Raw genomic sequence first — 47,511 nt, forward strand, 5'->3', positions numbered from 1 at the left:
CCGCTCAGGCTGCATTGGCCGAAAGACACCGGCGGCAGCCCTTGAAGCAGGGCGAAGAGGCCCGCAGGCAGACTGTCCGCCGCCGCCAGCCGCAGCGACGGCTCATCCAGCGCGATTTTCTCCGCCGCAGCGGCAAAAGGCGACAAGGCGACCGCTGTGTTGCTGGCTGCGGCCCGCCGCCAGCGCAGGCTGTCGCCCCGGCTGGTTTCGGCGGCCAGGCTGTCAATTTGGAAATCGCCGGTGAAACGGCTTTCCGGCAGGGCGAACTGGCCTTGAAAGCTCAGGCGGCCCTGCGTCAGGCCGGGGGCCAGCCCGTCCCGGAACAGTCCGGCAAAGGCTTTGCTGAACAGCCGGAGGTCAAGCTGCTCCGCCGTGACCGCCGCCGCGCCGCTGCCGTCGCGGCGCAGGCTGCCTTCAGCCTTGAAGCGGCCTTGCCCGACTGCCGCCTCTACGAGGAGGTTTTGTCCCGGCTGCGCCTCGCGCAGGCCGCTCAGGCGCATGTTCAGCCCGGACAGCGGCAGCAAGGGCCGGTTTGCCCCGCTGCCGAGCGGCAGGCGGGCGGAAGAGCCGCTGATCTCCACCGTGTTCGCGGTGAAACGCAGCCCGTCGGCGTGAACGAAGAGGGCAGGGGCCGTTTCCGCGAAATCCGCCTCAGCCAGCGTGACGCTGCCGCAGCTCATGCGGCGGGACGCGCCGTCTAACGAGCAGTCTGAGCCGTCTAATGAGGCACCGGAAAGCAGGGTCTCTCCGCCGTGATCAAGGGCGAAATCCCGCAGTGCCACTGCACCGCCGGACAGATGCAGCTCCAGACCGCTGTCCGCCGAGGTCAGGCTGCCGCTGCCGCTTATCTCCGCACGGCCTTTACGCAGCCGCAATCCGTCACCGAGATAAGGATTCAGCAAAGCTGCCCCGACATTTTTCAGGGCCAGCGTGCCGGAGAGGCTGAGGCCCGCCGAGTTTTTGGCGGCCTCGCCGCTGAGTTCAAATTTGCCGCCGCCCGCCGCCGCCTCCACGCTGACTGGGCCGGGCAGGCCGTTCAAACGCAGGCTCAGACCGGACAACGCCAGCTCCCCGCCGCCGCCCAGCCGCAGCGGCGCGGCTGATTTGCTGATTTCCACGCTCTCGGCGGAGAAACGCAGGCCGTTCTGCGGGCGGAGGAAAAAGCCGGGATCGGCGAAACTGGCCTGATCCAGCGCGAGGCTGCCGCAGCTCATGCGGCGGCTGTCAAGGACGCAGGCTGCGCCGTTCAGGCTTTTGCCGGAGAGCAGCACCGCGCCGCCGCGCTGGAGGACGAAGTCCTGCACTGCCGCTGTGCCGTCGGCCAGATTCAGCGCAGCGCCGCCTGCGCCTGCGGTCAGGCGGCCTGTGCCGCTGAGGGCCGCTGTGCCTTGGCTGAAGCGGATATCGCCGCTTTCAGAAAGATACATGTCAAGCAGGGAGGCCGTCACCTCGCGCAGGGCCAGGCTGCCGGAGACGGTCAGGCCCGCGTCGCTCTTGGCCGCCGTGCCGCTGATTTCCAGCCTGCCGGAGCCGCCTGCCGCCGCCTCCAGCTTGAAATTGTTCTGCCCGCTGAGGCTGAGGCTGAGGCCGGAGAGCGGCAGCTGCGTCGCGCCGAGCAGCAGCCGGGCGGCGGAATTTTTCAGCTCCAGCGCGCTGGCCGTAAAGCGCAGCCTGCCTGCCGGTTGCAGGAAAAAGCCGGAATCGGCGAAATCCGCCTGATCAAGCATGATCTTGCCGCAGGCCATGCCGCTGCCGTTCAGGGCGCAGTCCGCGCCGCTCAAGGTTTTGCCGGAGAGCAGAGCCGCCTTGCCCTGCTGGAGGCTGAAATCCCGCACCGCAACCGTCCCGCCGGAGAGCTGCATCCGGCCTTGCTCCAGCCGGAATGCGCCGGAAACATCCGCCGCGCCTTGGCTGAAGCGGATGCTCCCGTCTTTGGAGAGATATTCCTCCAGCAGGCCGGGAGCAAGGTTTTTCAGGGCGAGGTCGCCAGCCAGCAGGACTGCGCCATTTTTATCTTTTTCCGCCGCGCCGGTGAGTTCGACGCTGCCTTTCCTGCCTGCCGCTGCGGTCAGCTTGAGGCGCCTGTCCTCCTGCACAGTCAGGTTGAGGCCGGAAAGCGGCAGATCAATCCCGCCCAAAGCCAGCCGGGCGGAGGAATTGCGCAGCTCCAGCGTTTTGGCGGCAAAGCGCAGGGCTGCGCTCTTCGTGCCGCCAGAGGGCAGGAGCAGTTTGCTGTCGGCAAAGTCCGTCTGATCAAGGACAACCTTGCCGCAGGCCACGCCGCCGCTGTCTAAAGAGCAGTCTGCGCCGCTGAAATTTTTGCCGATCAGCAGAGGCGCGGTTTTTTTACCGCCGCGTTGGAGGGCGAAGTCCCGCACCGTCACAGTGTTGGCGGAGAAGGCCGCCGCTGTTCCGCCGTTCTGCTGGTCCAGCTTGAAGCTGCCGGAAATGTCCGCCGCGCCTTTGGTGAATCTCAGGCCGCTGTCAGCGGCGGCGAGATACGGCAGCAGCATGTCAGCCTGCATGTTCTGCAAACTGAGGCTGCCGGAAAGATTGAAGGCCGGATCTGCGCTGCCTTTGAAATCGAAGGCCGACGTGCCGCTGACCGCTGCCAGCGAGAACAGGGATTCGCCCGGCTCTTCCGCCAGCGCGGCAGCCTTGACGTTCTGAAAGCCGCTCAGTTCCAGCTGCGCCTCAGCCCATTCTTTTGCGCCGCTCCGCACCCGGCCTTTGTTCAGCGTCAGCCTGCCCACGTTCAGGCCGATGCCTTCAGGATTGAGCAAGGCGGCGGCCTTGGCCGCCAGCTGCCCGCCGCCTGCCAGCAGCTCCTCCTGACTGGCGGGCAGCTCCAGCAGCGGCTCCTCCAGCAGCAGCTCCTCAACAGCCCAGAGCTTCTGGAGAGGATGAACCCGGACAATGAGATGCGCCACCGGGGCGGCCAGGCGGGCGCACTGCTCCGGCTGCTCCTCGCAGTCCGCCGACTGCGCCAGCAGTTTGGAGAAGGTGACGGAGCCGGTGACTGCCGGACCTTTGTCCGCATCCTGAAGAACTATCTCCAAAACCGCGTCGGCCCGCTGCGCGCTCAGTCGCAGTTTTTCCGCCAGCCCCGGCAGCAGGCCGAGATACTGCTGCGGGTCGAGATTGTCGAGCTTGATGGCGAGCTTGGTCTCCGCGCTGCCGCCTTCCTCCTGCCGCTGGCCGGTGATCTGGAGCGGGCTGGAGTTGACCGCCGCGCTCAGGGTCGGCTCAATATCTTGGCCGGGCGCGGGCAGGGTGAGTTCAATATGCTCGACTAAATGCTTTTTGCCGCTCGGCTGATCAAAAAAATGCACCGTGCTGCGGCTGAGGCGCAGCCCTTGGATGCGCAGCCAGTCCGGCAGAGCGTTCAGGTTCAGGCCGCTGCGGGCGGCGAGAAAATTGAAGCTGCCGTCAGCGCGGCGGCGCAGGCTGGCCCGCAGCCGGTCAATGCGGAGGTCTTCCAGCACAATCTGCCGCCGCAGCAGGGCCGCAGGCTGGATGCGGGCGGCGAGGCTGGCGATCCGGGCCAGCTCCTCTTCCTCCGGGCTGGCCGCCGCCGGACCGACAGTGATCTCGCCAAGGCGGAGTTCAAGGCGCAGCGGATCAAAGCTGGCTTCAGCAATCGTCACCGGCCTGCCGAGGCGGCGGCCCAGCTCCTCGGCCAGCGGCCCTTTGACATAACGCGGCAGCAGGTGCAGCCCGGCTGCGGCGCAGAGCAGCAGCAGCGCCGGCGCGGTGGCAAGCAGGACAAGACAGAGACGGCCCCAGCGTCTGCCGCCGGAGCGCAGCGGCTTTTTCCGGGCGGCTTTTTCCGGCGGCTTGGCCGGAGCCGCCTTTGGCGGAGGAGCAGAACGGGGGCTGCGCGGACGGGGCGGCAGCCCGCCGGAATGAATTGGTATCTCGCCGAAATCAGGCGGGGCGGTCGGCGGGCTGAGATGCTGTTTGTCGCTCATGGCGGCTGGCTGACGTGAAGGCGGTGCGGAACGGGCCGCTTGGGGATTGGACAAGCGAAATTGTACCGTGCTGCGCGGAGAAAGCAAGCGGCTTACTGCCGGAAATCAAACTTGTAGGCGAGAAAGGAGCGGTCAAGGTGGCGGATGACCCGTTTCAGGCCGAGCAGATTGGCCACGCTGAACTGCACCTCCCAGGTGCTGGCCGCCGCGTCCGGGCTGCCGCTCAGGCGGCTGACCTGCGTCACCCGCAGCTCTTCCGGCCCCTCAGCCAGGCGGCTGAAGAGGTATTTGGACGTGATCTCGGCGACAATGAATTTCTGCGGCTTGGGCACCGGCGTGCTGCTCTGCCGCCAGCGCACCTCCACCGCGTCCTCGCGCTGAAATTTCAGCTTTTTCAGCTGAAAGCAGTCCTTGCAGTGAAGGGAGATGCCGCGCAGGCTGAGCAGGCCGACCAGCCCCCGGTCCAAGGGCGTGGGGCGGCAGCAGGCCGAGGATTTGACCACCACCGGATCAATGGTGGTCAGCTCGATGCGGTTGAGGATGCCGGTGGGCTGATGCAGCACCATGTCCCGATTCTGGAGCAGGCCGCTGCTGATTTCATAAATCAGCTCGCGCATGTGAATGCGGCCTTGCCCGACCCGCTGGAGCAGCTCCTCATTGGAGGAAATGTTGAAATAGAGCAGGATGTGCTCCATGCCCGGATGCTCGATCAGGTCAAAAGGCAGGCCGTAGCGGCGCATCTCCTGCTCCAAGACCGCCCGCCCGGTGCTGACCGCCACATGCTTGATCCGCTCGCGGAAGGCTTTGGCCAGCTCGCTGCGGGCGCGCGGGGTCTGGCACCTGCTCTGCATCTCCAAATCGAAATCCACCGGCAAGTCCTGGCGGATGATGCGCACCACGCTGCCGTCCTGAAGCATGTCGCCCGGCTCAGCCCGTTTTTTGCCGATCATCGCCCCGACGCAGCTATGGCCGATGTCGGTGTGGATATGAAAGGCGAAGTCCAGCACCGCTGAATGCACGGGCAGGCAGATCAGGTCGCCGTCCGGGGTGTAGGTGTAGATTTCCTTGCGCCCGCTGGCCGCGATCATGTCCCGGTAGGAGACCGCGTCGTCGCTGCCGAGAATGTCGAACATCTCCTTCAGCTCGGTCAGGAAGCGGTCCAGCTTGCGGTCGCTGGGGTTCCAGTCTTTGACTAAGCCGCAATGGGCACTGCGGGCCATCTCCTCGGTGCGGATCTTGAAGAGATATTTGCCGCCGTCAATGATCGCCTTGGCGTGCAGGCCCTGATAGCCGGTGGGCTTGGGATTGGCGATGAAGTCGCGGATGGTGCGCGGCGCAGGCGGGAAAATTTCGTTGAGGATGCCAAGGATCTGATAGCAGCTGATCCGCTCGCCGGTGGTGATCAGGATTTCCTGCGGGATGTCAATCTCCGTGCGCAGGAGATGGTTCTTTGGATCGTAATAGCCCCAGAGGCCCTTGGTGCGGATGACCACGCTGGCCGCGATGCCCGCCGCTTTCAGGGCGTTTTCAATCTTCGCGGTCAAGGCGGCAAGGGCCGGGTTGCTCTCTAATCTGCCGATATGCTGCTGGAGCTTGTGCCCCTGCTTGGGAAATTTGTTGCGCAGGGCGCGGTTGTACAGCTCCCGCTTGACTGCGAACAGGCCGAGGATGGTGGCTAACGGCGCGTAGAAGTCCAGCGTCTCGTCAGCGATGCGCTGCCGCTTGTGGCGGGGCATCGAGTCGAGGGTGCGCAGGTTGTGCAAGCGGTCGGCGATCTTGACGATCATCACCTCTGGCCGGGCTGCCGCGCCGGTAAAAAGCTGGCGATGCACCAGCTTCTTCAGAGCCTGCTTGTCGCCGCTGTGGTGCTTGACCTTGGTGCAGCCGACAACTATGGCCTCGACCGTCTGGCCAAACTTCTCCCGGATCAGGGCCGGAACAATCTCCTCCACGTCCTCGATGGTGTCATGGAGCAGGGCGGCGGCGAGGATCTCGGCATTCTTAATGTCCAGCTCCTCAGCGAGAATGCGGGCCGTGGAGCAGGGATGGATGATGTAGGGATCGCCGGAGCGGCGCATCTGCCCTTCATGCGCGGCAACGGCGAAGTCCAGCGCCTCATAGAAAAGCCGCGCTGCCGGGCCGCTGCCGATGAGGGCCTCCATCTCGCGGCGGTACTGTTCCAAGTCAAATCGTTTCGCGTCCATGCTTCCGTCCTTTGCGGGCTTCCTCTTTGCGGCTTTGTAGTGTACACTGATGCTCTTAGATAAGCAAACAGTGTTCCGTCACAAAAGGAGCGGCATGGCACCAAAACGACAAAAAGACAAGCGGCGGCAGGATCATCACCACCATCCCCGCCGGAAACGGCATGAGCAGGACATTCCTCTGAGCGAGCGGCTGCTTGCCTTCCTCAGCCGCCAGCAGGAGCCGCTGACGCTGGCCGCCGTCTGCGGCGGCCTCGGCCTGCCGGAGCAGGAGCGGAACTTGGTCAAGGAGGCCCTCGGCGTGCTGGAGAAGGCGGGCCAAGTCAGCCGCAGCGGCCAGCACTGGCAGGCGGCGGCGCAGCGCGATCTGCTCCGGGCGCGGCTCTCAATGACCAGCAAGGGCTTCGGCTTCGCGGTGCTGGAAGGCAACGTGGCCCGCCAGCAGAAGGATGTTTTCATCCCTGCCTCAGGCTTGAACGGCGCGGGGCATGGCGACACCGTGCTGGTGCGGATGATCGGCTCGTCGTCATCGCGGCCTGAAGGCGAGGTGGTGGAGATTGAGAAGCGCGCCTACACCCATCTCTGCGGCGTGTACGTGGGCGGCCGCAGCATGGGCGAAGTCACGCCGGACAGCGACAAGCTGCCCTTCACCGTCCGGGTCAAGCGGAGCGAGTCACTGGATGCCGAGGACGGCATGGCCGTGCTGGTGGAGGTGCTTGACTACGGCACGCCGCAGCGGCAGCCGCTGGGCCGGGTGGTGGAGGTGCTGGGGTTGCCGGACAGCGTGCCGGTGCAGCTGCGCATGGCGGTGCAGCAGTTTGACCTGCCCCGCGTCTTCCCGCCGGAAGTGGAGGCTGAGGCCGCCGCGCTCGTGCCGCTGACTGAATTGGACAAAGGCCGACGCGATTTGCGCCATCTCCGCCACGTCACCATTGACGGAGCCACAGCCAAGGACTTCGACGATGCGGTTTGCGTGCAGAAAACGCAGCAGGGCTGGCGGCTCTTTGTCTCCATCGCCGATGTCAGCCACTATGTCCGGCCCGGCACTGCCCTTGACCGCGAGGCGTATCAGCGCGGCACCAGCGTCTATCTGCCGAACATGGTGCTGCCGATGCTGCCGGAGCGGCTTTCCAACGACCTCTGCTCGCTCGTGCCGGAGCAGGATCGGCCCGCCTTCACCGCCATTCTTGATTTCGACGCGCAGGGCCGCCGGACAGGGGCGAAGTTCGCCAAGAGCCTGATCCTCAGCCACTGCCGCTTCACTTACGACACGGTCAACGAGCTGATCTATCTGCGCGACAAAGCTGCCCGGCAGACGTACAAAGCGCATCTTCCCATGCTGGAGAAGGCCAAGGAGCTGGCCGCCTTGCTCGCCGAGCAGCGCAGCCGACGCGGCTCGCTCGGCTTCACCATACCAGAGGCCGACATCCGCCTTGACGGCAACAAAATCGCTTCAGTCAGCAGGCTGAAGCGCAATCAGGCCCATCTGCTGGTGGAAGAATTCATGCTTGCGGCCAACGAGGCTGTGGCCGAGGAATTGGATAAGGCGGAGATGCCGGTGCTCTTTCGGGTGCATGAGAATCCCGACCCGGAGAAGGTGCGCGACTTCATCGCCACGGCCGCCGCGATGGGCGTGGAACTGCCCAAGCATTCCATTGGCCCGGCCTGGTTTGCCGAAGTGCTCGCCAAGACCAAGGGCAGCCCGGCGGAGTACGTGGTCAACAACTTGCTCCTGCGCACCATGCAGCGGGCCAGATACACGCCGGAGAACCTCGGCCACTTCGGCCTTGCCGCTGAGTACTACCTGCACTTCACCTCGCCCATCCGCCGCTACCCGGACTTGGTCGCCCACCGCGTCCTCCAGAACCTGCTGACCAAGAAGAAGACTGCGCCGGTGCTGTCTGAGGGCGAGACGCTGGAGGCCGCAGGTGGCTTTCTCTCCGGCAGGGAGCGGACAGCGGTGGAGACCGAGCGCGACGCGCAGGCCCGGCTGGCTGTGCTCTTTCTGCGGGAGAGGGTGACGGAGGAGTTCGACGCGGTCATCTCCGGGGTGACTTCCTTCGGTCTCTTTGTCGAGCTGGTCGAATGCCTGATCAGCGGCGCAGTGCCGGTCAAGGAGATGAAGGATGACTGGTATCGCCACGACAGCACCGGCCACCAGCTGCTCGGCGAGCGCACAGGCCGCCGCTACCGTCTCGGCGACCTCATCCGGGTGCGGCTGGTGCAGGTGGATCCGCTCAGTCGCAAGCTGACCTTTGCCGTGGCGGGCTGAAGCATGGCCGGGCAGGATGAGCTGAAGCCGCTGGCCGCCGGTTTGAGCGGCCTGACCGAGAGCTGGGGCCATCAGAAGTATCTGCTCGGCCTGACTAAACGCTGGCCGAAGATGGTCGGCCCGGTCTTGGCCGCCAACAGCCTGCCCGCCTACTTCCTCAGCACGGAGCTGTGGATTTACACCACGCACGCGATCTGGATGCAGCAGCTCGGTTTCGCCAAGCCGGAGCTGCTGGCCAAGGTCAATGACTTCCTTCAGGAATACGGCGGCCCGCAGGTCGCTGACCTGCGCTGGACGCTTCAGCCCGCTGATTTTCCCGCCCTGCCGACGGAGAAGCCTGAGCCGCCGCCTGCGCCGGTTGATCCAGAGCGCGAGCGGGCTTTCCGGCGGCTGGCGGATGCCATCGCCGACCCGGAGGCGCGGGAGGCTTTCTGCCGCTTCTGGCGGCGGGTGGAGTCCATGCGGAACAGCTGAAGCCGCAGACCTTTTCCCTTGCATCTTCGTCCGTTCCGAGTAAAATCTTTCCTGATTTCACTTCCGCCTGCATGACTCAGGCTGCTTCGCGGTCAGCGCATTGTTTTTGACCCGTCAGAATAACAACACCTTTCTCCGCGTGAACAACATGGATTACCGGGACACCCTGAACCTGCCCAAGACCAAGTTCAACATGAAGGCCAGCCTGAGCCAGAAGGAGCCGCAGTATCTGGAACGCTGGGACAGGGAGAGGCTGTACGAAAAGCTCCAGCAGGCTGCGGCGGACCGGCCCCTGTTCATTCTCCATGACGGCCCGCCCTACGCCAACGGCAACATCCATCTCGGCACGGCCTTCAACAAGGTGCTCAAGGACATCATCCTCAAGTCGCGGCGGATGGCCGGGTTCAACGCGCCTTACGTGCCGGGCTGGGACTGCCACGGCCTGCCCATCGAGCACAACGTGGACAAGGAGCTGGGCGAGCGCAAGGAAGTGATTTCCACGCTGGAGAAACGGGCCGCCTGCCGCAAATACGCCGAGCAATGGATTGCCGCGCAGAAGGGGCAGTTCCGGCGGCTGGGCGTGCTCGGTGACTGGGACAATCCCTATCTGACCATGAGCTACGGCTACGAGGCCGCCATTGCCCGCGAGTTCAACAGGTTCTTGCTCAATGGCGGGGTGATCCGCTCGAAGAAACCAGTCTATTGGTGCTCCAGCTGCCGCACCGCCTTGGCTGAGGCCGAGGTTGAGTATTATAACCACAGCTCGCCCTCAATTTATGTTAAATTCCCCTTTGCCGACGATTTCAGCGGGATCATTCCTGAGCTGGCCGGGCAGGAGCGGAAGGTCTCTGTCCTGATATGGACCACCACCCCGTGGACGTTGCCTGCCAACATGGCCGTGGCCTTCCACCCGGATTTCGTTTATGCCGCAGTCGCAGTGCGAGACGAAATCTGGATCCTTGCCAAAGAGCTGGTGGAAAAATGCTTCACCGAATTCGGCATCACGGACTACAGCGTGCTCTGCACCTTCTCCGCCAAAGGCTTGGAGGGCAAGAAATGCCGCCATCCTTTCTTCGAGCGCGACTCGCTCATTGTCTTGGCGGATTATGTCACCGCTGATTCCGGCACCGGCTGCGTCCACACCGCGCCCGGCCACGGCACGGACGACTACCTCACCGGCCTCCGCTACGGCTTGGAGGTGCTCTCACCCTTGGACGACGCAGGCCAGTACACCGCCGATGCCGGGAAATACGCAAGCCGCCGCATCCCGATGGTCAATCGGGAGATCAACGACGACATGGCAGCCGCCGGGGTTTTGGTCAAAGAAAGCGAGATCGATCATTCGTACCCGCACTGCTGGCGTTGCAAGAAGCCGGTCATCTACCGGGCCACCAAGCAGTGGTTCATCTCAATGGAGCAGAACGGACTGCGCGAGAAGGCATTGGCCGCAATCAAAAAAGTGCAATGGACACCTGCCTGGGGCGAGCAGCGCATTCAGGGTATGGTGGAAGGGCGGCCTGACTGGTGCCTGTCCCGCCAGCGCTCGTGGGGCGTGCCGCTGACTGTACTGACCTGCGCCAGCTGCGGCGAGATCCTCAAAGATGCGGCAGTCTGCGCCAAAATTGAGGAGCTGTTCGAGCAGGAAGGCGCGGATGCCTGGTTCCAGCACGAGGCGGCGGATTTTGTTCCTGCCGGGACGCAGTGCGCCTGCGGCTGCGCCAAGTTCGAGAAAGAGCACGACATCCTTGATGTCTGGTTCGATTCCGGCGTGAGCCACGCGGCGGTGCTGGAGGCGCGGCCTGAGCTGCGCTCACCTGCGGATTTGTACCTTGAAGGCAGCGACCAGCATCGCGGCTGGTTCCAGTCCTCGCTGCTGACTTCGGTCGGCACCCGTGAATGTGCGCCGTTCAAGGGAGTGCTGACCCACGGCTTTGTCGTGGACGGCAAGGGCAAGAAGATGTCAAAATCCTTGGGTAATGTCATTCTGCCGCAGGAAATGATTGACAAATTCGGGGCGGAGATACTCCGTCTCTGGGTGGCCTGCGAGGACTACCGCGATGATGTAAAGGTCTCCGAGGAGATCCTCCGCCATGTCGCTGATGCCTACCGCAAGATCCGCAACACCGTCCGCTTCCTCCTCTCCAATCTCAGCGACTTCGATCCGGCCAAGGACAGCGTCGGGCCGGAGCAGCTGCGCGAATTAGACCGCTGGGCCTTGGCCCGCTATGCCGAGCTGGTGCGCCGGACGGAAAAGGCGTACGAGAGCTACGAATTCCACTCCATCTACCACAATCTGATCAACTTCTGCGGCATCACCATTTCCAGCCTGTATGCGGACATCCTCAAAGACCGGCTCTATTGCTCCGGCACCAATGCGCCGGGCCGCCGCGCCGCGCAGACCGTGCTGCACCGGATTCTGGACGGCCTGCTCCGCCTGATGGCCCCGATTCTCAGTGTCACTGCTGCCGAGGCATGGGAGCATCTGCACGGCCTGGACGAGAATTCGCCCATTGAGCAGTCGGTCTTTTTTGCTGCATTCCCCAAGGTTGATGACATCACCACTGATGCCGAGCTGGACACGCGCTGGAACCGCCTGCTGGCTCTGCGCGGCGAAATCACCAAGGTGCTGGAGGGTGCGCGGCGGGATAAGGTGATCGGCCTGTCGTTAGATGCCGAGGTGCTGCTGGTCGCCGAAGGCGAGCTGGCCGGATTCCTCAGCGGCAAGGAGGAGCTGCTGCGCGAGCTGTGCATAGTCTCCAGCCTTAAAATCGCCAGCACCGCGGACGAGGCCGCCTTCACCGCCTCCGAGGAAATCGCCGGGCTGAAAATCGCTGTCCGGCCCGCGCCAGGCGGCAAATGCGAGCGCTGCTGGATGATTTCCTCCAGTGTCGGCCAAGACAGCGAGCATCCGTCCCTGTGCAGCCGCTGCGCCGTTGTTGTCCGCAATCTGGCAGGCTGATCATGCTCCGGTTTCTGCTCATCATGCTGCTGGTCGTGATCAGCGACCAGCTCACCAAGCTCTGGATTGTCGAGAACTTCGCCCTGCACGACTCGCTGCCGGTCATCCCCGGCTTCTTCAACCTCGTGCTGGTGCACAACACCGGCGCGGCCTTCGGGATGCTCTCCAACATGCCGCTGCTCTGGCGGCAGGTCTTTTTTGTCGGCGTGGCCGCTGTCGCAGTGACCGTCTTAGTGATCATGCAGCGCAGGCTGGGCGGTCAGCATCCGCTCTATCCGGTCAGCTTCGGCCTGATCAGCGGCGGCGCGGTCGGCAACGTGATTGACCGGCTGAAACAAGGGTCGGTGATTGACTTCCTTGACTTCCACATCAAGGAGCATCACTGGCCCGCGTTCAACGTCGCTGATTCGGGCATCACAGTTGGAGTCTGCCTCTTTCTGCTCGTGCAATTCTTAGAAGAGCGGGCGGAGAAAAGAAAACAGCAGGCGGACTGACGAGGTCAGTCCGTTCACTTTATTTCTACAGAACAGGATTGCAATGTCTGATTTTCAAAATGTGACCGTCTTAAAAAAGGCGAACATCTACTTTGATGGCAAAGTGACCAGCCGCACGGTCGTCTTTGCGGACGGCTCCAAGAAGACCCTGGGCATCATGCTGCCCGGCGAGTACGAGTTCAACACCGATGCCAAGGAGCTGATGGAGATTCATTCCGGCGAGCTGGACGTGCTGCTGCCGCAGAATTCTGGCTGGCAGGCGGTCGCAGGCGGCCAAGCCTTTGAGGTGCCTGCGAATTCGAAGTTCAAGATGCAGGTCAAGACAGTGATCGATTACTGCTGCTCGTTCTTGGCGGACTGAGCAGCGCAGCGCGAGCGCATGATGAGACAAGCGCGGCCAAGACGCAGCCTGCTGAAATATCTGCCCTTGGCCGTGCTCATCATCGCGCTGGGCCTGCCTGCCAGACTGGCGCCGAACCTGCTGCCGCCGTGGTATGTCGCTTATGCCGGTGATTTTCTCTGGGCGATGCTGCTGTATTTCGTCTGCGCCCTGACGCTGCGCCGCAGCGCGAAACAGACGTTCCGCATCGCGCTGATCATCGCCTGTCTCATTGAAGTGTCGCAGCTTTTCCATCCGCCTTGGCTGGAATATCTCCGTTCTGTCAGGCCGCTGGCCTTTGTCCTCGGCTTCAGCTTTCTCTGGTCGGACATCGCCGCCTACATGCTGGGCATCGCTTTGGCGGCGGCGATTGACAGAGCTTTCCTCAGCAGAACGACATGACTGCGGTCCCAGATTTCGCCGCATGATTTTTTCCACCCTCATCTCTCTCGAACAAGGAGCTTCCCATGAGCAAGCACTATCTCAGCAAACTGTTTGAACCGAAGTCTGTCGCCGTGTTCGGGGCCAGCGACCGTGAATGCGCAGTCGGCAACTTGGTGTTTAAGAACATGATCGAGGGCGGCTTCGCAGGCGAGGTCTATCCGATCAACCCGAAGCGCGACGAGGTGCAGGGCCGCAAGGCCTATCCTGACCTGAAAAGCATCGGCCAGCCCGTTGACTTGGCGGTGATTACCACGCCGGCAGCGACTGTGCCGGGCATCATCGAAGCCTGCGGCAACTACGGCATCCGCTCGGCGGTGATCATCTCGGCAGGTTTCCGGGAAATCGGGCCGCAGGGTCTGAAGCTGGAGCAGGCGGTGCTGGAGACCGCCCGCCGTCACGGGCTGCGCTTTGTCGGGCCAAACTGCCTCGGCATCATGCGGCCAGAGACCGGCCTCAACTGCACCTTCAACAAGGGCGGGGCTAATCCGGGCAACATCGCCTTGGTCTCGCAGTCCGGTGCGCTCTGCACGGCCATCCTCGACTGGGCGGCGGCCAACAAGATCGGCTTTTCGACGGTGGTATCCACCGGCATCTCCGCAGACATAGACTTCGGCGACGTGCTGGATTACTTGGTCAACGATCCGAAGACCAAGAGCATTCTTCTGTATATCGAGGGCATCCATAACGCGCTCTCCTTCATGAGCGGCCTGCGGGCGGCGGCACGCTTCAAGCCGGTCATCGCCCTTAAGGTGGGCCGCCACGCCAGCGGATCTAAAGCGGCAATGTCGCATACCGGCGCGCTGGTCGGCGCGGACGATGTGTTCGACAGCGCCCTGCGGCGGGCGGGCGTGCTGCGCGGCCTGCGCATCGCCAACCTCTTCTCCGCCGCTTCCACACTGACCTTTCCGATCAAGGCGGGCGGCGAGCGGCTGGCGATCATCACCAACGGCGGCGGCCCTGGCGTGATGGCCACTGACCGCGCCGCAGACCTTGGCCTGCCGCTGGCCGAGCTGAGCAAGGAGACCGTCAAAAAACTGGACGACGTGCTGCCGCCGACTTGGTCTAAGGCAAACCCGGTGGATATCATCGGTGACGCGACCCCGGAACGCTACGCCCAGGCGGTGGCCGCCTGCATGGACGACCCCGGCGTGGATGGACTGCTCGTCATTCTGACTCCGCAGGCGATGACCGACCCTGCGGGCGTGGCCCAAGCCTTGGTTGCCTTAGGCAAGACCAAGGGCAAGCCGCTATTGACCTGCTGGATGGGCGAAATCCAAGTGGCGGAAGGCCGCAGCATCCTCCGCGATGCGAACATCCCCACCTTCAATACGCCAGAGACGGCGGTGGATGCCTTCTCCTATCTCGTCAATCACAGCCGCAACCAGAAGCTGCTGCTGGAAACGCCGGAGCCGATGTCGCTGGATGAAGTCCCGGACGTGGAAGGGGCGCGGTTGATCATCGAGAGCGCGCTGGCTGAAGGCCGCAAAGTCCTCAGCGAGGTGGAGTCCAAGGCCGTGCTGAAGGCCTTCCATATCCCCACCGCTCATGCCAGCATTGTCCGCTCGCCCAACGAGGCACTGGTGCAGGCGGAGAGCATCGGCTTCCCAGTGGCTCTGAAGATCAACTCGCCGGACATCACCCACAAATCAGACGCGGGCGGCGTGCGGCTCGGCATCAGCAACGCACAGGCCGCCCGCAGCGCCTACAACGAGATGCTGGCTGCCGTGCGCAAGAACCGGCCGGAAGCCCGCATTGACGGCGTGACCATTCAGCCGATGCTTCAGCGGCCCAATGGCCGCGAGCTGCTGGTGGGCATTGTCACGGATCCGGTCTTTGGCCCGGTTATTACCTTTGGTGCAGGCGGCATCGCGGTCGAGGTGATGGGCGACCGGGCCGTGACTCTGCCGCCGCTCAACCACAAGCTGGTGCAGGATCTGATCGGCAAGACAAGGGTTTCCAAGCTGCTCGGTGCCTTCCGCCACATGCCGCCGACCAACATGGACGCGCTGGAGCAGGTGCTGCTGCGGGTTTCGGAGATCGCCTGCGAGCTGCCCTTGGTCAAGGAATTGGACATCAATCCGCTGATTCTCGATGAAAACGGGGCTATAGCTGTGGATGCCCGCATCGTGGTCGATTACCACGTGCAGACCTCTGACCGCTACAGCCACATGGCTATTTATCCCTATCCCTCGCATCTCGTCACCAAGCGGCAGCTGCCCAACGGCATTGACATGGTCATCCGGCCCATCCGTCCGGAAGACGTGGAGCTGGAGCAGACCTTTGTCCGCAACCTCTCCGAGCAGACCAAGTATTTCCGCTTCATGCAGTCCATGAGCGAACTCAGCCCGCAGATGCTGGCTCGCTTCACTCAGATTGACTACAACCGCGAGATGGCCCTCATCGCTGTGGTGCCGGACAGCGAGGGCAAGGAGAAGCAGATCGGCGTGTCCCGCTACAGCATCAACCCGGACGGCAGAAGCTGTGAGTTTGCCATTGTCGTGGCTGACGAATGGCAGCGGCAGGGCATTGCGCACCTGCTCATGCAGCAGCTGATTGCCACCGCCCGCAACCAAGGCCTCCAGATCATGGAAGGCGATGTGCTGTCCAACAACCACGACATGCTCACCCTTGCCGAGAAGCTGGGCTTCAGCATCAGCACCGGCGATGAAGACGGCGATGTCGCGCATGTGGTGTTGAGGATGTAGGGTGCAGCTCAACCAGTAAGCATCATTTCTTTTTACTCAATTGTCGGCAATAGAGGTTAATGCTTTATTGGGTATTGTCATAGAAGTTTCTCAAGTACAAGGAACAGTTGAATCATGAACCAATTAAGGCAAGCAGTGGTGGTTATTCATGGTGTTGGTGAGCAACGTCCCATGGAAACGCTCAGGAGTTTTGTGAAAGCCGTTCTGCCTAGCACGTTAGAAAGTGCGCAGAAAAAGTACCGCAGCAAACCTGATCAAATGAGTGAGTCTTTTGAGCTTAGGTGTTTGCAGGCTCCTAACGATCGGGAATCGCGTCGGCCTATTACGGATTTCTATGAGTACTATTGGGCGCATCACATGCGTGATTCTAAATACAGTTCAGTGCTGTCTTGGCTTGCAGGACTATTGGTTCGATCACCTTGAAAAATCCCCCTGACGCTACGCCCGATTTACTTAGCAACTTACGTCATGCTGATGCTGGCTGGAGCAATTCTATTATGGGGGATTTTCGATCAGTCAGATCACTCGTTGTTTGGCAAAGTTATTGCACTCTATGCTAAGAAACAGTTGTACATTGCCTTTGCTGTTCTCGCTCTACAGGCAATTGCCAGCTACTTGATTATTAAGTATGTGGCTGATGCCGCCCGTTATTTAACACCTTCCCCTGATAACATTGCCGAACGTAATAAAATCAGGGCGGAAGGGATCAAGCTGCTCCGTTCGTTACATGAATCCGGGAAGTATTTTAGAATTGTCGTCGTTGGTCACAGTCTTGGGTCGGTTATCGGCTACGACATAATCCGGCACCTCTGGGTAGATTTGAGAGAATCTTATGATCCCCACCCGATAAAACAACCACTGGCAGCTCAATTTGATCGTATGACTGCTCCTACGGCGACTATCGAAGTGGAGGCGTTTCAGCAGAAACAACATAAATTATGGCGAGAGCATCGTGCGGCTGGCATACCTTGGCTTGTCACAGATTTTATTACAATTGGCTCGCCATTAACCCACGCCACCCTGCTTATGGCAGACGATTTCGACAAATTCGAGGAGTGTAAGGTTGAGTTTGAGTATCCGTGCTGTCCACCTGTGTCCATTAAGGAACAGGACACGCATTACCGAAAGAATTACATTTTCGCTGATTCGCACATTGTAAGTGTGCTTATCCCGCATCATGGGGCCCCATTCGCGTCCACCCGCTGGACTAATCTGTTCTTTCCATACCGAATGGGTATTTTTGGTGATTTGATCGGTGGACCTCTCGCCGGTAGTTTCGGCTATGGCATCCGGGATGTGCCAGTATGCCCATCGGATACCGGCTTTCTTGGAAAACTTTTTTTTTCACATACCCGCTACTGGGATTCATCTGAGGCAGATAGTATCAAGGCCCTTCGGTCTGCTATGCGATTGGAAAGTTTACATTCTAAAGAAGCATGGCCAGAACCAACTCAACTGACCCGTAAACCATAGCTGTTCATAACGTGCAATTGTTTATGAGGCCCGTCAGATGGGCCTCGCCGCAGATATCGTCATCATCGTTGTTGTCGCTTTGATCGGTACGCTACTTGCCCAGCGTCTCAAGCAGCCGTTGATCTTGGGCGGACATCACTGTCGAGATCGGCGTGGCTCTGCTCCTCTTTGCCTCCGCGCCGTGGACATCTTCAACCGCCTGCGCCAGCCGGACGAGCTGGAAAAAGCGCAGGCGGCTTTGCGGGAATGCGGCAGCGGGAATTCATAAACAGCCCTCACAGCATCCACCTCGCCTTTTTCACGCCCTCCGCCAGTGTGCCGCCGCGTCAGCAGCTTATTTTTCCTCATCAAAGATGAGAATGCTGGTACGACAGCGTGGCACGACTCCGTTTTTTCATCTTAACTGCCCTTCTTTTTTCATTTTTTCTGCTCTATAATGACTGCATGGCAGCATTGGGAACGCATCTCATTATCACTTTCAAAAAAAGAGGCATCATGACAAGAAACTGCATTAGTTTTGCGCTCAGTCTGAGCGCAGGAATCGCCCTCACCGCAGCCGCCGCGCTGGCAAAGGACGCTCCTCCGGCTCCTGCCCCTGCGGTGCCGTCCGTTGCAACCCCGGCATACAGCCGTTACAACATGGAGGAGTGGAAGGCGAAATTTCCCCATTATCCTTCGCACCTCAAGTTGGACGAAGCGCTGACAAAGGAAGATGCGCAGTTCAACGCTCCGTCCGTGATGACCTGCGCGGGCTGCCATCCGCAGCAGTATGAGGAGTGGCAGAACTCCATGCACTCGATGGCTTTCCAAGATCCTGTGTACCTCGGCGAGCTGAACTTGGCAATCAAGGCCGTGGGCAAAGACATCGCCAAGCAGTGCGAGGGCTGCCACACCCCGGCTGCCTTCCTTTTGGGCGAGACCGAGGGCGAGTTTGATTTTGACAAGCTCAGTCCGCTGGCCAAGGCGGGCGTGTCCTGCGATGTCTGCCATTCCATCAAGCAGCACACTCATTTGGAAACGCCTTCCGGCGAGCCGGAGAACGGCTCCTACATCCTTTCTCCCAATCGGAAGGATGCGAAGACCGGTGAAAGCAAGCTGACCAAGTACGGCCCTTTCCCGAACTACGAAGGCTGCGGCGGCGGTTTTCATGAATGTGTCGAGTCGCCTCTGCACCGCACCTCCGAGATGTGCGCAGGCTGCCATCAGGTCTTCCATTACAAGGAGCATTTTCCCATCGAGCATACCTATGCCGAATGGAAGAAGAGCATCTACTCAATCAAGGGCGTGCAGTGTCAGGATTGCCACATGGTGGACATTGACACCTTCAAGCGTTCCGCTGACACCTTCACGTTGCCCAAGCGCGGCGAGTACCGGCATTACTTCAACGGCGCCAACTTTGTCCAGTACTTTCTTGCCGAGCTGAAGGCGAAGAAGGAGGGCAATGAGAAGCTGGCAGCCAATGCGAAGCAGAAATTTGACATGGCCGTTGAGCGCCTGCAAGCTGCTGCCGAGCTGGAGATTGAACCGTTCTACAACGCCAAAGGCGACCTGTCCAAGATCAGGGTGCGGGTGCACAACAAGCGGGCCGGACACAACCTGCCCACTTCTCTCAGCAACATCCGCCAGATGTGGCTGGAAGTGCTGATCACCGACAGCAAAGGCAATGTCCTGCTGAAGAGCGGCTTCTTGGACGAGAAAGGCGAGCTGGATCCGAAGACCTACAACTTCAACTCGGACGGCATGGACATCAACATGAAGTTCGCGCTTGATCCGTGGGAAGTGGTTTCCTTCTCCAAGCACGACACCATTCCGCCCAAAGGCTACCGTGATGTGTACTACACCCTCATCAACGATGCCAAGGCTGATGAGCTGAAGTTCAGCGCCAAACTCCGCTTCCGTCAGGCCAGCCAGGCTGTGGTGGAGAAGCTCCTGAGCAACCAGCCAAAAGGGGTTGATCTGGAGAAGATCTACGGCCTCACCGCTGTGCCTGCGGTGCCGGTGGTTGACATGGTTGTTCAGGAGGTGACGCTCAAGACCAAAGGCGAGCCGGAAGCAGTTAAGTAAGCACCTTCTCACCCCACGCTGTGCCTGCGGCATCCTCCGTTTTTCCTCGGAGGATGCCGTTTTTTTTACCTTTCAGACTCTTCTCGCGCTGCATAGAAAAAAAATTGTACTTTTTTCCCCGCTCCCCTATAATAGCCACAGTTGGTGCTACAAAAACCATTTCATTCATCACCATGAGAGGAGGAGTCATGAGACACAAGCGTGTGGGAGTCGCGCTCTGTCTGACAGCGGCGATGGCCCTGACAGCAGTGCCTGCCTTCAGCCAGACTGGCCAAGGCGGCAAGCCCGCCCCGGCGGCAGGGCAGCAGTCCCTGTATGATCAGCTCGGCGGCGCGCCCGCCATTGATGCCGCAGTCAAGGGCTTTTACAAAAAAGTTCTGGCTGACTCACGGGTCAACGGCTTTTTCAAAGGCGTGGACATGAACCGGCAGATCGCCATGCAGAAGGCGTTTCTGACCTTCGCCTTTGGCGGCCCCAATGCCTATCAGGGCAGAGATTTGACGGCGGCTCATGCGCATTTGGTCGCACGCGGTCTCAATGACAGCCATTATGACGTGATTGTCGAGCATCTCGGCACCACGCTGAAAGAGCTGGGCGTGAAAGACGAGCTGATCGCGCACGCGGCCAAAGTGGCCAACAGCGTCCGTGGCGACATCCTCGGCAAAAAAACAAGCAGCGGCGCGGCGGCACCGGCCTCGGCAGCCAAGCCTGGCCAGAGCTGGCCGCCTGCCGGAGCTTCATCCTATTCATCGCCGAAGCCCGGTGTCGGCATCGTTCCGCCGAATCCGAACGAGGTTGACAAAGATCTGGGCAATATTTGGAGCAAGCCCTATGATCGCTTTGATCATGACTACCTCAAGCAAAAGTATAAATTCTATCCTTCCAATATCGCCTTTGAAGACAACGGCGTGCCCTTCGAGACCCCGTCCATTTTCACCTGCGCTGGCTGTCATCCGCAGCAGTATGAGGACTGGCAGGGTTCCATGCACGCGCAGGCCTTCCGCGACCCGATTTATCTCGGCGAGCTGATGCTGGGAGTCAAAGCGGTGGGCAAGGAGATCACCAAGCAGTGCGAGGGCTGCCACACGGCGGCGGCCGTTGTCACAAAGCAGATGCCGGGCGAGAACGAGGAGTTCGATTTTTCCAAGCTCTCAGATCTGGCCAAGGCGGGCGTGTCCTGCGATGTCTGCCATTCGATCAAGCGGCACACGCATTGGGAGACTCCGTCCCGCGAGCCGGAGAACGGCTCTTATGTGCTTTCGCCTGGCTATAAAAACGCCAAAGGCGAGAACGTCCGCACCAAGTACGGCCCCTTCCCGAACTACGAGGGCTGCGGCGGCGGCTTCCATGAGTGCGTCGAGTCGCCCCTGCATCTGCGGGCCGAGCTGTGCGCGGGCTGCCATCACGTCTTCCACTACAAAGAGCATTTCCCGTTTGAGCACACCTACAACGAGTGGAAGAAGAGCATTTACGTGGGCAAGGGCATTCAGTGTCAGGACTGCCACATGGTCGACATTCCGACCTTCAAGCGCACCGCTGACACCTTCCAGAAGCCGCAGCGGCATGAGTACCGTCACTTCTTCAACGGCGCCAACTTCACCATGTACTTCTTGGAGAAGCTGCGGGCTGAGAAGATGGGCGACAAGAAGCTGGCTGAGAACGCCCAGCAGAAGTATGATATGGCGGTTGCCCGGCTCCAGCTCGCCGCCGAAGTGGACATTGACCCGATCTACAACGAGGAAGGCTACCTGAGCAAGGTCAAGGTGCGGGTGCATAACAAGCGCGCCGGCCACGCCCTACCCACCTCGCTGACCAACCTCCGCCAGCTGTGGCTGGAAGTGGTGGCCAAGGACGAGACCGGCAAGGTTGTGCTGAGGAGCGGCTTCGTCAAAGAGGACGGCGAGCTGGACGAGAACACCTACATATTCAACTCCGACGGCATGGACCATGCCATGAATTTCGCCATTGATCCGTGGGAGGTTGTCTCCTTCTCCCGGCACGATGTCATCCCGCCCAAGGGCTACAAGGATGTCTATTACACCACCCTCAGCGATCTGAAGAAGCACGACATCACCTTCCATGTCAAGCTGCGCTACCGGGCCGCCCCGCAGTGGGTTGCTGAGAAGCTGTTCAAAAACCTGCCCAAAGGCTTTGACCTGAAGGAGATCTACGGTCTTGACAAGGTGCCTAGACCGCTGCCGGCGGTGGACATGGTTGACAAGACTGTGACCTTCAGCACCCAAGGCGCGCCGACCAAAACACGGGTGCAGGAGCGCGGCGACACGGTGAAGACCGCTGCGGACGCGTTCTACGAGGAGCTGGGCGGCGAAGAGGCGGTGAACAAGGCGGTTGACCGCTTCTACGACAAGGTCATGGCCGATCCGGCGGTCAATTATTTCTTTGAAGGCATTGACATGGACACCCAGCGCCGGATGCAGAAGGCGTTCATGAACTTCGCCTTCGGCGGCAGCCTGCCCTACAAAGGCCGCGATCTGACAGCGGCTCATGCCCGCTTAGTCAAAGAGAAGGGCCTCAATGACACCCACTTCAACATCATCATCAAACACTTCGGCGACGCGCTGCGCGAGCTGGGCGTGAAAGAGGAGATGATTGCAGTGGCGGTGCGGGTGGCGGAAAGCGCCCGCAAGGATGTGCTGGGCAAATAAACGCCCAGGCTGCTGAACAGGCGGCATGACAGAAACCGGCATCCTGCGAGGGATGCCGGTTTTTTTATTGCCCGCCGCTCCCGGCAATCCGGTATAATTTTGCACGATGCAGCTTCGCTTATTTCCGCTCGACAGAAAAGGACGCGCCGCCTCCATGCACGGACAAAAAAAGAAAAGTTTGAAAAAAAAGCTGCTGCTGGAGACCGGAGCAGTTCTCCTGCTGGGCGCAGTCCTGCCGAGCGGCGCGGCTTTTCTGACGCAGTGCTGCGCCCCTTCGTGGCGGCTGCCTCATGAGCCGCTGGCCGCCATGCTGCTCGGCTGGAGCGCGGTGGCCGCGATCCTCGCCTCTTTGTTCATCATGCTTGCCCGCCATGCTGAAGGCAGCGCGCCGACAGCGGTCTGGACTGCCGCCGCGCTGGCTGGCATGGGCGTGCTGGACGGCTTCAACGCCGGGGGCGGGCAGCCGCAGGCAGCCGCCTGTCTGCACAGCGGCGCAGCCTTGGTCGGCGGCCTGCTTCTGCTGGCGCACAATCTGCCGGAGCGCGTCGCCCGGCATCGGCTCATGGAGTGGCTGCCCTGCCTGACTGCCGCGCTCTGCGCCGCGCCCGGCATTGTGTTCATGCTTTTTCCAGCCCAGCTTCCTGCCGCCGGGCCGCCGTTCATCCGGGCGGTGAGCATGGCGGGCAGCATCTGCTTTCTCAGCGCCGGACTGAGCTTTCTGTTCCGGCGGCGCAGAAATCCGGCCTCAGAAGAAGAGGCGCTGCTGCTGGCCGGATGCAGCCTGCTCTTCGCTTCGGCAGCTTGGTTTTTTCCTGCCGCTGTCCCGCACGGCGCGGCCTGGTGGATCTGGCTGCTGCTCCGGCTGGCCGCGCTCTTCCTCCTGCTCTGCCTGTTTCTCAACCGCAGCCAGGAGCAGATTCAGCATCTCCGCCGCCATCGGGACGAGCTGGCCGCCGCCCGCAGGCAGCTTGCCGATCTGATTGAAAACTCGCCCTCCGCTGTCACCCTCAAAGATCTCTCAGGCCGCTTTGTGCTGGTCAACCGCCGCTTCGAGGAAATTTTCGGGGTGAGCAAGGAGGAGGTGATGGGCAAGTCCGCTGCCGACATCATGCCGCAGCTGACCCGGCGGCTGCGGGAAAGCGGGGCGGAGAGCGGGACCTTGACCGAGTACGAGGAAAGCATCCCTCTGCAGGACGGCACCCGCACCTTCCTCACCTCCTGCTTCACCCTGCCCGGCAGCGGGGAAAGCCTCTGCTGCGTCGGCTGCATTCAGACTGACATCACCGAGCGCAGGCAGCTGGAGCAGCGGCTGCAGCTGGATCAGAAAATCCTCGAACATGCCGAGGAGGCTGTTGTCATCACCGATGCCGAGGCGGCCATTCTTGATGTCAATGAGGCCTACACCGCCATCACCGGCTATGAGCGGGAGGAAGTGATCGGCCAGAATCCGCGCATCAACAAATCGGGCCATCACAGCAAGGAATTTTACCAGAAGATGTGGCGGCAGCTGCTGGAAACCGGCTCGTGGTCGGGCGAAATCTGGGACCGGCGCAAGAGCGGCGAGGTTTTTGAAAAATGGCTGACCATCAGCGCGGTCCGCGACAGCGGCGGCGCGACGGTCAATTACGTCGGCATTTTCAACGATCTCACCGAAAAGAAGAACATCGAGCGGAAGCTGAAGAACCTGCTTTTCTACGATCCGCTGACCAAGCTGCCCAACCGCGCCCTGTTTCAGGAGCGGCTGGAGCAGGCGATGCGCAGCAGCCAGAGCCGCGATCTGCCGCTGGCCCTGTTTTGCATCGACCTCGACCGCTTCAAGGATGTCAACGACACTCTCGGCCACAAGGCGGGCGACGAGCTGCTGGCGCAGGCGGCCAAGCGCATCCGGGGCGGCGTGCGCAAGAGCGACGTGGTGGCCCGGCTCTGCGGCGACGAGTTCACGGTCATTCTCTCGGAGATCAAATTCCGCGAGTCCGCAAGTCATCTGGCCCGGCGGCTGATCCATCTCCTCCAGCAGCCTTTCCATATTGACGGCGAGGAGGTCTTCATCAACGCCAGCATCGGCATCAGCCTCTATCCCGACGACGGGCTTGAGGCCGAGATGCTGATCCGCAACGCCGACACGGCCATGCACTTCGCCAAAGAGCGGGAGCAGGGCAGTTTCCAGCTTTTCCGCGCCCAGATGAACCAGCGGCTGGTGCAGCGGATCAATTTGGAAAAGCAGCTCCGTCACGCCTTGGAGCAGGAGCAGTTCGTTCTGCACTATCAGCCCAAATACCGGACGGCGGACGGCAGCCTTGCCGGCGCGGAAGCCTTGGTGCGCTGGCAGCACCCGGAGGAAGGGCTGATCTCCCCGGCGGAGTTCATCCCGCTGGCTGAGGAAAGCGGCCTGATCACCGCCTTGGGCGAGTGGTGCCTGAAAACCGCCTGCCGCCAAGTCAAAATCTGGGAGGGGCAGGGGCTGCATCTGGGCCGGGTGGCGGTCAACCTCTCCTCGCGGCAGTTCCAGAACCGCAGGCTGCTTGAGCTGCTGCGGAGCACGCTGGAGGAAACCGGCCTTTCCGCCGCCTTTCTTGAATTGGAGATCACGGAAAGCGCGGTGATGGAAAATCCAGAGCAGGCCGTGGCCCTGCTGCGCGACATCCGCCAGCTCGGCATCACCATCGCCATTGACGATTTCGGCACCGGCTACTCCTCGCTGGCCTATCTGAAAAAATTTCCGGTCAACAGCATCAAGATCGACCAGTCCTTCATTGCTGATCTGGTCAAGGATTCCGATGACGCAGCGATAGTCGAGTCGATCATTCAGATGGCCCGCAGCCTCGGCTTGGAGGCCGTGGCCGAGGGCGTGGAGACGCTGGAGCAGCTTGAATTTCTCCGGGAAAGAAAGTGCCATGAAGTGCAGGGCTACTATTTCAGCAAACCGCTGCCGCCGGAGCAGTTCGCCAAAAAAATTCTCAATCAGACGGCCAAATGAATTTCAGCGCAGAAACAGCCTGATCCGCTCCGGCCTGCCGCAGAAAAATCACGCCGGTCAAAAAAATATTGTTGACAGTCCAAACCATGCTTGCGGAGCCGCCGCTTTTCATTTATTATGTGCGCCTTTTCTTGCTGATAGCCAATCCGTGCAGAATCGCCCCAAGCGAGCAACGGCAGAGCAACTGTCAGGAGCAGGAGAATTGAGGTTTTCTCTTATTTCTGCAATCTTTAACCTTGAGGGGGGTATCATGTCTGTCATTCTGCCAAAACTTCCTGCCGCCGCATCCGTCCGCATCTCCGAAATCGTCAGCAGAATTTCCGAGCGCGAACAGATAGAACAGGCGGCAGCCCTCCACGGCACACCGGTGATGCTGCTTGACTGCGAGGTCATCCGCCGTCAATACCGCGCTCTCCGCCAGGCTTTGCCTGAAGCTGCCGCCCACTTTGCTCTGAAGCCGCTGCCGCATCCGGCAGTGGTGAAAGCCCTGCTCCAAGAAGGGGCGAATTTTGATTTGGCCACCAACGGCGAAGTTGATTTGGTGCAAGCCGCCGGGGTTCCCGGCGAGAAGACCATTCACACGCATCCGATCAAGCGGGATTCAGACATCCGCCACGCGCTGAACTACGGCTGCACGGTTTTTGTCGTCGACAACCTGAATGAGCTGGAAAAGTTCAGCAAATACCGCGATCAGGCCGAGCTGCTCATCCGCCTCAGCTTCCGCAACGCCGATGCCTATTCCGACCTGTCGAAGAAGTTCGGATGCAGCCCGGAAGGAGCTTTGGAGCTGATCCAGCACGCGCACCGGCTCGGCATCCGCATCAAGGGATTGTCCTTCCATGTCGGCTCACAGACCGCTGATCCGCAGAAGTACGTCACCGCCATCCAAACCTGCGGCGAGGTTTTCCGCCGGGTGACGGAACTGGGCCTGCCCAAGCTGGGCACGCTGGACATCGGCGGCGGCTTCCCGGTGCATTACATTGATCAGGTCTTGGCGATTCAGGAATTCTGCGCGCCGATCCGGCAGGCTCTGGCCGAGTTCCCGGAAAGCGTGGACGTGATCTCCGAGCCGGGCCGCTTCATCGTCGCTCCGGCAGTTATTTCGGTGTCTTCGGTGATGGGCCAGGCCGAGCGCGACGGCAAGATGTGGTATTACTTGGACGACGGCCTCTACGGCTCTTTCAGCGGCATGATCTACGACCACGCGGTGTATCCGGTGCAGGCGCTGAACAACGTCGGCGAGCTGTTCCCGTCAGTGCTGGCCGGGCCGACCTGCGACAGCATTGATGTGATTTCTGAAGACATCATGCTGCCCAAGCTGAAGAACGGCGATTTGGTCATCGGACGGATGATGGGTGCCTACACCGCTGCTTCCGCCTCCGAGTTCAATTTCTTCCCCAAAGCCAAGATCGTCGTGCTCAACGAGCCGACCGACCTGCTCTGACATTCCCCAGCCGCCCTGAATTTAAATTGAATTCAGGGCAGCGGCTTTCCCTCTCTGTCTTCACGCGCGCGGCAGAACCGCTCTGCCGCCCTTGCATTCATCTCCAGTCAGCAGTATGATTATCACGTCTGCTCGCCGGAGCAGGCGGAAGCGTTGTCCTCGATATTCTGCATTTCCACATTCAGGAGGAACAAGATGACCGCATTTGACAGACGGGATTTGCTTAAAACTGCCGCTGCTGCCGCTGCTGCTGCCGCCGCAGGTTCAGCTGTGTCCGCCTTTGCCGCTGACGAGACCGCCGCGCCGCCGCCTTTTTCTCCGGCTGGCTCGGTCTATTACACCAAGGAGCAGCCGGGTCACTGGAAGGGCAAAGAAGGCGGTCATGCGCCAGAAGTGAAGATTGAGGGCGGCAAGGTCTCTGTCGTCACCGCGCATCCGATGACCGCCGAGCATTTTATTGTCCGCCACACCGTCATTCTGGCTGATGGCACCGTGCTTGGTGCCAAGAATTTCGCCCCGACCGACAAGCCGGAATCCTCATATGACCTGCCGAAAGACTACAAAGGCAAAATTTGCGCCACCAGCTTCTGCAACCTGCATGATCTCTGGGTGAGCGAGGCGGAAGCCTGATTTTCCGCCCCTCCCGCCTTTGCCAAGCCGCGCTGTTTGCAGTGCGGCTTTTTTTTCACTTTCTGCTGACTTTTCCGCCGCTTTGTGAAACAATGCAGACAGAACCGCATCTTGACTGTCTTTAGCGGAGCCTTGGCGGATGAAACGCATCTTTTTATTTTTGCTGATTTTTGCAGTGCTCGCCGACGCGGCGTGGCTCGTCGTCATCCGGCCCAACCCGGAACTCCGGGAGCTGGCGCGGTTGCCCAGCCGCAGCGAGCTGGCCGCTGCCGGACGAAAAATCGCGGCCTCCGCTCCTGTGCGCCAATTTCTTTCCGGGGAGCTGCTGCGTCCGCAGCCCCTTGAGCCGCTGGAACTGGTGCCGGAAGATGCCCTGTTGCTCATCGATGCCGCTGATGCCGCAGCAGCAGGTCGCACCTTCCTCAACTCGCGTTTCGGGCGGACGCTGAAGGGCATCCGCTGGGCGGCGGTGCTGGATCAGCTGGACGTGCCGCCGCTGCTGCGCAAGCCCGCCGAGGAGCAGTTGGTCAGCTTGCAGCACCTGCTGGCCCATCCTCTGCTGCAAGAGGCTTTCAGCTGGAGAACCGTGCTGGCCCTGCTGCCGCCGGAGCCGGAAGCCTTGGCGGCGGCTCCGCTCGACACTTTGCTGACACGCGCCCTGCTGCTCACCGCTCCGCCTGAGGGCGGCGCGGCCTTCCTTGATTTGCTCAAGACCGAGAAAAAACAGCCGGATTTGCTCTACCATCACGGCATGGGCATTTTGACGCTGGAGCTGGAGCATGGCCGCAAGCTCCACGCCTCTTTGGTCGGCGGCCAGATCGCCTTGTCCTTGGGCTTGGAGCCGGTGCAGCGGAGCATTGACCTTTTCATCCGTCATTTCATCTACAAGCGGAATGGCTTGGCCGCCCGGCGCGATTACGCCGAGCTGAAGCAGGACGCCGGGGGCCGCGACGATTTTTTTCTCTATGCCGATTTAGCCCGGCTGAAGGCCCTGCTCGCCGACGAGGCACCGCCGCCGCTGGAGGCCGCGTCCGGCACCCGCAGCATGGCCCTCTTTCACTGCCCGGACGGAGAAGCGGCCAAGCTGACCACAGTGCTGCGTTTCGCCCCGGAAGAGCTGCGTCAGCCTTTGCAGAAAAAAATCTACACCGCCGCGCCGGTCGCCAACCGCACCTTGGCGAAAATGCCTGCCAGCCTCCTGCTCTATATCTGGAGCGGCTGGCTGCGGCCCGACTGCTGGCGGCAGAGCCTGATTGACAGCGGCAGGCAGGAGACGGCGGACAAAACTGACGCATGGTTCAAGACGCAGACCGGCCTCAGCTTCGGCGAGATTCTCTCCTTGTTCGGACGCGAATTCAGCGTTAATATTGCTGAGATCAGCACGACCGGCCTCTTTCCTGTGCCACGGCTCTGCTTTGTCGTCGAAGTGCGGGAGCGGAAGAAGGCGGAACGCTTTCTCAGCCGGATGCTCTCCGGCCTGCCGGTCAAAAGCCAGAAATTGCCGAACGGCGTGACGCTGGTCTCCTTGCAGGCGGCCAAGGGGATGCTTCAGCCTTCCTACGCCTTTGCCGACGGTTTTCTTTATTTGGCCGACAGCCGCGAGCAGTTGGTGGCAATTTTGGCCGAAAGCGGCGGGCGAATGCAGGATGACACCAGCTTTCAAGCCGTGGACACCGGCAAGGGCCAGCCCGGCAACCTGCTGATTTTCGCCCGCGCCGCCCAACTGACGGACGGCCTCAAGGAGCTGGCCGCTTGGGGCGGAACCATGATCGCGGTGCGCAACGATCAAATCGGAGAGAAAAGCAAGGTGCTGATTGATCAGGTGATCATGCCGCTCTTGGACAGCCTTGGCGGCTTTGAGACCGTGAGCCTGCGCAGCTTCACCCGCAGCGGCGAGCTGGTGCTGGAGGCTGCCGCCTTGACCGCCGCTGAAAAGCAGCCAGAGATTGCCGCCGAGGCGGAGCCGCAGTTTGAATAAAAAAAAACCCAGCAGGTAGATAATAAGGCAACTTTTTGTTTTTCCAAAAAAATATCAGCAAACCGCCCCGCAGCCGCCCGCGCAGAATTCTTGACAAAATTCCCAATTCATGTGAAGTAGAGCAGAACAGAATTCGTCTTTTCCCTGACCGGTTCAAGCGGCTGAGAAACCGGCAGGAATCAATTTATCGAATTTACGGTTGGAAACACATAGAGTTACGCAGTTCGATTCCAAACCAATTGATTTTGTTCAACGGGTGATTCATGCGGCAAAAAGACAACTTGCTGTAATAGTTGGATTTTTCGTTTCAACTGCGTAAGTCCTAATTTTATCTGCGCAAAATTATTTCTAATAAATAAAAATAAAAAATATGAGGCCAACATGAATAAGGCTATCAATTGGTGCAGCTTGCTGCCAGAAGATATTGACCAAGCAAATATGATTGCGGACAGCATACATACAACACTGCCAGAACGTCCTGATATATTTATTGAAAAAAGAAACCTTTTTCCTGAAGGGTGTTGTAAGTTAGTTAAAAATGGTGCGATGGTTGGTTATGGAATTTCTCATCCTTGGACGCTTTACGCTGTTCCGCCTTTAGATGAATATTTAGTTTGCTTGCCAAAAGAACCAAATTGTATTTATATTCATGATGTTGCTGTATTACCTCAAGGCAGAGGGCTTGGTGCACTCGATCAATATGTCGAATATATAAAACATATTTCTACAAATATTAGAATATCATCAATCGCTCTTGTTTCTGTTTACGGAACAGACGTTTTGTGGAAAAAATTTGGATTCTTTACGCCAAACATCCTTAACAGAATCGATTTGATTCAAAAAATATCCTCATACGGAGAGTCTGCTAAATATATGGTGTTAAATTTTACATGATTATCTTTTTAAAAAAATTCTCCGCCTATTTTTCTGCTTCCTTAACTTTTCTTGTAGGAATAAAAGCGGCTTTTTCGTTGTCAATTTCACTGCAAACATTTTTACTTATCTTTCCTCTTTTATTTTTTTGCTGCGCTGCAATTGCTTGGATTGAGTCTGCACAGAGTGACGTTTCATCGAGAGTAAACGCTAATGAAAATGATGGTCCTATTTCTCTTTCAATATCACGTGCGCTCGATACTGTTAAAATTCACCCCAGAGATGATGAATCAATCGCTTTTCAAGCGAATAAAATTGTAAGGAGATATCTTGACAAGAAATGTATATCGTATAAAGATTATAAAAAATGGCGAGATAAAAATTCAAACATATTCACGGCTATCACCGGCACAAAAGGTGAACTTGTTGGTTTTTTTGATATATTCCCATTAACAGAACATGCTGCAAAAAGAATAGTTGACGGGTCGCTAAAGGAAAGTGAGTTGTCTGAAAAAGACATACTGCCATTAAATATGGACAAATCTGCAAAGACAATCTATATAGCATCGATTATGGCTAATCCTGAACAATCTCTTTTCAGCCCGATAGTGGCTAAAGAAGTAATTATTTTAAAATTTGTTGAGTTTCTTATACAAGAGTTTCCTCCAGATGAGGACAGGTCTATTTTTGCATACGCCCATACTTCATACGGAGAAAGATTGCTGAAGAATTCAGGGTTTACAAATATTTTACTATCTAAAGATAATAAAATGCGTGACCCTCTTTATCAGTTATCTCCTGATGGATATCGTGAGGCATTTAAAATTTTTAAAGAATTTAATGTAGGAAAAAATAAAACTGACAAAATGAAAAGACGAAGAAAAATTAAGTTAGAGGCAGAATCGGCAAGAGGTATCGCTGCTGAATTATCAGCGGCATGAAAAAAAATAATGGAATTTATTTACAAACAACAATATCAATATTTTTTATATATACACTGAAAAACATCGCCAAAAGTAAGCGGATTGTTTCGAGCTTCACATTCATGTGACCTCGTCCTATTTTTTTCAACAACTCACAGCAAGGAGCAACAAAGATGGCACTGACGGTAAAGGCAATCGCCGAGAGCATCAACATCATGGGAAAGCGCAGCGGCACCGCCATGAAAGAGCGCATCCAAGGGCCGATTCAGGAAATGGCGCGGGAGGAGGCGGAAGCAGGTGCTTCCTACCTCGACCTCAACATCGGGCCGGCCCGCAAGGACGGAATCAATCTGATGCCGTGGATGGTGGAGACCGTGCAGAGCTGCGTCGCCACTCCGCTCTGTCTGGACACCACCAACACCGACGCGATGATCGCGGGGTTCAAAGCAGTGCAGAACAAGAGCGAGGCGATCATGAACTCCATCTCCGCCCAGCCGGAGCGGATGGAGAAGCTGATCCCGGCTGCCGCTGAGGCGGGCTGCAACGTCATCGCCCTGCTCTGGGGGCCGGACGGAATGCCGCGCGACTCCAACGAGCGCGCCGCGATGGCGGTTGACCTGATGATGGCCCTCAACGCCGCAGGCATCCCCAACGAGAAAATCCTCTTCGATCCCATCGGCACCCCGATCACCTTGGGCGCGGATCAGATCGCCTCCGGCCTTGAGTTCATGATGATGCTACAGGACATCGCGCCGGGATCAGGCTCCACCGTCGGCCTGTCCAACGTCTCCAACGGCGTGGCCGAGCACCTGCGCAAGTATCTTGACCGCACCTATTTAATCATGCTGATGAAATACGGCATCAGCACCGCCATCGTCAATGCTTATGACAAGGAACTGATGTCCATCTGCAAGGGCGAGCGGCAGGATCTGGTTGATCTGGTGCACGGCATGATGGACGGCAATGATCCTGATCCGTCCGCTTTGAGCGGTTCGGCCTTGGAGCATTACAAGACCTACAAAGTGCTTTCCGGCCAGGCGGTCTTCTCTGAATCTTGGCTGACGCTGTAATGGAGCGATGCGGCAGGAGCGGCAAATGCTCCGTCCCTGCCGCGAACGATATCAGGGAGGAACCATGAACAACAACGTCCTGCGGAAGCCGCTGCTGAACACAGCAGCCGTTTTCGCCTTTTTCATCGGCCTGCTCGCGGTCAGCCTCGCGCACCCGGAGGCTTCAGTCTTTCAGTCGGTCGGGCTGCTCATTCAGGCCGTGCTGCGCGCGGTGCAGCTGCTGCTCGGACTGGCTCTGGCCGCCGCTTTCTGCGTGGCCGTGCTGATCGGCATCTTCCTTGGTGCCGTGTTTTTGTTCAACAAGGAAACTGCGGCCAGCATGTATGCAGAGCTGCGGCAGACGCTGGCCGTCTGGCTCGCGCCTGCTCTGGCCGGCGGCAAAAAAAAAACAGAGGAGCCTGTCAATTTTGAACCGGTGAAAGAAGAAATGCGGCAGGAACTGCGAGCGAACATCGAGGCCATCCAAGGCCATATCCACGCCACCCGCGAGCTGCTGGCCGGCAAAATCGGCCAGCTCTCCAGCCGGATTGACGCGCTGGAGGAAATGACCGCCAAAATGGCTGACAGCAGTCAGGTGGAGGAGCTGCGCAGCGAGGTGCGCGGGGCGATGAACACCTTGGCCGGAATCGAAGGCGCGGTGGGCGGCATGAAAGCCTGCGTCGAGCAGACCGCTCAGCAGATTTTGCAGATCTCGCCGGAAGAGCTGCTTGGCGACCTGCCGGAGCGGCTGCGGCAGCTGGAGCAGCACGAGCCAGAGGTGATCGACATCACGCCGCTGGAGCGGGACATCGCGGTGATGCAGCAGGAGCTGGCCTCAGTGCGGGAGAAGGCTGGCAAGGCCCTGCTCGCGGCTGAGACAGCACCTGCCGCCGCCCCTCCTGTCATGCAGGAGCAATCGTCGGCAGCAGCAGCGGCGCAGGAAGCTCCGCTGACAGATGATCATAGAATTTTCAGCTACTTCGACGATCCTGCCGACAAGCTGAAAGTCGCCGAGCTGACTGAAGCAGCCTTGGAGAAAGGTCTTAACCAGAAGCAGATCATTGATTATCTGACACGTGGGCTGGGAGCGCAGAAGGGCAAGATCATCAGCTCGCATCCCGCTGTTTTTAAAGACTACCTCAAAACCTGCCGCCGGAACGACTGAAGGCAGTTCAACCGCAACATGAACACTGTTCCTGTAGGCAGTGTTCATGTTCCTCTTGCTGTGTCGGCAGCACCCTTTGGACAAAATCCTGCCATGACTTCGGTGCTTCGGCGATGTTGAAGCCGACATCAACCAAGATGCCGTTCTTCCGCCGCCAGCGTGGGGCCACTTTCAGCTTGTAGCAGGGCAAGTCTGGCCCGCCGGAAACGATGATGCTGTATTTTTTGCCTTCCTGTGAGAATTTATCCGGCAGGTCATTCAGCCGCAGTCCTTCCAGCGAGACATCCTCGACCATGCCGCCGTAAATGAAATGCCCGTCGGCGATGTCGGCGATATATCCTTTCAGTCTGGCCCTGTACTCATGCCGTTTCTCAGCTTGCTCCTCCATTGCGCCTGCTCTCCTTCAGATTTGCTTTTTTTCCTCCCATTGCCGCTTTTTGGCGGCGGCAATGAATTCTGCAAAAGTCTCCACCGAAGCGTAGCGGGCGGAGCGGCTGGGCCGTCTGCGGCTGTTGGGCCGGGCGATGTGCAGCAGGAAGGCGATGCCGCAGTGTTCCGCTGTCCGCAGCACTTTTTCGGTGTCGTCGGCCAGGAGCGAGCGGGCCGGATCAAAGCCGAGCATTTCTTGCAGCCTGCTCCAGAACTGCGGCTCCTCTTTGGCGAAACCGACTTCCTCGGCGCAGACCAGCCGGTCAAACCAGCCGCCGATGGCTGCTTTCTCCAGCTTGATGGCCAAGGTGCGGGGATGGGCATTGGTGACGAGAAAAAGCCGTTTGCCCTGCTCCCGGCAGAAGTCAAGAAATTCAGGAACATGCGGATGCAGGGCGATCAGGTCGCTGATGCGCCGCTTCAGCTCCGGAATGTTCAGCTTCAGCTCGCGGGACCAATGTTCAATGTCCGCCCATTGGAGGGAGTTTTCCGTCTGCCGGTAGCGGGCCAGCAGCTCCTGCGCCGCCTCCTCCACGCTGAGGCCGTGCAGCAGGCTGTAGTGTTCCGGCAGGTGAACTTCCCAGAAATAATCATCAAAATGCCGGTCCAAAAGAGTGCCGTCCATGTCCAAAAGGACAGCATTAATCTCTTCCCAAGGAATCGGCGCGGAAATTTGAGCGAAATTCTGCATGATTGAGGATTATACCCGCCCGGCAAAACTTTGTACAGGGCTTATGCGGAGGCGCGGCGCAGGAAAATTGTTTTGTTTCTTCGGGAGAAAATGGTAAAAAACAACAAGCAGTCCAGCAGCAGCCCAAAGCCTGAATTCCCTCCCCCGGTGACGCATCATGGCACAGATAGATTCCTATTTCAAGCAGATGAAAGAGCGCGGGGCCAGCGACCTGCACATGGTGGTCGGCTTTCCGCCCCTGCTGCGCCTGCGCGGCGAGCTAGTGCCGTTAGACGAACCGGTGCTGACATCAGAGAGCAACGAGCGCATCCTCTTTGAGATACTTGACCCGGATCAGCAGGCGATCATCAAGAAGAACCGCGACTTTGACAAGGCCTACGCGCTGGAGGGCGTGGGCCGTTTCCGCTGCAACTTCCTCTATCAGCACCGGGGCATCGGCGCGGTCTTCCGCATCATCCCGACGAAAATCCTCACCGTGGATCAGCTCGGCTTGCCGGAGTCAGTGCGGAGCATCGCCGAGTACGTGCGCGGGATGGTTTTGGTCACTGGCCCGACCGGCAGCGGCAAATCAACGACTATGGCCGCAATCATCGACCTGATTAACGACAAGCACCCGAAGCACATCATCACCATTGAGGATCCGCTGGAGTTTGTCCACCCGAACAAGCAGTGCGTCTTCTCGCAGCGGGAGATCGGCAGCCACGCTAAGAGCTTCGCCAAGGCTCTGGCCGTGGCCAACCGCGAAAACCCGGACGTGATTCTCGTCGGCGAGATGCGCGACCTCGAAACCATCTCCGCCGCCCTGACCTGCGCCGAGCTGGGCATCCTTGTTTTCGGCACGCTGCACACCAACAGCGCGGCCAAAACCATAGACCGGATCATCAACGCCTTTCCAGCGGAGGAGCAAGCCCAGACCCGCACCATGCTGGCGGATTCGCTCAAGGCGGTCATCGCCCAGCAGCTCCTCAAAACCAAGGACGGCAAGGGCCGCTGCGCCGCGCTGGAAATCCTCATCGGCTCCACCGCGCTGGCCAGCATCATCCGCGAGGGCAAAATCAACCAGATTGAGTCCATGATCCAGACCGGCACCACGCAGGGGATGCAGACCATGGATCAATGTCTGCAAAAGATGATTGACGACGGCAAGATCACCGTCGCGGCGGCGCGGGAGAAGGCGATCAACAAAAATCTTTTCCCGGTGCCGGACGGGGAAGACTGACGCGGCGGAGTCAAAGCCATGCTGAAAAAAATGCTGGAGCAGGCAGCCGCGAAAATGCTGCAAAACGCGCTCAAAGACATGGAAAGCTGGGTTGAGCCGTCCTGCTTCGGCGATCCGCTGGCGGAACGGACACGCTGGAATCCGCTGAAAAGAGGCGGCTCCAACTTCCGCACGCATAAATTGCTCAGCACGCAGCCCGACCGGATGGAGTTCCGCATCACCGCAGGAATGCTGCTTTTTGCCTCCATCTTTCTTCTGGTCGGTGTCGGCTCGGCGGCAGGAGCTTTTCTCTTTGCCGAGCCGCTCTGGGGACTGGGACTGTTTGGTCTGATCTTTCTGCTCATTGGCGGCGGGCTGCTCTATTTCAGCTCCAAGCCCGTGGTTTTCGACAAGCGCAAAGGCTTCTTCTGGAAAGGCCGGAAGTCACCTGATGACGTGGCCGACCTCGGTAGCTGCAAAGACTGCGTCCGGCTGGGGGAGATTCACGCTCTTCAAATTGTCGCTAAACAGCTCAAAGGCGACAGCTCTTCGGATTTCAGCTATGAACTGAATCTTGTCCTGAAAGATGCTTCCCGCGTCAATGTGGTTGACCACGGCAGCAAGGAGAAAATTCGCGAGGATGCCGCTGCGCTTGCCGCGTTTCTCGGCAAGCCGCTTTGGGATGCGGCGGAGCTGAAGATGTTGGACGCGGTCATGCCGGACAAGACGATGGAGGAGATCCGCAAGGTGTGGGGAAACAATCCTGAGCTGATGGACGAGAAGACCAAGAAAATTCTGGAGAAGCTCAGCAGGCGGATTGAGAAAATGACGTGACTGCCAATGACAATATCAGCATGAAATCGACGTGCAGTGTCATGTCAGAAATTCAATTTATTTCACTAACTGATTCATCTCAAAGATCGGCAGCAAAATGGACATGACGATGAAGCCGACCGCCATGCCCATCGCCAAGATCATGATCGGCTCAATCATCGAGGTTATGGCCATGACCTTGGTCTCCACCTCCCTCTCGTAGCTGTCCGCTGCCTTGGCCAGCATTTTGTCGAGCGAGCCGCTCTGCTCGCCCACCGCGATCATCTGCACCAGCATCGGCGTGAAATAGCGGTTGCCGCGCAGGAAGCCGGACAGGCTCTTGCCCTTTTGCAGCTCCTCGCCCGCCTGTTCCAGCACCTCGGCCAGCAGCACGTTGTTGAGAATATTTTTAACTATTTGAAGCGACGTGACTAAGGGCACGCCCGCCTGAAGCAGGCTGGACATGGTCCGGCCCAGCGAGGCAGCGGCGATTTTGACATTCAAATCGCTGATCAGCGGCAGAGTCAGCTTCATTTTGTCCCATATCCGCCTGCCCTGCGGCGTTTGCAGGAAGAAATAGCGCAGACCGAACAGGGCGGCGGCCAGCAGGAGCAGAGCCAGCCACCACCATTCTTGAAGAAAGGTGCTGATCTGAATCAGCACCGTGGTGGGCAGAGGCAGGGCCTGCTTGCGGTCGGTGAAGACCTTGGTGATCGAGGGCACAATAAAAGTGATCAGCGCGAAGAGCACGCCTACACCGACCAGGGCCATGAAAATCGGATAGATCAGCGCGGCAGAAACGCGCGAGCGCATCGCCTGCTGCCGCTCGCCGAACTCCGCCAGCCGGTCCAGCACCACGTCCAAAGAGCCAGAAGCCTCGCCCGCATGAACCATGTTGACGTAGACTTTGGAAAAAAGTCGCGGATGCTCGGCCAGCGCGTCAGTCAGCGAGTTGCCCTCGTTGACTGCGTCTTTGATCTGGGTGATGATGGTTTGAAGCGACTTGCTGCTGGTCTGCTCAATCAGGCCGGTGAGCGCAGGCACCAGCGGAATGCCCGCGCCCAGCAGCGTGGCTAACTGGCGGGTGGCGACGTGAATCTCCTGCTGCTTGATCCGCGCCCCGCCCTGCAAGCTTAAAAAACTGCTGGCCGCTGCGCCCTTCTGACCCCGGCGGCCTTTCGGCACTGTCTCCTTGATTTCAACCGGATATTTGCCAAGCTGGCGGATTTTCTGCCGGGCTGCCGGAAGCGAGTCCGCATCCAAAACGCCTTTGTGCTTCTTTCCGGCGGCATCAAGGGCGGTATATTCGTAAACAGGCATTTATTCGCTCAATTTTTTTCAGATTTTCCAAGATGGACGACCGGCGGGGGGGGGGGGCGATGCGCGCATCGCCCCCGCAAATTTTACGCCGTGATCTCCGTGCCGATGCCGGCATGAGTGAAGATTTCCAGCAAAATGGCGTGTTCCTGCCGTCCGTCGATGATGTGGGCCTTGTTCACGCCGCCGTTGATGGCCGAAGCGCAGCAACGCAGCTTGGGAATCATCCCCCCTTTAATCACGCCGTCGGCAATGAGCTGCTCGATAGAGCTGATTGCGATGGAGGAGATGAGCTGGCCGTCAGCATCTTTCACGCCTTCCACGTCGGTGAGCAGGATCAGCTTGGCCGCCTTCAGCTCGGCGGCGACCGCACCGGCCACCAAATCGGCGTTGATGTTGTAGGCCTGGCCGTCTTCACCCACGCCGACCGGCGCGATCACCGGGATGAAATCCTTGGCATCCAGAGTGGTGAGGATTTCCGGGTTGATATGCGTAACCTCGCCCACCCGGCCCAGGTCAATCAGCTCCGGCGGCGCGTTCTCGGTTTCCGGTTTGCCCAGCACCTTCATTTTTTTCGCCTGCACAAGGTCGCCGTCCCGGCCTGACAGCCCCACCGCCCGCCCGCCGCAGTGGTTGATCAGGCCGACGATCTCCTTGTTGACCTTGCCGACCAGCACCATCTCCACCACATCCATGGTCGGGCCGTCCGTGACCCGCATTCCCTGCACGTAGCTGGAGGTGATCTGCATTTTCTTCAAAAACTCGTTGATCTGCGGCCCGCCGCCGTGGACGACGACCGGGTTGATCCCGATGTATTTGAGCAGGATCACATCAAGAGCGAATTTTTTCTTCAGCTCCTCGTCGATCATCGCGTGGCCGCCGTATTTGATGACCACAGTTTTCCCTCTGAACTCACGGAGATAGGGCAAAGATTCAATCAGCACCTTAGCCTTGGCGATCTCGTTCTGCATGACTGCGCTCCCTCTTGGCTGAACTGGCCGCGCTCCGGCAGGCCAGCAGCAGTTTTTCATCTGTGAACAGGGAGATGGAAACCCTTTACATTTTCCGGCGAACCCTGTATCCTGTATGCTCCCGCGCAGCGCGACTGCGCAGTGTTCTCTTATAAAACATGATTGAGACAGGGGCAACAATGTATTTTCTCTCATTCTCGGCCCGGCGGCTGCTGACCGCCGCTCTATCCGCCGCCGTCATAGCCGCCGCCGCAGGCCCGTCCTTCTGCAAGGAAAAAGAAAAAGACGACGCGCCGATCAATATTGAGGCGGACCGCATGGTTTCGCAGGAAGCGAAAAACTCGGTCGTCTTCATCGGCAATGTCGATGCCAGCCAAGGCAAGATCACCATCCGCGCCGACGAGATGACCGTGCACTATGAGGAGAGCGAGGGCGGCGGCAAAAAGGAGGCGGACAAGTCCGGCAGGGGCAAGTCCAAAGTCAAACGGCTGATCTGCATCGGCAATGTGCAGGTGACGCAGGAGGACTGGCTTGGCACGGGCGAGCGCATGGACTACTACGCCGACGAGCGCAAAGTGGTGCTCAGCGGCAACGCCAAGGCTTCGGAAGGGCAGAACATGGTCTCCAGCGATATAATCACCTATTATTTAGACGAAAAACGCTCCATTTTCGAGCAGGACAAAACCAAGCCGGGCCGGGTCAAGGCCACCATCCAGCAGAACTGATGAGCGTTCTGGAGACCAGCGGTCTGATCAAGGAGTACCGCGCCCGCCGGGTGGTGGATCAGGTTAGCCTTGAAGTGCGGACCGGCTCCATAGTCGGCCTGCTGGGACCGAACGGCGCAGGCAAGACCACCACCTTTTACTGCATCGCGGGCTTCATCCGGCCCAGCGGCGGAGCGGTGCTGTTGGACGGCGAGGAGATCAGCGAGCTGCCCATTCATGAACGGGCGGCCAAAGGCATCACCTATCTGGCGCAGGAGCCGTCGGTCTTCAAAAAGCTGACTGTGGAGGAGAACGTCCGCATCGTGCTGGAGCCGCTCGGCCTCAGCCGCAACGAGATCCGCCAGCGCATTCAGGAGCTGATGGCCGAGCTGAAAATTGAATATTTAGCTCAGAATAAAGGCCACGCCCTGTCCGGCGGCGAGCGGCGGCGGGTGGAGATCATGCGGGCCTTGGCGGTGCGGCCCCGCTTTATTCTCTTGGACGAGCCGTTTGCGGGCGTGGATCCACTTTCGGTGGCAGATTTGCAGCAGATCATCCGCGCCCTCAAGGCCAAGGGCCTCGGCATTCTCATCTCCGACCATAACGTGCGCGAGACCCTGCAAGTCTGCGATTTCGCCTACATCATGAACGAGGGGCAGATCTTAACCAGCGGCGCGGCAGGCGACATCATCCGCAGCGAGCTGGCCAAGAAGATGTACCTTGGCGAAAACTTCCGCCTGTAGCCGCCCGCCGCCATGAGCATCGAACTCCGCCAGCAGATGAAGCTGGCCCAGAAGCTGCTCATGACCCAGCAGCTCCAGCAGGCGATCAAGCTGCTCCAGCTCAACCGGATGGAATTGAGCGGCGCTTTGCAGACCGAGCTGGAGCAGAATCCGATGCTGGAGGAGGTGGCGACGGACGGCTTGGCGGAGATCGGTCAGCTGCTGGCTGAGGAGAGCGGCGGCGACAGCGTTGAAGCGCCGGTGACAGCGCGGGTGGCGGGCGACGATCCGGTCGCGGTCGCCGAGGTGAACTGGGAGGATTACAGCAACAGCTTTGACGCGGATTTCTCCTTCGCTCACGAGACACCGGCAGCGGACGCGCCCTCCCGCTTAGATTTTCTCGCCGCTGTGCCGGGCTTGGCCGCCTTCCTCGCTTGGCAGCTCACCCATCTGCGCTTGAGCGAGCAGGACATGGACATCGCCCGCTTCATCCTCGGCAATTTGGACGGCCACGGTTTTTTTGACGCGAACATCGTCGACATTTGTCAGCAGGTCGGCTGCTCGGAGGAAGAGGCTGAAGCCATGCTCCGCCTTGTCCAGAACCTCGATCCGCCCGGCGTTGCAGCCCGCAGCATCCAAGAATCCCTCCTTTTGCAATTGGAGCGGCAAGGGCTGGAGGACAGTCTAGCGTGGCGGATTGCCGCCGAATTCTTCAGCGATCTGAGCAACCGCAATCTCCTTGAAATTGCCCGCCGCGTCAAAGTCCCGCTGCGGGAGGTGCAGGCTGCTGCTGCCGTCCTCGCCGAGCTGGTGCCGTACCCGGGCAACGAGTACAGCAACGAGCCGACGCAGGAAGTGGTGCCGGATGTTTATGTCTTCAAGATTGAGGACGAATTTGTCGTGCGTCTGAACACCGACGACCTGCCGCAGCTCCAGTTAGCCAGCGAATATCAAGACCTGCTCGCCGGCGGCGAGGCGGCGGCCAAAAATTATCTCAGCGAGCAGAAGCGGAACGCCCACCTGCTGATCAGTGCCTTGGACTACCGGCACAGCACCATCTGCCGGGTGATGGAGAGCATCGTCCAGCAGCAGCGCGATTTTTTCGAGCTGGGGCCGGGGCATCTCCGCCCGCTCATCCTCAGCGACGTGGCCCGCGAGGTGGGGGTGCATGAGTCAACCGTCAGCCGGGCCACGGCCAACAAATACGTCGAAACCCCGCACGGCATCTACGAGCTGAAATATTTTTTCTCGGCCACAGCGGCGGCCTCAGGCAACGGCGACGATCTGACAGCGGAAAATGTCAAGCAGCGGCTTGCCCAGTTGGTGCGGCAGGAGAACCCGGCCAAGCCCCTCAGCGACGGCGCGCTGGCCGAGCTGCTGGAGAAGGAGGGCATCAGGTTGGCCCGCCGCACTGTGGCCAAATACCGCGAGCAGCTGCGGATTCCGACTGTCAAATTTCGCCGCAAGGAATGATTTTTTTGCAATGCTCTGCGGCCGCGCCGGACAGATGGAGAGCTTTCCGGCTTCACATGAAAAAACCACAACAGGAGAGAGATGACAGGGCTGACCGAAGAGGGGATCATTCTTGAGCTGAAGGCGAAAAGCAAGGACGAGCTGCTGCATGAGCTGGCGGCGGCGGCGCAGCGGCTCCGCCCGGACTTGCAGGCCGAAGCGGTGCGGCGGGTGCTGCTGGAGCGGGAGCAGATCGGCTCCACCGGCGTGGGCGGCGGCATCGCCATTCCGCACGGCAGGCTGGCCGAACTCCAGAATCTGCTGATCTGCTTCGGCAGGTCGGCCAAAGGCATCACCTACGAGGCCAAAGACCGCCTGCCAGTGCATCTTGTGGTGATGATTCTCTCGCCGGAAAATATGGCCGGGGAATATCTGCAAACCTTGGGCCGGATCAGCAGGCTGCTCAAAGACGAGAGCGTCCGCGACAAGCTGCTTCAGGCGGCCAGTCCGAAGACCGTGCAGCAGCTCTTCAGCCGGGCCGCCTGAAGATTTCTCCGCGATGAATCAGCAGCATCACTGTGGCGCGCGCCTGGCCCGCGTCAGCAGCCGGACATTCAATTCGGTGAAGGCGATCAGGCCGTGGGGCCGGTAGATCATGATCAGAATCAGCAGCAGAGGGATGATGATCCATTTGAACAGCTCCAGCGGCTTGAGGGCTTCACTGAGAACACTGATGCTCACCGCACCGAGGATGGAGCCGGCTATTGAGTTGAGTCCGCCGAAATAGACCATCGCCAGCATCTCCGCCAGATTTTGAATGCCGAAGCTGCCAGGGTTGATGTAGCGCAGGACATGAGCGAAGAGACCGCCCGCCACGCCTGCCCAGAAGGCTCCGAAAAGAAAGGCGGTCATCTTGACGCTGCGGGTGTTGACGGTCATTGAGCTGGCTGCGGCCTCGTTGTCGCGCACTGCGTTCAGCGCCTTGCCCCGGATGGAGGTTGTGAAGTTATGCACTGTCCAGACGCAGAGGCTGGTCCAGACAAAGATCACCGGCAGGGAGGAATAGTCGGGCTGGCTGCTCAGGCCGCGCGGCCCGCCAAGAAACTCCAAGTTCTCCACCGCGCTTTTGACCATGAACATGAAGGCCAGCGAGATCACGGCGAGATAGTCGCCGCGTGTGCGGAAAGAGGGAATGGCCACTATCAGTGAGCCAAGCGCGGCGGCGGTGCCTCCTGCGACAAGAATCAGCGGAAAAAGCCATGGGCCAAGGGCTGGATCAAGCAGGGCAGGGCCGAAGAGTCTGCTCTCAGTGAAGAGGCGGAGGGTCAGCCAGGAGGATGTGTATGCGCCCAAGGCCATGAAGCCTGGGTGCGAGCAGGAGAACTCGCCCAGCCAGCCGTTGATGATGTTGAGGCTGATTGTCAGAATGACGGCGATCAGGATCAGCTTGACTGTCAGCTCACGGTAGTCGCTGCTGCCGGCCCAGATGTGGAGAATGGCGTAAAAGGCGGCTGAATGCGTCAGGGCGGCGGCCCAGACCGGCAGCCGCTCCAAGGCTGCGGCAAGACGGTTGCAGAGCGGCGCGGCAAGACGGGCGACAAGCAGCGTCGGCAGGATGGAGATCAGCAGATTGTAGCCGAGCAGGCCGGGAAGGAGCTGCGGATTCAGTTCCTTGGCGGCGCTGAACAGCTCAGTTATTCCGAAAAGGACAGGGATGCTCGGCAGGTAGAGCTGATAAGCCGCCTGCGCGCCGAAGTGACGCTCCAGCAAAGCCGCTGCCAGTCCGCCGAAGAGCCAAGCCAGCAGAGGGACGGCGGAGAAGGCGGCGCGTGTTTTACGCAGTGATTGCATGGATTCTTTATACGGTGTTTTTTTGTCTTGAAAGCCCTGATGGGCAAGAGCTGAAGCTGCAAGCATGTTTTCCTGAGGCTGATCCGGTCTGCTCATTGGTCGAAGCAGTTCTCTATGAGCTTCAGCCGCTCTTGGAACAGGATGAAGCATTCCCGCGATTGGTTCATCCTGTCTTGACATCGGTTCAAGCGGCCTGCGGAATCATTCCGGCATCCCGCAGGGGCAATTCATGAATTGCCCCTGCCGAATCACGCCCCGTCAGAGCAGTTTTCTCGTAAAATTGCCCGTCAGAACCTCTGGCGGCTTGGATCCGCGCCGTCCGCCGCTCTGTCCGAGCAATGCGCTGACGAAGTGCGCCTCTTTTTTCACCCCTGCACTGAGGTCCATGAAGAGAAAATCCAGTCCCAAGGCCGCCAGATCCTGCCGCCGGTGCAGCAGCGAGAAGGGCTGGGCCGCTTTAGCCACAGTCAGGCCGTCCTGACGCTCCAGCGTGAACCGTTCCTGCTTGGGGCTGACGAATTCCCCGCCTATGCGGAAATGCTTGCTCTCCAAACGCGAGACGAAGAGCGGCGGGCGGCCATAGACGTAGAGGCCAAGCGAGAGCTTCTGCTCCCTGCCGCTGCGCTGGCGGCAATGACTGAGAGCGGCTGCGAGGTTCGCGGAATCGCTTTCAAGGGAGAGCAGACCGCCGCAAAAGCCCGGCAGAGCCGCTGCTGCGCTCAGGGCAGCGGAATTGAGCAGGTTGAAGGTGTAATGACCGTATAATTCGATGCCTTTGGGCAATGGCTGGAACAGTCCATGCTGGCTGCAATGCCCCAGAGCGTAGCGCGGCCAGCCTGCGGCGCAGAGCCGACGCAGCTGCTCCTGTATCCAGACCAGTTCGGCCTCATGCAGGACCGGTGGCAGCCGCCAGATGATCTGCTGTTGGAAGCGGCGCAGCTCTTTTGGCTGTTTTTCCATCTGCCGAAGGCCTTCCCGGTTCAGCGGCAGGACTATGCGCTGCGCCTGCACCGGCAGCCGCTCCCGCAGCTCAGACGGGCTGGCCAATTGCACCCACCAGACAGGCTCTGGCGCGGCTCCGCGCTGCGGCTGCCGCTTCGATTTGACCGCTGGAGCCGCTGGCTGAGCCTGCCGAACCGCTGGCTGAGCCTGTCGAAGCCCGCTGCTGTTCCATGCCAGCGTCCGCAGCAGCCGCTCAACCTTCTTTTTGTCCGGCAGAACCTCTTTGCCGGCCAGCTCTTTGCTTCTCCGCCTGCCGTTTCGCTCTGCCGTGATGCGCCCGCCCACATCAACACGGAAGAGGTTCCCCTGAAAAGTGCGCCCGAACGGCACGGCGGTGTCGGTGATCAGACTGATCCGTACCTTCTGCCCTGCCTGCGCAGCCTTCTGCGGCTTGCCTTGGACGAGCAGGCCGCGCAGCGTGAAGCTGATCCGCTCGCCGGATGCCTCGTCGTGCAGACGGAGGCGGTCGCCCTCATTGAGCGGCTCCTTGAGGATCAGATTGAGGCTGATTTTGCTCTTGCCGGACGGGCCGCCCTCCTGCTCCCAGCTGATGATCTGGCCTAAAAGCTGGCCGCTGCTGCCCGACTGATCGGGACTGACGGCCTCGCCAGGGCTTGCACTGAGCAGATAACCGCTCGAACGCCTCCGGCCCATGGCTTCATCGAGCAGCTGATGCGCCCAAGTGATGCTGTCACAGCAGATGTCTGCTGGCTTGTCCAAGCAGGCGATGGCCAGACTGTAGGCGGCGGTGACGCAGGCCACGTAATGGGCCGTTTTCAGCCTGCCTTCGATCTTCAGACAGCGCACACCGGCCTGACGCAGGGCTGGAAGGAGGTCGAGGCCGCAAAGATCGTTCATCGAAAAGAGATAGCCGTCCTTGCCACCGCCTGACCAGCTGTAGCGACGGCGGCAAGGCTGCACGCAATGCCCGCGAAGGCTCGATTTGCCGCCATGCAGGCTGGAGAACATGCACAGACCCGAATAGCTGAAGCACATCGCCCCATGCACGAAGACTTCCAGCTCGGCGGAGGTCTGCCGATGCACGGCGGCGATCTCTTCAAGGGTCATTTCTCGCGCCAGAACCACCCGCGAGCAGCCTAATTTGGTTAATTCCGCCGCTGCAACCGAATTGTGCACCGACAAAAGCGTGGAGGCGTGCAGCGGCAGGCTGGGGAAATAGTGCTTGATGAGGTGGAGCAGGCCGATGTCCTGCACAATCAATGCGTCCGGGCGCATCGCTTCGAGGCAGGAGAGCAGTTCCAAGGCGGCGGGCAGCTCGTCCTCCTTCATCAAGCTGTTCATAGCGACGTAGAGCCGCCTGCCCGTGCCGCGCGCCTGCACAATCATGGAGTCGATCTCCGCCAGCGTGAAGTCGCGGCTCAGGGCGCGGGCGTTGAAGCCTGGCGCGCCGACATAGACCGCGTCGGCTCCGGCCTCCAAGGCCGCCTCAAAGGCGGGGAAGCTGCCGGCTGGGGCAAGGAGTTCCATGCTGAATGGCAAGATGCAAAATGAAAGGAGAGGAAAGCCGCCGCCGCTTCAGTACGGCCTTTGGCCCTCAACGTTGCCGGTGGGCGCGTAGCTGCACACCCATATCTGGGCCTTGTCCGGGCAGACGGCAACAGCGCAGCCAACTTCGGTGGTGTCGCGCCAGACAATCTGCGTGTAGTGGCCGCAGACTCCGAAGCAGGCATTGTCCTCGTACAGGTAGTCCTTGCGCTCGCTGGCCCAGCCGTCGATGATCTGCTGCGGTGTTCTTTTCTGCATCTGCCTGCGGCCATTCGACCAAACCAATGCCGTGGCCTTGTAGATGTTCTCGCCGTAGTCGTAGCCGCTGTGGTACATGGCGCAGCCGCTGCTGCTCAGGTGATCGGCCCAGCTTTTGGCGGTTTCCGCCAAGGATTCGGACCAGCTGAGATCCGGCACGCCGACCTCGGCCCGCCAGCGGTTGTGAGCCGCGAGCATTACGGAGGAATCAACCGAGCCTCCTTCGTCAGAAAAGACTGCTTCCAGCTCACCGGCGGAAAACGCAAGCTCCTCCTCCGGTGAGGCGGGGCTGAACGTCTGCGTCCTGCCGCAGGCGGCGAGACAGAAAAAAAAGAAAAAACATGCTGACGGGAAGATTTTCAATGTTCTTTCTGTGAGCATCTTCATCAAAAACAGCAGGAAGAGGAATGCGGTCAAGTCCGCCGCTGATTGCGGCTGCTGCCACTGAGTGCCAGACAAATTGTAGCACCCCTTCCATCTTTGTCCAGCCCTTTCCGTCCTGCGCCTGTCAAAAAAACGCCCGCAGCAGCGCGTAGATGAGAAGCCCCGCACCTGCGGAGCTGTAGAGGCGCAGTCAGGGCAGGCAGCCAAGACCCCGGCGGGCCAGCAGCTTGGGGAGCAAAACAAAGACTGTCAGCCCGCCGCCGACAGCCGCCAACATCAGAATCAGCTCGCGCATATTTTCCTCCCCAAACTGCTGTTTGCCAGTTGCGACCGGATGCCAGCATACAAAGCCTTGATGCCCCTGTCAACAGGCAGTTTGTCAGGCTCGCCGCTTGACATTTCTTTTTACTAATGATAACCATTATTATATAGAACTTCTTATTGAACTCTACTGAGGTGCGCCATGCTGACTCTTGCGGAAATACGACAGAACAGAACCTTGGCCAACAGCATAGACTGGGCGATGACTCCTGAGAAGGCTGTTGAGATGTATTTGGAATGGGGAACAAGCTGGAGTCGCGGCAACGATTTCGTGTCCAGCGCCAGTGATGAAAGCTACTATTTCGTCATCTACGACTGGGAGAAAGAGCCGCCCTGCGTCACGCTCCTGCACCGCACCGTCGCAGGCGCTGAAGAGCTGGCGAAGATCGAAGTGCCGAAAGACCTTTTTGAGGCATCCTGCAAAGAGGGCGGCATCAAGCCTGGCGGGACGGTGCAGAGTTTGAACCGCGCGCTTCAGGACTGGCTGAACGCCCGCATTGACGGGCCACCGGTTGAGTGGTTCGGCAAGGAGCACTGAGCAGCGCGACAAACAGGCCGGATGGAACCATCCGGCCACCATTCCTTCTCTCAGAATCGTAGGGGGCAGCCTTTAGACCTCTTGCATAAGTCGTAACTTTTTGATAAAAAACATCTATGAGAAACGAAAACGTATGCGTCCTCAGCGACGCGGATTTCAAGAGAGCAGTTGGCGTTCAGCGTGATATTTTCGATATCATGCTGGAAGAAATAA

At 59.5% G+C, this 47,511-nt stretch carries 38 protein-coding genes and 1 pseudogene (1 of these 39 cut by a window edge); 29 read left to right on the plus strand and 10 right to left on the minus strand.

Translation table 11 applies throughout. From position 1 onward, the window contains the following. Both ACNKH3_RS03270 and ACNKH3_RS03275 read right to left on the minus strand, forming a co-directional pair. Positions 1-3,971 carry the 5' portion of an AsmA family protein gene (locus ACNKH3_RS03270; RefSeq protein ID WP_420208236.1) on the minus strand. The gene continues 1,012 nt to the left of window position 1, outside the view, so only the first 3,971 of its 4,983 coding nucleotides appear in the window; its start codon is at positions 3,969-3,971; its stop codon lies beyond the left edge, outside the window. A gap of 92 nt (positions 3,972-4,063) precedes the next feature. Beyond that, positions 4,064-6,175 (minus strand): HD domain-containing protein, encoded by a 2,112-nt coding sequence (locus ACNKH3_RS03275; RefSeq protein WP_420208237.1) that lies wholly within the window; start codon positions 6,173-6,175, stop codon positions 4,064-4,066. A gap of 94 nt (positions 6,176-6,269) precedes the next feature. Between ACNKH3_RS03275 and rnr the strand changes: the two genes are divergently transcribed. From rnr to ACNKH3_RS03330, 11 genes are all read left to right on the plus strand, one after another. Continuing rightward, positions 6,270-8,444 (plus strand): ribonuclease R, encoded by a 2,175-nt coding sequence (rnr, locus tag ACNKH3_RS03280; protein ID WP_420208238.1) that lies wholly within the window; start codon positions 6,270-6,272, stop codon positions 8,442-8,444. A 3-nt stretch (positions 8,445-8,447) separates the two neighbouring features. Next, positions 8,448-8,918, plus strand: coding sequence for a DUF721 domain-containing protein (locus ACNKH3_RS03285; protein WP_417916241.1), 471 nt, complete (start codon positions 8,448-8,450; stop codon positions 8,916-8,918). Between the two features lie 148 nt (positions 8,919-9,066). Then, the gene (ileS, locus tag ACNKH3_RS03290) at positions 9,067-11,877 is read left to right on the plus strand and encodes an isoleucine--tRNA ligase (RefSeq protein WP_420208257.1); all 2,811 of its coding nucleotides are present in this window, start codon (positions 9,067-9,069) and stop codon (positions 11,875-11,877) included. 2 nt (positions 11,878-11,879) lie between these two features. Then, positions 11,880-12,371, plus strand: coding sequence for a signal peptidase II (gene lspA / locus ACNKH3_RS03295; protein WP_417917187.1), 492 nt, complete (start codon positions 11,880-11,882; stop codon positions 12,369-12,371). 43 nt (positions 12,372-12,414) lie between these two features. Next, positions 12,415-12,732 carry a pyrimidine/purine nucleoside phosphorylase gene (locus ACNKH3_RS03300; RefSeq protein WP_417917186.1) on the plus strand — a complete coding sequence of 106 codons (318 nt, stop codon included), beginning with the start codon at positions 12,415-12,417 and terminating at the stop codon, positions 12,730-12,732. 18 nt (positions 12,733-12,750) lie between these two features. Beyond that, positions 12,751-13,152: a DUF2809 domain-containing protein gene (locus tag ACNKH3_RS03305; RefSeq protein WP_417917185.1), complete on the plus strand. Its 402-nt coding sequence runs from the start codon at positions 12,751-12,753 to the stop codon at positions 13,150-13,152. A 65-nt stretch (positions 13,153-13,217) separates the two neighbouring features. Continuing rightward, positions 13,218-15,899, plus strand: a complete 2,682-nt coding sequence (locus ACNKH3_RS03310; RefSeq protein ID WP_420208239.1) for a GNAT family N-acetyltransferase — start codon at positions 13,218-13,220, stop codon at positions 15,897-15,899. A gap of 114 nt (positions 15,900-16,013) precedes the next feature. Continuing rightward, a complete protein-coding gene (locus ACNKH3_RS03315; RefSeq protein WP_420208240.1) occupies positions 16,014-16,322 on the plus strand; it encodes a hypothetical protein in 309 nt (102 codons plus the stop codon). Between the two features lie 45 nt (positions 16,323-16,367). Next, positions 16,368-17,372, plus strand: a complete 1,005-nt coding sequence (locus ACNKH3_RS03320) for a hypothetical protein (RefSeq protein WP_420208241.1) — start codon at positions 16,368-16,370, stop codon at positions 17,370-17,372. A gap of 37 nt (positions 17,373-17,409) precedes the next feature. Next, the gene (locus ACNKH3_RS03325) at positions 17,410-17,640 is read left to right on the plus strand and encodes a hypothetical protein (RefSeq protein ID WP_420208242.1); all 231 of its coding nucleotides are present in this window, start codon (positions 17,410-17,412) and stop codon (positions 17,638-17,640) included. A 227-nt stretch (positions 17,641-17,867) separates the two neighbouring features. Further along, a complete protein-coding gene (locus ACNKH3_RS03330; protein WP_420208243.1) occupies positions 17,868-19,436 on the plus strand; it encodes a multiheme c-type cytochrome in 1,569 nt (522 codons plus the stop codon). Here ACNKH3_RS03330 and ACNKH3_RS03335 read toward each other — a convergent pair. Further along, complete coding sequence (locus ACNKH3_RS03335; protein WP_420208244.1) at positions 19,429-19,626, minus strand: hypothetical protein; 198 nt, start codon at positions 19,624-19,626, stop codon at positions 19,429-19,431. The two genes, ACNKH3_RS03330 and ACNKH3_RS03335, sit on opposite strands and share 8 nt — an antisense overlap. Before the next feature lie 43 nt (positions 19,627-19,669). Between ACNKH3_RS03335 and ACNKH3_RS03340 the strand changes: the two are divergent. From ACNKH3_RS03340 to ACNKH3_RS03385, 10 genes and pseudogenes are all read left to right on the plus strand, one after another. Beyond that, positions 19,670-20,101, plus strand: a pseudogene (locus tag ACNKH3_RS03340) (group I truncated hemoglobin); the annotation flags it as partial. Positions 20,102-20,344: 243 nt separating this feature from the next. After that, positions 20,345-22,102 (plus strand): multiheme c-type cytochrome, encoded by a 1,758-nt coding sequence (locus ACNKH3_RS03345; protein WP_420208258.1) that lies wholly within the window; start codon positions 20,345-20,347, stop codon positions 22,100-22,102. A gap of 154 nt (positions 22,103-22,256) precedes the next feature. After that, positions 22,257-25,079, plus strand: coding sequence for an EAL domain-containing protein (locus tag ACNKH3_RS03350; protein WP_420208245.1), 2,823 nt, complete (start codon positions 22,257-22,259; stop codon positions 25,077-25,079). Between the two features lie 295 nt (positions 25,080-25,374). Further along, the gene (locus ACNKH3_RS03355) at positions 25,375-26,523 is read left to right on the plus strand and encodes a type III PLP-dependent enzyme (protein ID WP_420208259.1); all 1,149 of its coding nucleotides are present in this window, start codon (positions 25,375-25,377) and stop codon (positions 26,521-26,523) included. Positions 26,524-26,718: 195 nt separating this feature from the next. Continuing rightward, positions 26,719-27,153 carry a desulfoferrodoxin family protein gene (locus tag ACNKH3_RS03360; RefSeq protein ID WP_420208246.1) on the plus strand — a complete coding sequence of 145 codons (435 nt, stop codon included), beginning with the start codon at positions 26,719-26,721 and terminating at the stop codon, positions 27,151-27,153. A gap of 139 nt (positions 27,154-27,292) precedes the next feature. Then, positions 27,293-29,131 carry a hypothetical protein gene (locus ACNKH3_RS03365; protein ID WP_420208247.1) on the plus strand — a complete coding sequence of 613 codons (1,839 nt, stop codon included), beginning with the start codon at positions 27,293-27,295 and terminating at the stop codon, positions 29,129-29,131. A 381-nt stretch (positions 29,132-29,512) separates the two neighbouring features. Next, entirely contained in the window at positions 29,513-30,025 is a 513-nt protein-coding gene (locus ACNKH3_RS03370) for a GNAT family N-acetyltransferase (RefSeq protein ID WP_420208248.1), read from the plus strand. Then, on the plus strand, positions 30,022-30,945 hold the full coding sequence (locus tag ACNKH3_RS03375) for a hypothetical protein (protein ID WP_420208249.1): 924 nt from the start codon (positions 30,022-30,024) through the stop codon (positions 30,943-30,945). Before ACNKH3_RS03370 ends, ACNKH3_RS03375 begins: the two co-directional genes overlap by 4 nt. A 155-nt stretch (positions 30,946-31,100) precedes the next feature. Continuing rightward, positions 31,101-31,997 (plus strand): dihydropteroate synthase, encoded by an 897-nt coding sequence (locus ACNKH3_RS03380; protein WP_420208250.1) that lies wholly within the window; start codon positions 31,101-31,103, stop codon positions 31,995-31,997. A 64-nt stretch (positions 31,998-32,061) separates the two neighbouring features. After that, positions 32,062-33,141, plus strand: coding sequence for a hypothetical protein (locus ACNKH3_RS03385; protein ID WP_420208251.1), 1,080 nt, complete (start codon positions 32,062-32,064; stop codon positions 33,139-33,141). Between the two features lie 7 nt (positions 33,142-33,148). Here ACNKH3_RS03385 and ACNKH3_RS03390 read toward each other — a convergent pair whose 3' ends face one another. Both ACNKH3_RS03390 and ACNKH3_RS03395 read right to left on the minus strand, forming a co-directional pair. After that, positions 33,149-33,529, minus strand: a complete 381-nt coding sequence (locus ACNKH3_RS03390) for a hypothetical protein (RefSeq protein ID WP_417915856.1) — start codon at positions 33,527-33,529, stop codon at positions 33,149-33,151. Positions 33,530-33,544: 15 nt separating this feature from the next. Continuing rightward, positions 33,545-34,261, minus strand: a complete 717-nt coding sequence (locus tag ACNKH3_RS03395) for an HAD-IA family hydrolase (RefSeq protein ID WP_417915857.1) — start codon at positions 34,259-34,261, stop codon at positions 33,545-33,547. Positions 34,262-34,418: 157 nt separating this feature from the next. Between ACNKH3_RS03395 and ACNKH3_RS03400 the strand changes: the two genes are divergently transcribed. Together ACNKH3_RS03400 and ACNKH3_RS03405 are read left to right on the plus strand one after the other, a co-directional pair. After that, positions 34,419-35,480 carry a type IV pilus twitching motility protein PilT gene (locus ACNKH3_RS03400; RefSeq protein WP_417915858.1) on the plus strand — a complete coding sequence of 354 codons (1,062 nt, stop codon included), beginning with the start codon at positions 34,419-34,421 and terminating at the stop codon, positions 35,478-35,480. An 18-nt stretch (positions 35,481-35,498) separates the two neighbouring features. Beyond that, positions 35,499-36,293 carry a hypothetical protein gene (locus ACNKH3_RS03405; RefSeq protein ID WP_420208252.1) on the plus strand — a complete coding sequence of 265 codons (795 nt, stop codon included), beginning with the start codon at positions 35,499-35,501 and terminating at the stop codon, positions 36,291-36,293. Positions 36,294-36,350: 57 nt separating this feature from the next. On the opposite strand, the gene gspF is transcribed toward ACNKH3_RS03405, so the two are convergent. Both gspF and argB read right to left on the minus strand, forming a co-directional pair. After that, complete coding sequence (gene gspF / locus ACNKH3_RS03410) at positions 36,351-37,592, minus strand: type II secretion system inner membrane protein GspF (protein ID WP_420208253.1); 1,242 nt, start codon at positions 37,590-37,592, stop codon at positions 36,351-36,353. A gap of 83 nt (positions 37,593-37,675) precedes the next feature. Next, positions 37,676-38,560, minus strand: coding sequence for an acetylglutamate kinase (argB, locus tag ACNKH3_RS03415; protein WP_417915814.1), 885 nt, complete (start codon positions 38,558-38,560; stop codon positions 37,676-37,678). Positions 38,561-38,739: 179 nt separating this feature from the next. On the opposite strand from argB, the gene lptA reads away from it, so the two are divergent. The 4 genes from lptA (at position 38,740) to ACNKH3_RS03435 (ending at position 41,984) form a co-directional block, all read left to right on the plus strand. After that, entirely contained in the window at positions 38,740-39,285 is a 546-nt protein-coding gene (gene lptA / locus ACNKH3_RS03420; RefSeq protein ID WP_417915813.1) for a lipopolysaccharide transport periplasmic protein LptA, read from the plus strand. Beyond that, on the plus strand, positions 39,285-40,007 hold the full coding sequence (gene lptB / locus ACNKH3_RS03425; RefSeq protein WP_417915812.1) for an LPS export ABC transporter ATP-binding protein: 723 nt from the start codon (positions 39,285-39,287) through the stop codon (positions 40,005-40,007). Before lptA ends, lptB begins: the two co-directional genes overlap by 1 nt. A 12-nt stretch (positions 40,008-40,019) precedes the next feature. Then, on the plus strand, positions 40,020-41,459 hold the full coding sequence (rpoN, locus tag ACNKH3_RS03430; protein WP_417916891.1) for an RNA polymerase factor sigma-54: 1,440 nt from the start codon (positions 40,020-40,022) through the stop codon (positions 41,457-41,459). An 81-nt stretch (positions 41,460-41,540) separates the two neighbouring features. Beyond that, complete coding sequence (locus tag ACNKH3_RS03435) at positions 41,541-41,984, plus strand: PTS sugar transporter subunit IIA (protein ID WP_417916890.1); 444 nt, start codon at positions 41,541-41,543, stop codon at positions 41,982-41,984. A gap of 27 nt (positions 41,985-42,011) precedes the next feature. Here ACNKH3_RS03435 and ACNKH3_RS03440 read toward each other — a convergent pair whose 3' ends face one another. Further along, positions 42,012-43,289 carry a branched-chain amino acid ABC transporter permease gene (locus tag ACNKH3_RS03440; protein ID WP_417916889.1) on the minus strand — a complete coding sequence of 426 codons (1,278 nt, stop codon included), beginning with the start codon at positions 43,287-43,289 and terminating at the stop codon, positions 42,012-42,014. Here ACNKH3_RS03440 and ACNKH3_RS03445 point away from each other — a divergent pair. Then, complete coding sequence (locus ACNKH3_RS03445; RefSeq protein WP_417916888.1) at positions 43,268-43,522, plus strand: hypothetical protein; 255 nt, start codon at positions 43,268-43,270, stop codon at positions 43,520-43,522. The two genes, ACNKH3_RS03440 and ACNKH3_RS03445, sit on opposite strands and share 22 nt — an antisense overlap. Before the next feature lie 25 nt (positions 43,523-43,547). Here the strand turns inward: ACNKH3_RS03445 and ACNKH3_RS03450 are convergent, their stop codons facing one another. Beyond that, a complete protein-coding gene (locus ACNKH3_RS03450) occupies positions 43,548-45,779 on the minus strand; it encodes a peptidase U32 family protein (RefSeq protein ID WP_420208254.1) in 2,232 nt (743 codons plus the stop codon). Between the two features lie 48 nt (positions 45,780-45,827). After that, positions 45,828-46,253 carry a CAP domain-containing protein gene (locus ACNKH3_RS03455; RefSeq protein ID WP_420208255.1) on the minus strand — a complete coding sequence of 142 codons (426 nt, stop codon included), beginning with the start codon at positions 46,251-46,253 and terminating at the stop codon, positions 45,828-45,830. 649 nt (positions 46,254-46,902) lie between these two features. Here ACNKH3_RS03455 and ACNKH3_RS03460 point away from each other — a divergent pair. After that, positions 46,903-47,298 carry a DVU0772 family protein gene (locus tag ACNKH3_RS03460; protein ID WP_420208256.1) on the plus strand — a complete coding sequence of 132 codons (396 nt, stop codon included), beginning with the start codon at positions 46,903-46,905 and terminating at the stop codon, positions 47,296-47,298. Positions 47,299-47,511: the final 213 nt, after the last annotated feature.

Source organism: Candidatus Electronema sp. JC, assembly GCF_048287365.2.
In the GTDB taxonomy this organism is placed as follows: domain Bacteria; phylum Desulfobacterota; class Desulfobulbia; order Desulfobulbales; family Desulfobulbaceae; genus Electronema.

What these genes read in the sequence shown, in the direction of transcription:
- ACNKH3_RS03325 (WP_420208242.1), top strand. Translation starts at nt 17,410, where the DNA reads ATGGGCCTCGCCGCAGATATCGTCATCATCGTTGTTGTCGCTTTGATC.
- gspF (WP_420208253.1), bottom strand. Translation starts at nt 37,592, where the DNA reads ATGCCTGTTTACGAATATACCGCCCTTGATGCCGCCGGAAAGAAGCAC.
- ACNKH3_RS03300 (WP_417917186.1), top strand. Translation starts at nt 12,415, where the DNA reads ATGTCTGATTTTCAAAATGTGACCGTCTTAAAAAAGGCGAACATCTAC.
- argB (WP_417915814.1), bottom strand. Translation starts at nt 38,560, where the DNA reads ATGCAGAACGAGATCGCCAAGGCTAAGGTGCTGATTGAATCTTTGCCC.
- ACNKH3_RS03395 (WP_417915857.1), bottom strand. Translation starts at nt 34,261, where the DNA reads ATGCAGAATTTCGCTCAAATTTCCGCGCCGATTCCTTGGGAAGAGATT.
- ACNKH3_RS03435 (WP_417916890.1), top strand. Translation starts at nt 41,541, where the DNA reads ATGACAGGGCTGACCGAAGAGGGGATCATTCTTGAGCTGAAGGCGAAA.
- ACNKH3_RS03285 (WP_417916241.1), top strand. Translation starts at nt 8,448, where the DNA reads ATGGCCGGGCAGGATGAGCTGAAGCCGCTGGCCGCCGGTTTGAGCGGC.
- ACNKH3_RS03390 (WP_417915856.1), bottom strand. Translation starts at nt 33,529, where the DNA reads ATGGAGGAGCAAGCTGAGAAACGGCATGAGTACAGGGCCAGACTGAAA.
- rpoN (WP_417916891.1), top strand. Translation starts at nt 40,020, where the DNA reads ATGAGCATCGAACTCCGCCAGCAGATGAAGCTGGCCCAGAAGCTGCTC.
- ACNKH3_RS03375 (WP_420208249.1), top strand. Translation starts at nt 30,022, where the DNA reads ATGATTATCTTTTTAAAAAAATTCTCCGCCTATTTTTCTGCTTCCTTA.
- ACNKH3_RS03275 (WP_420208237.1), bottom strand. Translation starts at nt 6,175, where the DNA reads ATGGACGCGAAACGATTTGACTTGGAACAGTACCGCCGCGAGATGGAG.
- ACNKH3_RS03360 (WP_420208246.1), top strand. Translation starts at nt 26,719, where the DNA reads ATGACCGCATTTGACAGACGGGATTTGCTTAAAACTGCCGCTGCTGCC.
- ACNKH3_RS03370 (WP_420208248.1), top strand. Translation starts at nt 29,513, where the DNA reads ATGAATAAGGCTATCAATTGGTGCAGCTTGCTGCCAGAAGATATTGAC.
- ileS (WP_420208257.1), top strand. Translation starts at nt 9,067, where the DNA reads ATGGATTACCGGGACACCCTGAACCTGCCCAAGACCAAGTTCAACATG.
- ACNKH3_RS03440 (WP_417916889.1), bottom strand. Translation starts at nt 43,289, where the DNA reads ATGCAATCACTGCGTAAAACACGCGCCGCCTTCTCCGCCGTCCCTCTG.
- ACNKH3_RS03335 (WP_420208244.1), bottom strand. Translation starts at nt 19,626, where the DNA reads ATGACTCCTCCTCTCATGGTGATGAATGAAATGGTTTTTGTAGCACCA.
- ACNKH3_RS03330 (WP_420208243.1), top strand. Translation starts at nt 17,868, where the DNA reads ATGACAAGAAACTGCATTAGTTTTGCGCTCAGTCTGAGCGCAGGAATC.
- lspA (WP_417917187.1), top strand. Translation starts at nt 11,880, where the DNA reads ATGCTCCGGTTTCTGCTCATCATGCTGCTGGTCGTGATCAGCGACCAG.
- ACNKH3_RS03460 (WP_420208256.1), top strand. Translation starts at nt 46,903, where the DNA reads ATGCTGACTCTTGCGGAAATACGACAGAACAGAACCTTGGCCAACAGC.
- ACNKH3_RS03310 (WP_420208239.1), top strand. Translation starts at nt 13,218, where the DNA reads ATGAGCAAGCACTATCTCAGCAAACTGTTTGAACCGAAGTCTGTCGCC.
- ACNKH3_RS03450 (WP_420208254.1), bottom strand. Translation starts at nt 45,779, where the DNA reads ATGGAACTCCTTGCCCCAGCCGGCAGCTTCCCCGCCTTTGAGGCGGCC.
- ACNKH3_RS03400 (WP_417915858.1), top strand. Translation starts at nt 34,419, where the DNA reads ATGGCACAGATAGATTCCTATTTCAAGCAGATGAAAGAGCGCGGGGCC.
- ACNKH3_RS03405 (WP_420208252.1), top strand. Translation starts at nt 35,499, where the DNA reads ATGCTGAAAAAAATGCTGGAGCAGGCAGCCGCGAAAATGCTGCAAAAC.
- ACNKH3_RS03365 (WP_420208247.1), top strand. Translation starts at nt 27,293, where the DNA reads ATGAAACGCATCTTTTTATTTTTGCTGATTTTTGCAGTGCTCGCCGAC.
- ACNKH3_RS03305 (WP_417917185.1), top strand. Translation starts at nt 12,751, where the DNA reads ATGATGAGACAAGCGCGGCCAAGACGCAGCCTGCTGAAATATCTGCCC.
- ACNKH3_RS03315 (WP_420208240.1), top strand. Translation starts at nt 16,014, where the DNA reads ATGAACCAATTAAGGCAAGCAGTGGTGGTTATTCATGGTGTTGGTGAG.
- rnr (WP_420208238.1), top strand. Translation starts at nt 6,270, where the DNA reads ATGGCACCAAAACGACAAAAAGACAAGCGGCGGCAGGATCATCACCAC.
- lptA (WP_417915813.1), top strand. Translation starts at nt 38,740, where the DNA reads ATGTATTTTCTCTCATTCTCGGCCCGGCGGCTGCTGACCGCCGCTCTA.
- ACNKH3_RS03385 (WP_420208251.1), top strand. Translation starts at nt 32,062, where the DNA reads ATGAACAACAACGTCCTGCGGAAGCCGCTGCTGAACACAGCAGCCGTT.
- ACNKH3_RS03380 (WP_420208250.1), top strand. Translation starts at nt 31,101, where the DNA reads ATGGCACTGACGGTAAAGGCAATCGCCGAGAGCATCAACATCATGGGA.
- ACNKH3_RS03455 (WP_420208255.1), bottom strand. Translation starts at nt 46,253, where the DNA reads ATGCTCGCGGCTCACAACCGCTGGCGGGCCGAGGTCGGCGTGCCGGAT.
- ACNKH3_RS03320 (WP_420208241.1), top strand. Translation starts at nt 16,368, where the DNA reads ATGCTGATGCTGGCTGGAGCAATTCTATTATGGGGGATTTTCGATCAG.
- lptB (WP_417915812.1), top strand. Translation starts at nt 39,285, where the DNA reads ATGAGCGTTCTGGAGACCAGCGGTCTGATCAAGGAGTACCGCGCCCGC.
- ACNKH3_RS03350 (WP_420208245.1), top strand. Translation starts at nt 22,257, where the DNA reads ATGCACGGACAAAAAAAGAAAAGTTTGAAAAAAAAGCTGCTGCTGGAG.